Annotated in this window: 58 protein-coding genes, 1 tRNA gene and 6 pseudogenes; 27 read left to right on the top strand and 38 right to left on the bottom strand. The window is 40.6% G+C overall.

Annotated features, from left to right (window positions below; translation table 11 throughout):
• Positions 1-229 precede the first annotated feature (229 nt).
• The 4 genes and pseudogenes from PCORN_RS12695 to PCORN_RS12710 all read right to left on the bottom strand — a co-directional run bounded on the left by PCORN_RS12695 (position 230) and on the right by PCORN_RS12710 (position 4,959).
• Positions 230-1,082 (bottom strand): annotated as a pseudogene (locus PCORN_RS12695) (carbohydrate ABC transporter permease).
• Complete coding sequence (locus tag PCORN_RS12700; protein WP_036081248.1) at positions 1,069-1,950, bottom strand: carbohydrate ABC transporter permease; 882 nt, start codon at positions 1,948-1,950, stop codon at positions 1,069-1,071. The pseudogene PCORN_RS12695 and the gene PCORN_RS12700 overlap by 14 nt, the downstream one beginning before the upstream one ends.
• Before the next feature lie 15 nt (positions 1,951-1,965).
• Positions 1,966-3,225, bottom strand: a complete 1,260-nt coding sequence (locus tag PCORN_RS12705) for an ABC transporter substrate-binding protein (protein WP_420912038.1) — start codon at positions 3,223-3,225, stop codon at positions 1,966-1,968.
• A gap of 51 nt (positions 3,226-3,276) precedes the next feature.
• On the bottom strand, positions 3,277-4,959 hold the full coding sequence (locus tag PCORN_RS12710; protein ID WP_036081254.1) for an alpha-amylase family glycosyl hydrolase: 1,683 nt from the start codon (positions 4,957-4,959) through the stop codon (positions 3,277-3,279).
• 233 nt (positions 4,960-5,192) lie between these two features.
• Between PCORN_RS12710 and PCORN_RS12715 the strand changes: the two genes are divergently transcribed.
• Positions 5,193-6,221 (top strand): LacI family DNA-binding transcriptional regulator, encoded by a 1,029-nt coding sequence (locus PCORN_RS12715; RefSeq protein ID WP_036081261.1) that lies wholly within the window; start codon positions 5,193-5,195, stop codon positions 6,219-6,221.
• Between the two features lie 52 nt (positions 6,222-6,273).
• Here PCORN_RS12715 and PCORN_RS18610 read toward each other — a convergent pair whose 3' ends face one another.
• The 5 genes from PCORN_RS18610 to PCORN_RS12735 all read right to left on the bottom strand — a co-directional run bounded on the left by PCORN_RS18610 (position 6,274) and on the right by PCORN_RS12735 (position 8,207).
• On the bottom strand, positions 6,274-6,501 hold the full coding sequence (locus PCORN_RS18610; RefSeq protein WP_277620199.1) for a type II toxin-antitoxin system RelE/ParE family toxin: 228 nt from the start codon (positions 6,499-6,501) through the stop codon (positions 6,274-6,276).
• A 122-nt stretch (positions 6,502-6,623) separates the two neighbouring features.
• Complete coding sequence (locus PCORN_RS12720; protein ID WP_036081264.1) at positions 6,624-6,845, bottom strand: hypothetical protein; 222 nt, start codon at positions 6,843-6,845, stop codon at positions 6,624-6,626.
• Positions 6,846-7,004: 159 nt separating this feature from the next.
• Positions 7,005-7,523, bottom strand: a complete 519-nt coding sequence (locus PCORN_RS12725; RefSeq protein ID WP_036081267.1) for a GNAT family N-acetyltransferase — start codon at positions 7,521-7,523, stop codon at positions 7,005-7,007.
• A gap of 8 nt (positions 7,524-7,531) precedes the next feature.
• A complete protein-coding gene (locus PCORN_RS12730; protein WP_077913905.1) occupies positions 7,532-7,711 on the bottom strand; it encodes a type II toxin-antitoxin system Phd/YefM family antitoxin in 180 nt (59 codons plus the stop codon).
• 130 nt (positions 7,712-7,841) lie between these two features.
• Positions 7,842-8,207, bottom strand: coding sequence for a VOC family protein (locus PCORN_RS12735; protein WP_036081270.1), 366 nt, complete (start codon positions 8,205-8,207; stop codon positions 7,842-7,844).
• Positions 8,208-8,366: 159 nt separating this feature from the next.
• Between PCORN_RS12735 and PCORN_RS12740 the strand changes: the two genes are divergently transcribed.
• Positions 8,367-8,945, top strand: coding sequence for a DUF1269 domain-containing protein (locus PCORN_RS12740; protein WP_036081273.1), 579 nt, complete (start codon positions 8,367-8,369; stop codon positions 8,943-8,945).
• A 24-nt stretch (positions 8,946-8,969) separates the two neighbouring features.
• On the opposite strand, the gene PCORN_RS12745 is transcribed toward PCORN_RS12740, so the two are convergent.
• A complete protein-coding gene (locus tag PCORN_RS12745) occupies positions 8,970-9,947 on the bottom strand; it encodes a DNA polymerase beta superfamily protein (RefSeq protein ID WP_051999457.1) in 978 nt (325 codons plus the stop codon).
• A gap of 166 nt (positions 9,948-10,113) precedes the next feature.
• On the opposite strand from PCORN_RS12745, the gene PCORN_RS12750 reads away from it, so the two are divergent.
• The 3 genes from PCORN_RS12750 (at position 10,114) to PCORN_RS12760 (ending at position 13,673) form a co-directional block, all read left to right on the top strand.
• On the top strand, positions 10,114-11,676 hold the full coding sequence (locus PCORN_RS12750; protein WP_036081276.1) for an ABC transporter substrate-binding protein: 1,563 nt from the start codon (positions 10,114-10,116) through the stop codon (positions 11,674-11,676).
• Positions 11,677-11,815: 139 nt separating this feature from the next.
• Entirely contained in the window at positions 11,816-12,766 is a 951-nt protein-coding gene (locus tag PCORN_RS12755) for an ABC transporter permease (RefSeq protein WP_036081279.1), read from the top strand.
• A 1-nt stretch (position 12,767) separates the two neighbouring features.
• A complete protein-coding gene (locus PCORN_RS12760) occupies positions 12,768-13,673 on the top strand; it encodes an ABC transporter permease (RefSeq protein WP_241433186.1) in 906 nt (301 codons plus the stop codon).
• A gap of 52 nt (positions 13,674-13,725) precedes the next feature.
• Here PCORN_RS12760 and PCORN_RS12765 read toward each other — a convergent pair whose 3' ends face one another.
• The 3 genes from PCORN_RS12765 to PCORN_RS12775 form a co-directional block, all read right to left on the bottom strand.
• Positions 13,726-13,980, bottom strand: a complete 255-nt coding sequence (locus PCORN_RS12765; RefSeq protein WP_051999458.1) for a BhlA/UviB family holin-like peptide — start codon at positions 13,978-13,980, stop codon at positions 13,726-13,728.
• A 33-nt stretch (positions 13,981-14,013) separates the two neighbouring features.
• A complete protein-coding gene (locus tag PCORN_RS21370; protein WP_149024353.1) occupies positions 14,014-14,259 on the bottom strand; it encodes an ArpU family phage packaging/lysis transcriptional regulator in 246 nt (81 codons plus the stop codon).
• Positions 14,260-14,394: 135 nt separating this feature from the next.
• Positions 14,395-14,697, bottom strand: coding sequence for a hypothetical protein (locus PCORN_RS12775; RefSeq protein ID WP_036081286.1), 303 nt, complete (start codon positions 14,695-14,697; stop codon positions 14,395-14,397).
• 227 nt (positions 14,698-14,924) lie between these two features.
• Here PCORN_RS12775 and PCORN_RS12780 point away from each other — a divergent pair, with 227 nt between their 5' ends.
• The 5 genes and pseudogenes from PCORN_RS12780 to PCORN_RS12795 all read left to right on the top strand — a co-directional run bounded on the left by PCORN_RS12780 (position 14,925) and on the right by PCORN_RS12795 (position 20,727).
• Positions 14,925-15,626, top strand: coding sequence for an ABC transporter ATP-binding protein (locus PCORN_RS12780; RefSeq protein ID WP_036081289.1), 702 nt, complete (start codon positions 14,925-14,927; stop codon positions 15,624-15,626).
• Between the two features lie 10 nt (positions 15,627-15,636).
• The gene (locus PCORN_RS21375) at positions 15,637-15,786 is read left to right on the top strand and encodes a hypothetical protein (protein ID WP_420912037.1); all 150 of its coding nucleotides are present in this window, start codon (positions 15,637-15,639) and stop codon (positions 15,784-15,786) included.
• A 1,165-nt stretch (positions 15,787-16,951) separates the two neighbouring features.
• A pseudogene (locus PCORN_RS21380) lies at positions 16,952-19,021 on the top strand (FtsX-like permease family protein); the annotation flags it as partial.
• Positions 19,022-19,187: 166 nt separating this feature from the next.
• Positions 19,188-19,652, top strand: a complete 465-nt coding sequence (locus PCORN_RS12790; protein WP_036081292.1) for a universal stress protein — start codon at positions 19,188-19,190, stop codon at positions 19,650-19,652.
• A 129-nt stretch (positions 19,653-19,781) separates the two neighbouring features.
• Positions 19,782-20,727: pseudogene (locus PCORN_RS12795) on the top strand (DMT family transporter).
• A 34-nt stretch (positions 20,728-20,761) separates the two neighbouring features.
• On the opposite strand, the pseudogene PCORN_RS12800 reads toward PCORN_RS12795, so the two are convergent.
• From PCORN_RS12800 to PCORN_RS12815, 5 genes and pseudogenes are all read right to left on the bottom strand, one after another.
• Positions 20,762-21,722: pseudogene (locus PCORN_RS12800) on the bottom strand (glycosyltransferase family 2 protein).
• Positions 21,712-23,409: a DUF6044 family protein gene (locus tag PCORN_RS12805; RefSeq protein ID WP_051999460.1), complete on the bottom strand. Its 1,698-nt coding sequence runs from the start codon at positions 23,407-23,409 to the stop codon at positions 21,712-21,714. The pseudogene PCORN_RS12800 and the gene PCORN_RS12805 overlap by 11 nt, the downstream one beginning before the upstream one ends.
• Positions 23,410-23,494: 85 nt before the next feature.
• Positions 23,495-23,872: a hypothetical protein gene (locus tag PCORN_RS17490; RefSeq protein ID WP_051999461.1), complete on the bottom strand. Its 378-nt coding sequence runs from the start codon at positions 23,870-23,872 to the stop codon at positions 23,495-23,497.
• Positions 23,873-23,915: 43 nt separating this feature from the next.
• Positions 23,916-24,092 (bottom strand): PBECR4 domain-containing protein, encoded by a 177-nt coding sequence (locus PCORN_RS19410; RefSeq protein ID WP_159102590.1) that lies wholly within the window; start codon positions 24,090-24,092, stop codon positions 23,916-23,918.
• 283 nt (positions 24,093-24,375) lie between these two features.
• A complete protein-coding gene (locus PCORN_RS12815; protein ID WP_036081295.1) occupies positions 24,376-26,283 on the bottom strand; it encodes a right-handed parallel beta-helix repeat-containing protein in 1,908 nt (635 codons plus the stop codon).
• A gap of 628 nt (positions 26,284-26,911) precedes the next feature.
• On the opposite strand from PCORN_RS12815, the pseudogene PCORN_RS12820 reads away from it, so the two are divergent.
• Positions 26,912-27,645: pseudogene (locus PCORN_RS12820) on the top strand (glucosamine-6-phosphate deaminase).
• Between the two features lie 24 nt (positions 27,646-27,669).
• Positions 27,670-28,167, top strand: coding sequence for a GNAT family N-acetyltransferase (locus tag PCORN_RS12825; RefSeq protein WP_036081299.1), 498 nt, complete (start codon positions 27,670-27,672; stop codon positions 28,165-28,167).
• Positions 28,168-28,237: 70 nt separating this feature from the next.
• On the opposite strand, the gene PCORN_RS12830 is transcribed toward PCORN_RS12825, so the two are convergent.
• The 9 genes from PCORN_RS12830 to PCORN_RS19415 all read right to left on the bottom strand — a co-directional run bounded on the left by PCORN_RS12830 (position 28,238) and on the right by PCORN_RS19415 (position 36,910).
• Positions 28,238-28,540, bottom strand: a complete 303-nt coding sequence (locus tag PCORN_RS12830; RefSeq protein WP_036081302.1) for a hypothetical protein — start codon at positions 28,538-28,540, stop codon at positions 28,238-28,240.
• A 39-nt stretch (positions 28,541-28,579) separates the two neighbouring features.
• Positions 28,580-28,945 carry a hypothetical protein gene (locus PCORN_RS12835; RefSeq protein ID WP_036081305.1) on the bottom strand — a complete coding sequence of 122 codons (366 nt, stop codon included), beginning with the start codon at positions 28,943-28,945 and terminating at the stop codon, positions 28,580-28,582.
• 67 nt (positions 28,946-29,012) lie between these two features.
• Positions 29,013-29,756 (bottom strand): hypothetical protein, encoded by a 744-nt coding sequence (locus PCORN_RS12840; RefSeq protein WP_036081308.1) that lies wholly within the window; start codon positions 29,754-29,756, stop codon positions 29,013-29,015.
• A gap of 3 nt (positions 29,757-29,759) precedes the next feature.
• On the bottom strand, positions 29,760-30,398 hold the full coding sequence (locus tag PCORN_RS12845) for an ATP-binding cassette domain-containing protein (RefSeq protein WP_036081311.1): 639 nt from the start codon (positions 30,396-30,398) through the stop codon (positions 29,760-29,762).
• A 378-nt stretch (positions 30,399-30,776) separates the two neighbouring features.
• The gene (locus tag PCORN_RS12850) at positions 30,777-31,781 is read right to left on the bottom strand and encodes an inorganic phosphate transporter (RefSeq protein ID WP_036081314.1); all 1,005 of its coding nucleotides are present in this window, start codon (positions 31,779-31,781) and stop codon (positions 30,777-30,779) included.
• 133 nt (positions 31,782-31,914) lie between these two features.
• Positions 31,915-33,468: an amidase family protein gene (locus tag PCORN_RS12855; RefSeq protein ID WP_036081317.1), complete on the bottom strand. Its 1,554-nt coding sequence runs from the start codon at positions 33,466-33,468 to the stop codon at positions 31,915-31,917.
• A 152-nt stretch (positions 33,469-33,620) separates the two neighbouring features.
• Entirely contained in the window at positions 33,621-35,003 is a 1,383-nt protein-coding gene (locus PCORN_RS12860) for an amino acid permease (RefSeq protein WP_036081320.1), read from the bottom strand.
• Positions 35,004-35,472: 469 nt separating this feature from the next.
• Entirely contained in the window at positions 35,473-36,516 is a 1,044-nt protein-coding gene (locus tag PCORN_RS12865) for an acyltransferase family protein (RefSeq protein ID WP_036081322.1), read from the bottom strand.
• 256 nt (positions 36,517-36,772) lie between these two features.
• Positions 36,773-36,910, bottom strand: coding sequence for a hypothetical protein (locus tag PCORN_RS19415; RefSeq protein ID WP_159102591.1), 138 nt, complete (start codon positions 36,908-36,910; stop codon positions 36,773-36,775).
• 281 nt (positions 36,911-37,191) lie between these two features.
• On the opposite strand from PCORN_RS19415, the pseudogene PCORN_RS12875 reads away from it, so the two are divergent.
• The 5 genes and pseudogenes from PCORN_RS12875 to PCORN_RS20455 all read left to right on the top strand — a co-directional run bounded on the left by PCORN_RS12875 (position 37,192) and on the right by PCORN_RS20455 (position 41,104).
• Positions 37,192-38,737, top strand: a pseudogene (locus PCORN_RS12875) (polysaccharide pyruvyl transferase family protein).
• A 395-nt stretch (positions 38,738-39,132) separates the two neighbouring features.
• Positions 39,133-39,600, top strand: coding sequence for a C2 domain-containing protein (locus PCORN_RS12880; protein ID WP_051999462.1), 468 nt, complete (start codon positions 39,133-39,135; stop codon positions 39,598-39,600).
• 152 nt (positions 39,601-39,752) lie between these two features.
• The gene (locus PCORN_RS12885; protein ID WP_051999463.1) at positions 39,753-40,106 is read left to right on the top strand and encodes a hypothetical protein; all 354 of its coding nucleotides are present in this window, start codon (positions 39,753-39,755) and stop codon (positions 40,104-40,106) included.
• Positions 40,107-40,432: 326 nt separating this feature from the next.
• Positions 40,433-40,684, top strand: a complete 252-nt coding sequence (locus tag PCORN_RS20450; protein WP_241433187.1) for a site-specific integrase — start codon at positions 40,433-40,435, stop codon at positions 40,682-40,684.
• Between the two features lie 222 nt (positions 40,685-40,906).
• The gene (locus tag PCORN_RS20455) at positions 40,907-41,104 is read left to right on the top strand and encodes a tyrosine-type recombinase/integrase (RefSeq protein WP_277620200.1); all 198 of its coding nucleotides are present in this window, start codon (positions 40,907-40,909) and stop codon (positions 41,102-41,104) included.
• 142 nt (positions 41,105-41,246) lie between these two features.
• Here PCORN_RS20455 and PCORN_RS12895 read toward each other — a convergent pair whose 3' ends face one another.
• The 5 genes from PCORN_RS12895 to PCORN_RS12915 form a co-directional block, all read right to left on the bottom strand.
• A complete protein-coding gene (locus PCORN_RS12895; RefSeq protein WP_036081328.1) occupies positions 41,247-42,734 on the bottom strand; it encodes a hypothetical protein in 1,488 nt (495 codons plus the stop codon).
• Positions 42,722-43,036, bottom strand: coding sequence for a hypothetical protein (locus PCORN_RS12900; RefSeq protein ID WP_036081331.1), 315 nt, complete (start codon positions 43,034-43,036; stop codon positions 42,722-42,724). Before PCORN_RS12900 ends, PCORN_RS12895 begins: the two co-directional genes overlap by 13 nt.
• A gap of 27 nt (positions 43,037-43,063) precedes the next feature.
• Complete coding sequence (locus PCORN_RS12905) at positions 43,064-43,927, bottom strand: DNA adenine methylase (protein WP_036081334.1); 864 nt, start codon at positions 43,925-43,927, stop codon at positions 43,064-43,066.
• A 115-nt stretch (positions 43,928-44,042) separates the two neighbouring features.
• Positions 44,043-45,656, bottom strand: a complete 1,614-nt coding sequence (locus PCORN_RS12910) for an ATP-dependent nuclease (RefSeq protein ID WP_338151780.1) — start codon at positions 45,654-45,656, stop codon at positions 44,043-44,045.
• A gap of 85 nt (positions 45,657-45,741) precedes the next feature.
• On the bottom strand, positions 45,742-45,963 hold the full coding sequence (locus PCORN_RS12915) for a helix-turn-helix domain-containing protein (protein WP_036081340.1): 222 nt from the start codon (positions 45,961-45,963) through the stop codon (positions 45,742-45,744).
• 95 nt (positions 45,964-46,058) lie between these two features.
• Here PCORN_RS12915 and PCORN_RS12920 point away from each other — a divergent pair, with 95 nt between their 5' ends.
• The 7 genes from PCORN_RS12920 (at position 46,059) to PCORN_RS12950 (ending at position 50,215) form a co-directional block, all read left to right on the top strand.
• Positions 46,059-46,325 (top strand): hypothetical protein, encoded by a 267-nt coding sequence (locus PCORN_RS12920; RefSeq protein ID WP_036081344.1) that lies wholly within the window; start codon positions 46,059-46,061, stop codon positions 46,323-46,325.
• A 78-nt stretch (positions 46,326-46,403) separates the two neighbouring features.
• Positions 46,404-46,688 (top strand): DUF3130 family protein, encoded by a 285-nt coding sequence (locus PCORN_RS12925; RefSeq protein ID WP_036081347.1) that lies wholly within the window; start codon positions 46,404-46,406, stop codon positions 46,686-46,688.
• A gap of 1 nt (position 46,689) precedes the next feature.
• Positions 46,690-47,058 carry a DUF3958 family protein gene (locus PCORN_RS12930; RefSeq protein ID WP_036081350.1) on the top strand — a complete coding sequence of 123 codons (369 nt, stop codon included), beginning with the start codon at positions 46,690-46,692 and terminating at the stop codon, positions 47,056-47,058.
• Positions 47,055-48,368 carry a T7SS effector LXG polymorphic toxin gene (locus tag PCORN_RS19700; protein WP_051999464.1) on the top strand — a complete coding sequence of 438 codons (1,314 nt, stop codon included), beginning with the start codon at positions 47,055-47,057 and terminating at the stop codon, positions 48,366-48,368. Before PCORN_RS12930 ends, PCORN_RS19700 begins: the two co-directional genes overlap by 4 nt.
• A 51-nt stretch (positions 48,369-48,419) precedes the next feature.
• The gene (locus tag PCORN_RS12940; RefSeq protein WP_051999465.1) at positions 48,420-48,794 is read left to right on the top strand and encodes a hypothetical protein; all 375 of its coding nucleotides are present in this window, start codon (positions 48,420-48,422) and stop codon (positions 48,792-48,794) included.
• A 261-nt stretch (positions 48,795-49,055) separates the two neighbouring features.
• A complete protein-coding gene (locus PCORN_RS12945) occupies positions 49,056-49,679 on the top strand; it encodes a hypothetical protein (RefSeq protein WP_036081352.1) in 624 nt (207 codons plus the stop codon).
• Between the two features lie 284 nt (positions 49,680-49,963).
• Positions 49,964-50,215 (top strand): hypothetical protein, encoded by a 252-nt coding sequence (locus PCORN_RS12950; protein ID WP_036081355.1) that lies wholly within the window; start codon positions 49,964-49,966, stop codon positions 50,213-50,215.
• Positions 50,216-50,281: 66 nt separating this feature from the next.
• On the opposite strand, the gene PCORN_RS12955 is transcribed toward PCORN_RS12950, so the two are convergent.
• Together PCORN_RS12955 and PCORN_RS12960 are read right to left on the bottom strand one after the other, a co-directional pair.
• Positions 50,282-50,354: transfer RNA gene (locus PCORN_RS12955), tRNA-Lys, on the bottom strand.
• 117 nt (positions 50,355-50,471) lie between these two features.
• Complete coding sequence (locus tag PCORN_RS12960; RefSeq protein ID WP_036081359.1) at positions 50,472-52,271, bottom strand: glycoside hydrolase family 2 protein; 1,800 nt, start codon at positions 52,269-52,271, stop codon at positions 50,472-50,474.
• Between the two features lie 208 nt (positions 52,272-52,479).
• On the opposite strand from PCORN_RS12960, the gene PCORN_RS12965 reads away from it, so the two are divergent.
• A complete protein-coding gene (locus PCORN_RS12965; RefSeq protein ID WP_036081362.1) occupies positions 52,480-52,983 on the top strand; it encodes a GNAT family N-acetyltransferase in 504 nt (167 codons plus the stop codon).
• Between the two features lie 157 nt (positions 52,984-53,140).
• On the opposite strand, the gene PCORN_RS12970 is transcribed toward PCORN_RS12965, so the two are convergent.
• Positions 53,141-54,430 carry an adenylosuccinate synthase gene (locus PCORN_RS12970; protein WP_036081366.1) on the bottom strand — a complete coding sequence of 430 codons (1,290 nt, stop codon included), beginning with the start codon at positions 54,428-54,430 and terminating at the stop codon, positions 53,141-53,143.
• A 281-nt stretch (positions 54,431-54,711) separates the two neighbouring features.
• Here PCORN_RS12970 and PCORN_RS12975 point away from each other — a divergent pair, with 281 nt between their 5' ends.
• Together PCORN_RS12975 and PCORN_RS19430 are read left to right on the top strand one after the other, a co-directional pair.
• On the top strand, positions 54,712-55,158 hold the full coding sequence (locus PCORN_RS12975) for a lipoprotein BA_5634 family protein (RefSeq protein ID WP_036081369.1): 447 nt from the start codon (positions 54,712-54,714) through the stop codon (positions 55,156-55,158).
• Entirely contained in the window at positions 55,130-55,288 is a 159-nt protein-coding gene (locus tag PCORN_RS19430) for a hypothetical protein (RefSeq protein WP_159102592.1), read from the top strand. Before PCORN_RS12975 ends, PCORN_RS19430 begins: the two co-directional genes overlap by 29 nt.
• A gap of 47 nt (positions 55,289-55,335) precedes the next feature.
• Here the strand turns inward: PCORN_RS19430 and PCORN_RS12980 are convergent, their stop codons facing one another.
• Genes PCORN_RS12980 through PCORN_RS12990 form a run of 3 tightly spaced genes read right to left on the bottom strand, consistent with a single transcriptional unit; the run spans position 55,336 to position 57,519 of the window.
• Positions 55,336-55,692 carry an MmcQ/YjbR family DNA-binding protein gene (locus PCORN_RS12980; RefSeq protein ID WP_051999469.1) on the bottom strand — a complete coding sequence of 119 codons (357 nt, stop codon included), beginning with the start codon at positions 55,690-55,692 and terminating at the stop codon, positions 55,336-55,338.
• Positions 55,693-55,709: 17 nt separating this feature from the next.
• Positions 55,710-56,306, bottom strand: a complete 597-nt coding sequence (locus PCORN_RS12985; protein ID WP_036081372.1) for an immunoglobulin-like domain-containing protein — start codon at positions 56,304-56,306, stop codon at positions 55,710-55,712.
• Positions 56,296-57,519, bottom strand: coding sequence for a glycosyl hydrolase family 28-related protein (locus PCORN_RS12990; protein WP_036081375.1), 1,224 nt, complete (start codon positions 57,517-57,519; stop codon positions 56,296-56,298). The genes PCORN_RS12985 and PCORN_RS12990 overlap by 11 nt, the downstream gene beginning before the upstream one ends.
• Between the last annotated feature and the right edge of the window lie 152 nt (positions 57,520-57,671).

The following is a 57,671-nucleotide window of genomic DNA, read 5'->3' on the forward strand; positions in this document are numbered from 1 at the left end:
AAAAGTGAGTACTGAAACTAAACTTTTAACCGTGAAGACAGACCTTCCTTAACCCAAGTCATCTCTTCCGACATCGAGCCACTTTCGTGCCTCCAAACATGCAGTCAGAGTGACGAGAAGCTTTCAGCTTCTAGGCAAAAGTGAGTACCAGGTGCGGAGCGTACTTTCGTACGTGAGCACTGGAACGGAACTTTTAACGACGAAGATGAACGCTTCTCGTTGCTCTGACCTAGCCTTTGACGCCGCCGTCGGTAAGATTTCCTTTGATGAAACGTTCCGACAAAGCGTACATGATAACAACAGGTAATGCTGTCACAAGAGACGCCGCCATCATACGACCCCAAATATAATCTGGTGTACTAAACAGCGTATTCAAGCCAATCGGCAACGTAAACAACTCTGAATCCGACAAGAATATCGATGCAAACAGGTAGTCATTCCAAGCTACCATAAAGCAATACACGAACACGGAAACAATCCCTGAAATCGCCAATGGCACGATAATTCGCAAAATAATCTGCATCCGATTCAAACCATCCATCATCGCCGCTTCCTCAATATCCACAGGAATCGTATCAAAATAACTAATCAGCATGAAGATCGCAGTCGGCAATGTCTGCACAACCATCGTAATAATGAGTGCCGTTCTCGTGTCATACAACCCAACACTCGAAATAATTTTAAACAACGGCACAATTAACAAAATTCCTGAAAACATGTAAACCGTATAAAAACTCGCATTAATCGTTGTTCGCGCTCGGAAACGCAATTTTGACAACGCATAAGCGCCTAAAATCCCTAAAACAACCGCAATTCCCGCTGCAACTAATGCAACAATAAAACTATTTTTAAAGTACGTTAAAAACGGGAAAATATCTGGGTTGAAAATATCTAAATAATGCTGAATCGTCCAATCCTTCGGGAAAAACGTTGGCGTCGTTGAAATCGCTTCTTTTGGACTTTTAAACGACGTCATCATCATGATTAAAAATGGAAACAGCGTGAACAATAGAAATAACACCAAGCTTACATAAAAGACAATTTTCTTCGTCCGTTTTGATTTTTTTACTACTTACCGCCATTTAAATTCACTCGCTTTCTTGTAAACATGATGACCACGAAGATGATGACAAACAGAATAACCGAAATCGCCGATGCTTTACCTAAATCGTTGAACGCAAAGGCTGTTTGATACAAGTAAACCCCAAGGATATTCACCTTGTTCGTCAGCAAGTATACATCGGTAAACATGTAGAACATCCAAATCGCACGCAACGTTATAACCGTCGCCAAAACTGGCATGATCGCTGGTAACGTCACAATTTTAAATTTGTCCCAAACGCTTGCTCCGTCCATTTCCGCAGCTTCATAAAGCGACTTATCCACTGTTTGCAGAATCGCTAAGAACGAAATGAAAGCATATGGGAAATAGCGCCAAATCGCGAATAACACGACTAAAATGAAACTCGAAACAGGATTATCAAACCATAGCGGCGCGTCCTTCCAAAGGTGCAGAATATCGCCACCAACAAAATTGATCACACCATAACTATTGTTAAACATGTATTTCCAAGCAAAAATAAGTGAAATCGACGGCGTTACATATGACAAAATAATAAGCGAGCGCGCCGTTTTCCGGAACCTGAACTCCCGGTTGAAGAAAATCGCAACCAGAAGTCCCATCCCTGTACTACCAACAACTACTAGAATTGTATAGCCAAACGTTAAAGCTAGTGACTTATAAAATTCGGCATCTGTTAAAATATCAATATAGTTTTGCAAACCGATGAACGTTGAATCCAAATTCGGATTGAGCGGTAACTCTAAAAAGCTAATTTGAATGTTTGAAATCATCGGGTACGCCACTAATACAAGTAATAAGAGGATACTAGGCGACAGCAGAGCCAGCGCCATTTTTGCATCCGAGCGTTTATATGCTTTTGTTTTCATAGTGCCTCCTTATTCTTAGTCATTAGATTCAGCTGTACTCTGCGCTTTTTCAAGTTCCGACTCGACATCCTTGCCGCCAACTGTCACGTTATTCACCATTTTCGCGATAACGCCTGAACTTGTGATATCGCCCATTTTGGTGAAGTTTTTACCGTCAACTAAGCCGAAAATCTGAATATCATCGAACGATTTCGCGATTTCCTCAGACAACGCGCCAAATGATTTCACGACTTCATTGTTTTTGTACGCTTCGTTCTCAATAACGCCTTTATTTACTGGTTGCGCTCCACCTGGAGACATTAATACCCATTTCGTTTGGTTCTCAGGTTGTGACAAGAACTCCACGAATTTTTTACCTGCATCTTTTTGTGCATCATCCAAGCCGTCCGAAAGTGCTAGCGCCGAAACCGTTCCGTATACCGCTTTTTCCTTTTCTTCTGGAATGATAAATCCAACATTGCTTGGGTCGCCATCCGTGAATACCGCCGGCAAAATGTACGTCGAATACATTGCCATTGGAGCCGTGCCATTCATGAACGCATCCTTGATTTCCGTTACATCATTCGATCCAGGCATCGTGTATTTCGATAACTCTTGATAAAATGTCAATGCTTGTTTCATTTCTTTCGTATCGATGGTAATGTTGCCCTTCGCATCTAACACATTTGCTTCATTGGAAAGCGCAAACTGAGAAAATGCTTGCTCCGCCATCGCGCCTTCAGCTGTAGGGATCGCAATACCGTATTTCTTATTCGCTTTATTCGTAAAATGCTTCGCGATTGTCAAAATATCATTCCAATTCTCCGGCTCTTCGAAATTCGCCGCAGCTAAAGCCTTCTTGTCGTACCAAATACCTTGCACCCAACCCGTAAGCGGAACGCCGATATAACTTTTGCCATCCTCAGAACGCACCAAGTTCAACGCGCCTTCATAATAACTATCCTCGCCAACCTCTTTAATCACGTCTTTAACCGCCGCTTGATCGATCAATTTATCTTTATCCATTACTTTCGCAAAATCTTGACTTACTTCCAAAACTGCCGGCAACTTACCAGAACGCGCCAACGTTACAACTTTCGTGTTAAACGCGTCTTCTTCTACTGGCACTTGCTTCACTTTAATATTCGGATTTTCCTTTTCAAATTTCGCAACTAATTCTTTAATAACGTCCAAACGTTCCTTTTCAACCGAGGAATGCATGAATTCAATCGTCACTTCTTTGTCATCCGCACTTCCTGATGAACCGCCACACGCCGCCAAAATTGCACTCAACATTAACACAACAACAAGTAAAATCGAACCTCTCTTTTTCACCTTAAAAACCTCCTATTTTTTGTTTGTTAGCCAACGAAATTCGTAAGGAGCAAGCCTAATTGGAGCGCTCCCAGAAATCGGCTGATCTTTTAAAATATCCCAGTTTGCAGCGACATCACACGATATCGACTGACCAGACAAGTTATGCAACACTAGAATACTTTCCCCTGAAGCATCCACACGCCTAATCGCAAAAATTTCTTTCCCTAAATCTACAACTTCCATCGGTACATTAGGATGGAATAAAGCTTGCGTTTTGCGAACTTGAATCATTTCTTTAATCCCTTCAAAAGTACGGTGCATCAATGTTTTCTCATCAGCAAGCCCTGCTTCAATCTCCGAAATCGGGTATTTTTTTCGGTTGATGGAGCGATTGTGCCCCGTTTCCGCGACACCCTCCAAATCATTTCGCGCGCCTAAAATACTTTGTACGTAAACTGCTGGAACACCTGGAATCGTCAGCAAAATCGAATGCGCCAACAAGAACCTTTGTAAACGCGTATCATCATTGTCCGCCAAGCGATTCAACGCATCCATATACGTCACATTAATCTCATACGGACTTTTCGTTCCATCTGGATTCTGCTTATACGAAACAAGCGCACCTTCCTTTTCCAAATCCGCCACTAGAGCTAAAATCTCCTCTTCCGGCAAAATTCCACGAATCGGATTCAAGCCAATACCATCATGCGACGCGAGGAAATTAAAGAACGTAGCATCCGTACCCGGCAACTCCAAATCACGCGCCCAGCCTGATAACGCTTGTCCATCACCAGTATGTATCGCCTGCAAAACAAGCGGCGGCAATGGAAACTGATACACCATATGCGCCTCATCCTGGCCATTTCCGAAATAAGTAATATTGTCTTTATGCGGCACGTTCGTCTCCGTAATCATCACCGTTCCAGGCGCAATTTCATCTAAAATATCACGGAACAATTTCACAATCTCATGCGTTTTTTCTAGGTGAATACAAGACGTTCCAGGCTCTTTCCACATGAAACCAACTGCATCCAACCTAATATACTCCGCGCCTTCCTCCAAATAAAACGCCAAAACATCCATCATTTTCAGCAACACATTCGGATTCCTAAAATTCAGATCAATCTGATCCGCGCTAAATGTTGTCCAAATATGCTTTTTCGTACCATCTGCCATCTCAAATTCCGTCAAAACCGGCGTCGCTCGCGGCCTAGTCACCGCTGTCAAATCCGTATCTTTCGGCAATGAAACAAAGAAATCATCATATTCCGCATCCTGATTCAAAAACCCTTGAAACCAATCACTTTTCGCCGACATATGGTTACAAACATAATCAAACATCAATCGCGTTGATTGCGTCAAATCCGCCACATTTCGCCAATCACCAAGCTTCGGATTCACCATTTTGTAATCAATCACCGAAAATCCATCATCCGAAGAATACGGATAAAACGGCAAAATATGGACAACCTCAAACATCTCGTTCAGGTATTTATCGTACATCTTCTTAAGCGTCTTCAGTGTAGGCTGATCCTTTTCCCAAAACTGATCACCATATGTAATCATTACCACATCTTCTTGATCCCAGCCTGACTTCCGTTGCTTTAACTTCTCCAATTGCGCCTCTTGTATTCGTTCCCTAATCGCTTTCTCTAGAGATATAGCGCTTTCACTTCCATATATACTTTCTAATCGTCTTAAAAGAATATCCATTCCTACCTCCTTGTATGGTACCGCTCCCACAAAAAGAGTATATTACAGAAAGCGCTTCCTGTCAATGCTATTTTTAACATAATCCGAAAAAAAAAAGTTCTCTAACACTATGTTATCAAACAATTCATTTCTCATTGGACATCTTTACCACAATTGAGTAGAATAGATAGCATACGTATATAAAAAGATGGGAACGGTCTCATCAAGATAGAAACAAGGAGGAAACAACCAAAATGGGAGCCACAATTTACGACATAGCACGTCATGCTGGAGTCTCGAAATCTACCGTTTCGCGCGTACTAAACAATCAGACAAACATTTCCGCCGACTCAAAAAAGCGCGTTCTCACAGCCATTGAAGAACTACAATATAAACCAAGCAAACTAGCCCGTGCACTGACCAATTCAGGATTCGACGCGATTATGGTCATTTCAAATCGCCCAACAAAGACCACAGTAGGAAACCCATTCTTCTCAGAAATCATCCATTCCATCTCGGCCATTGCAGAAGACCAGAACTTCGACTTAATTCTGCAAACATCTCGAAATACCGACGATGAGCTAGATAAATGCATTGCCAAAATCAAAGAAAAAATGATCAAAGGAATCATCATGCTAAGCTCGCCCGCCGACGAATCCTTTTTTGAAAAACTCGATCCATTCAACATCCCTATCGTCGTAACCGGAAAAATCGACGGTAACTACACCAACGTTTACTCCGTGGATACAGATAATTTCAAAGACTCCTACGAGCTAACAAATCTACTCATCAAAAATGGGCATAAAAACATCGCCTGCCTTCACGCACCACTGAACCATCACGTCTCCATCGACCGACTGGCTGGTTATCGTAGCTGTCTATTTGACCACAACCTAGACATTCGTCGCGACTGGATTTTAGACAGCGGGTACACTGCTGAAGATGCTTACAACGCTGCACATCAGCTACTATCACACCCAGATCGCCCCACCGCTATTTTTGCCACAGATGATTTAAAAGTACTCAGCATTTACAAAGTAGCCTCCGAACACAGTTTACAAATACCACAAGATCTCTCCATCGTTGGCTACAATGATCGCGTGGTCTCCACCTTCCTATCGCCACCACTGACAGCCATCGATATCCCCACCAAGCGATTAGGAAAAGCTGCTACCGAGTTACTTTTCAACTTAATTCACCAAAAAGGGAAATCAAGCAAAAACATGATTATCGAAACAAAACTCATTAATGGCGCATCAATAAGTCATTTAAACGCAAAATAAAAAAAACTGGAAAGCGTGCTGTCTCTGATTTCGACACATACTTTCCAGTTTTTTATGATTCATATATTGACGTAGCATCCTTGATAATAGCTGTGTAATCCGATAATCCAGATAAAATGCGATGTATTTCAATAAGCTGCCGTTCTTCATGATACACATAAAATACCGTGTACCTATCAAAGCTCCATTTACGATACGGCTTAGAAAGATACTTTCCATTATCATATGGGCTACCCATCTTAGGAAACACAGTTAAATTCAAAAATAAACTTCTCCACACTTTTACTAAAATCCTCTTCGGCTTGAGACTGATATAAGTCTTCTAACAAATAGAGCGAGATACTTTCATAATCAATGCTAGCGTGCCTAGAGAGGCGAATTTTCACACTATCACCCATACGCTTATTCCCATTCAACGGCAGATTCTGTACGCACGTGTTCCGTCAAAAAAGCTACTCGACTCTTCACTTCTTCCCAAGTGCTTGTATCTCCGGTTACGAAGTCTTGCTCTGCCTGAATTAGTTTCTCATCCACCATTTCATTCGTTAAGGCTACCCATGTCTGTTCATAAGCAAATTTTGTTGCTGTTTCGTTTACAAAGCTTTCTTCCATGCTCGCTGTCATCTTCTGCACCTCCATTTTTGATTCTTCTATTATAACACATTTCGTCTCTTTCTTAAAGATTTTCATTCACTTTGTGTCAATTTCGTTTTTTGCGCAGGCTTCACACTTTTTTACCCCATACAAAAAGATACTTTAGCCTCCAAAGTATCTTTTTATCACCTATATATTACGAACCATCACATGGACAGTATGCTCTTTTTCACCGTATGTTTGTCTTTTTTCTTCCTCCTTTTCAAAACCAAGATGAGACCAAAATCCAATCGCTTCGTTATTCTCCTCAAGAACACCGATTCGCAATGAATCTGCACTACCATCCGATGCCCAATCCTTAATAACTTGATAAAGCACTTTGCCAAACCCGCTACCACGCTCTTCGGGTATCAACATTAATAATCCAATAATCCACTGCCCTTTTCGAGGGAAATCTGCAACCACATCAATCAATCCAATCGGTTTATCCGCCTCATCAAGCACCGCCATCACAAACTTATCTAACTTCGTCTTGCCCTTTGGTATCTCCGTAATTATAGCACGCGCATTCTCCTCAGTCGCTGCCATTCCTTGCTCTATCAAGAAATAATCCTCACATTTCGCGCAAACTTCCTCTGCCAAAGCCACATCTTTCTCCGTCAAAAATTTCACATGATAATTCCGCTTCTTCTCCAAATATCTCACCATTTCCCTATTTATTTCGTAACCGCTCGCGTCTCATACTGACACATTTCTTCATACGTTTCGATACTCATCACTACCATATCTCCGTGCCCATTCTTCGTCAAAAAAATAGGTTCACTACGTTCGTGGACAATCTTGGAAATATCAGTAAAATTATTTCTCAAATCAGAAACCGGTCTAATTTCAGGCATCCTCTTGCCCTCCTCTTATCATAATATTATCATTATTATATCATAATTATGATATAAATACTAGTAAAATTTGATTTTAAGCAAAGAAAATAGCCAGTCCTAAAAACCGGCCATTCCCTACTAAATGCAATTAATACGCGCCTTCCAGAATCAAAACACTATTCCCCTCAGGATCAGCACATCGCAACTCTTTTCCTCCCCAATCCGCCAAAAACGGTGGTTGAATATCGACACCATTAAATTTCAATGTCTCATATGTCTTGTCTAAATCTACCGACCGAAAAACAAATTCGGTGGGCCCCTGTGTTGTCACATCCCCACTCGCCTTATCCCAAACAATAATCCCAGGATCATGTCTCGAAAAAGCCAATTTAGCCCCAATATAATTTCCATGTCCCTCAAACACCAGTGGCACACCCAACTGTTCCTTATAGAAACGTACAAATGCTTCTGGGTTACTGACAGCAATATTTATTCCTTCTAAACCTTCAATCATAACATTTTCTCCACCCTTCATTTCATACTATTTATTTCCCTAACAAAGCAACACAAAACTAAAACAGTTAACATTTTGTTTTCCCGCTCATAACGAGTATACTGAAATGGAGGCACAGTTTGCCGATACTTTATAGAAAATTTTAGGAGGCTATTCGACATGAGCAAGCAAATAAATAAAACCGTACTCATCATGAACTTCGAGACAGAAAGCAAGTCCTACCAAGCATTTTCAGAAATCAAAACACTCCATGCGGAAAGAAAAATTCACGGTGAGCAAATGGCGGTTGTAGAACACGACCACAATCATAAAATAAACGCCAAAGACTTCCTAGATTTCACAGGCGGCGACAAAAATATGAAAGGCAGTCTAATCGGTATGCTAGTAGGTATTTTAGGTGGCCCACTAGGCGTTCTCCTTGGCTGGATAACTGGTGCAATCATTGGTTCTTCACAAGACGCTAAAGAAATTCGCGACGCTATGAACGTTTTCGAAAAAACATTGGAAACCATTCCTGAAGACCAGACCGGCGTTATCCTTATTGCGGAAGAAGAGCACAACGAATACATCAACGAATTGGTAAACAACAAACTTGGTGGCCGCGTTGTTCGTATGGACGAAAACCTCGTTGCCCGTGAAATAAACCAAGCACAACAAGCAGAAAATGATGCTAAGAAAAGCGCTAAAAAAGGCTGGTTCAACAAAAAAAGAAAAACTAATATGAAATCCCCATCCTAGCATAGCTCGTCTATGCTAGGATTTCTATTTATACAATGAAATCAACAATTCCTCCACCTGACTCATATCCACTTGCTCAGGAAGATCCGTTTCTCTAGCCGCCCGCTCAAATTCCTTCTGTAAAATAGTAACCTGCTCAAAAATCTCCTCAAACGATATCGCCCCATTTCGAATCGCCATCAACAGTTCATGCTCTACCCGTCGCTTCGTTACAATTCCTTTCCCCTCTAAAATATCTCGCCCCGTCACCAACATTCTCACCAAATGCATCGCGTGCTTATATAGTCTCGGTAAATCTTTCGGATGTTCCGTTGTCCCGAGTTTTCCATACGTACGCATCGTCCCCTGCATCTCTCCGTATATCCCAACAAAATCCCGTAACGGATACCCTCGAAACATGGCATCCATCACCATCTCACCATTCTCTATCCTTAGTACTAATCCATCATCTCCTAAATCTGCATACTTCCCCTCAAAATGCCTCATTTGTCGCTGCAAAGTCTCCAATATATGCTTCTCCTGCACAGCTTGCGATTCCTCATTTCGAATCAATGCATTTTGCAATCGCTTCAACTGCGCATTCGCATAATTCCCAAATGTCTGCTCCACCCGCTTCGATAAAAATAAATCCGCATTATCTCGCACTATCCTACCAGCCTCTGAACAAATAACAATCTCGTCCTCATCTACACCTAGCAATTCCAACACATTCGGATTTCCCTGTGCACACAACTTAATAAATTTCTGCGCACCGAAAATAACCGTATCCGTACCCTTCTCCTCAAACTGTTCGAACCTATTTAGCCCAAACAAATACCTTTCATCCTCTATCAAAAAGCCCCGCAAATCCAAGTCACTAGTCTCTATATTCGTTCCGTAACCATGAGAACCACTGGCAACCAAGTAAGCAGTCCCTTTCAACTCCTTATTCTCCCTTAAAAAATCATACGCTGATGTTGCCACACTCGCATCATACTTCCTCATCAAATCAACTCTTCCCATCCTGATATTTCCTACTATTATATCAAAAATGCTCCCTATAAGATATTTTGCCTCCCCAATCAAAATATCTTGACTTTACCTACAAATCAGGGTATTTTAAGTATAACCAATTCCTACTTATAAAGTAAGAATTAAAAAGTAGATACCTAAGAAAAGGGGAGAAAGTATGAAAAAAAGCATTTTATTTGTCTTCACATTAGCCTTAATGTTGGTTTTAGCAGCATGTGGTGGATCTGGAAGCTCGTCTGACAGTGCAAGTGGCTCTAAAGATAATAACTCTATCATTATCGGTGTTCCTGGTGATCCCGAGGTCGTGAATCCACTTTATTCAAGTGATCGCGTCACTTTAACTATTCAACAAGCTCTTTACGCACCACTATTTTGGGAGTATGATGGCAAACCTGCTCTTGCTGACAAACTAGATGTCTCCGCTGATAACTTAACCTATACTGTCACTCTAAAAGACGACTTAAAATGGCATGATGGCAAGCCATTAACTGCTGACGACGTTGTTTTCAGTGTGAACTCGATTATTGACGAAAAACAAAACAGCCCATTCCGCGGAAGCTGGGTATTTAACAATAAACCTGTGAAAGCAGTCGCTGAAAATGCAACGACCGTAAAATTCACATTACCACAAGTTGCCCCTGCCTTTGAAAATACATTAAACACTTTCTTCCCAATTCCAAAACACATTTTTGAAGGTGTTACAGATATAGGTAAAAGTGATAAAAACAACGAACCAGTCGGATCAGGTCCATATAAATTCGTAAACTATAAATCTGGCGAATACTATTCATTAGAGAAATTCGACGATTATTTCGATGGTAAACCAAAACTAGATAAAGTAACATACCGTATCACGAAAGATCAAAATGCAGCAAATCTGGCGTTACAAAATGGTGAAATTAACTTAAAATCGATTCAACCTGCCGAGCGTAATAAAGTCGAAAAAGCAAGTGACGTCAACATTATCACATATCCAGAAAATCGTTTAAGCTATATCGCGTTCAACCAAAACGTTACATCACTTAAATCAAAAGACTTGCGCCAAGCCATTTCACTAACACTTGATCGCAAAGATTTAATTGACGCTGCTTATGGTTCTCAAGAATACGCAAAACCTGCAAGTTCTTTCTTAACCGAGAACACCAAATTCTTCACTGATAAGGTAGAAACATATAACCAAGATATAACGAAAGCCAAAGAACTTTTGGCAAAGAGTGGCTATAAATCTTCTGATAAACTCAATATTATTTATCTAAACAACAGCAAAGCGCAAGAAAGCATCGCACTCTATATTCAAGAACAGCTTAAATCTATTGGTGTTTCCTTAGAATTAAAACCAACTGACCCAACAGCGATGAACAATATCACACTTGATCGTAAAAGTGATGCCTACTCCTTAATGCTTGGAGGCTACATCATGGGTAACGATCCTGATCCATATAAAACGCTTTACATGACAGGTGAACCTTACAACTACATGAATTACAGTAATCCTGCATTAGATAAACTATGGAACGAAGGTGCTATAACAGCAGATGAAGCCAAACGTCAAACAATCTACGAGCAAATCCAAACAACCATTGCAGACGATGCTGTAGTATATCCAATTTCTTACGATAACGCCGTACTTGCGATTGACAAGAAATATCAAGGAACAAAAGAAGCAACACCACAACCTGTAACGATGTTCCGCGATTTATCTAAGCTTTATATTAAGTAAAATTCGCCTCTCGCATGCTATAATAACTTAATGTGTATAAAATGAAGCCCCAAACTGGCAGGAAGCCTCGTTTTAATTTTCCTGCCGGCGAGGGCTTTACGTTGTTTCACTATACTTTCTTGGTAAGGGGCTTTTCTTCATGATACAAACCATCTTCAAACGTGTATTACAAATTATACCGATGCTATTTATCATTTCACTTGTATCGTTTGCATTGGTTCAATTGGCGCCCGGAGATCCTATTTCTTCATTCGTTACGCCGAATATGAACCCTGATGATGTCGAGCGAATACGTCAAAGCCTCGGTCTTGATCAGCCAATTTACGTACAGTATTTCAAATGGCTCGGCAATGTGTTACAAGGAAATTTCGGCTATTCCTTGATTAATAACCAACCCGTCCTTGGTCAAATTATCGAACGCCTACCTGCAACAATTGGTCTAATGGGCACAGCGCTATTCTTTACACTCTTATTCTCCATTCCACTCGGCCTCATTGCTGCAGCGTATGAAAATACGAAATTAGATCGCGTTCTTAATGCCATTTCTTATGTTGGTATTTCAATTCCTATTTTTTGGTTTGCGATGATTTTGATTGATATATTCGCGATTCGCCTTCACTGGCTTCCAAGTCTAGGAATGCGTACTATCGGCGTTGAGTCCTTTTGGGATATCGCGAAACATGCCATTCTTCCAGTTACCGCATTAACTTTCCAAGGGTGCGCCTCGTATTATCGTTACGTGCGGTCCAACACGATTAACCAGCTCAAAGAAGAATACGTGCTATTCGGATATGCAAAAGGCCTCTCTAAGGCTCAAATTATGCGCGGGCATGTCCTGAAAAATTCATTACTCCCAGTTATTACGCTACTTGGCATGTACTTACCGCAAATTATTACGGGAGCCTTTATCACAGAGAGCGTGTTTTCTTGGCCTGGCATGGGATCGCTTGGCATCAACGCGATTTTCCAATTGGATTATCCAATGATCATGGCTATCACAATGTTCTCTGCCTTGCTGCTGATTATCGGTAACTTGCTGGCCGATGTCGCCTATACCATCATTGATCCACGCATAAGGGAGGTTAGCTAACATGATGAAAGCTGATTTGAATAAATTCACAAAACCTAAAAATGTCCAACCTCCTGAAAAAGCACAATTACCTCGAGAACGCACATTTTGGCACTTCTTATTAAGCGAAAAACGCGGACTGATCTCGATTGGAATATTGGTCTTGCTAGCATTAGCATGCGGACTAGCATTCTTATCACCATATGATCCCAATGCATTATCTATCCAAGACAAACTACTCCCACCGAGCAGCTCGCATTGGTTTGGCACAGATGATCATGGCCGCGATTACTTCACGCGCGTACTCTATGGAGGTCGTGTATCATTAACTGTTGGCTTCCTTGCTATGTTAATCGCCCTCGTTGTGGGAACAGTAGCTGGAACAATCAGTGGATTCTTCGGTGGTATTGTCGATAGCCTATTGATGCGTTTCTTAGATATATTCATGTCGATACCATCTTTCTTCTTATTGATGATTTTGAATGCTTATTTGAAGCCTGGTATCGGAAATATTATTTTGATTATCGGGTTACTCTCATGGATGGATGTTGCTCGGATTGTTCGGGCAGAAACGCTGTCGCTTAAAGAACGTGAATTTATCCTGTACTCTAAATCAAGTGGTGCTGGTGTTTGGCACATCATCGTTCGACATATCATTCCAAACGCGATGCCTTCGATTGTTGTTGCAGCCTCTCTAAATATTGCAGCTGCGATTCTAACTGAGTCAGCGCTTAGCTTCCTTGGACTCGGCGTGCAACAGCCAAACTCTTCATGGGGTAGTATGTTGAACAACGCGCAGGGCTATATTGGAGACGCTACGTATTTAGCACTCTTCCCAGGCGCCCTGATTCTACTAACTATCCTATCATTTAACGTTCTCGGCGATGTGTTCCGTAAAGGTCTGGAACCTCGAGATGTTCATAAATAATCATTATGTACAGCCCTGATGCCATGAAGCATTGGGGCTGTTTTATTTCTATCTATTTCACTTTTAACTCAATCACATCTGCGCGCATCTCGTTGACGGCTTGTTCGATGATTTTGATTTCACTAGCTAACTCACTTAGATTATCAATTGTTCTTTGGTAACGCTCTTCCCGCTCATCATTCTTACGCATCATCCATACTAGTAAGGCTACAAAAAGGATGCCAAATGTGATTTCGGTTGCGTTTGCCACTAAATTCTCTAGTCCCGTAATAATCACTTCCAAACTGTAATAGTTTTTCTTCTCCATCTCCATCATACCTCCCCGTTCAGTATGACTTTCTTACATAAAAACCAATTTCTCTTGTGAACACTCTACTTCATACGCCATTAGAAACTCTTCCAATGCGGCTTTCTTCAATCGGTAATAATGGGACTCGCTCCAACCGATACTCATGTAAACCTCGATGTTTGTGCGTTTCCTCCGCGACACGTATTTGGCTAACAGGACTTCCCGCTGGTCACTGTTCAGCTTATTGATTGCATCTGTGATCTGCTTAATTTCGATATATGCTGGTTCTTCGGAGATTTTTTTTCGTTAATCGTAATTCGTTTTCTTTCGTGCGCCTCGGCATACTTCGTTTTGGTAGACTTAGTAATAATGCGTTGTACTTGAACAATAAATGCTCGGCTTCTTTGCATTTGCTCATTCATTCTGCTCCCCCTAAGACTGCTTTATTTGGGTTAAAATAGATTCATATAGGTGTTGCCGTTCTTGGTCATCCCATGTTGCTAATTGTTGCTTGGAATAGGTTGAAAAGTAACTGATGAGGGATAATTGTGTGCGTAGATTGCTCGCTTCCTCATCGTTATTCTCTAATTTTTCTTGTTCTTTTCTCAGATTTCTGATTTTACGACATATGAAGCACTTGCGATTGCATTGGTAAAATGTGACCGCTTGTTCGTTGTGAAAATCAACCAGCCGCGAGAATAGAACATTAATTTCTCTCTGTCTTTTTTTGTTCATCTTGATCTCTCCCTTGCCCCATTTTTTAAGGAGTAATCCTACTATAAACCCCACGGAATGCGAAGTCAAGGAAAAAACGAACACTTGTTCTTAATTCGTTTTAAAGTTGGCTATATAGCTTGAATGAAGCGGTTTATTATTTTTAAATTTGGGAGTTTTTTTGAAAATTTTGTGCTATAATAAAAACATTAATGTTCGAAAACTAACATACGGATGGGGATGCTGAAATGGCTTTTGTCGAAATGGATCAGATCTATAAGCGCTATCAACTGGGCGAGAAAATAGTGACGGCAAATGATGGTATTACGTTTCAAATTGAACAGGGTGAGTTTGTTATTATTGTGGGGCCTTCTGGGGCTGGAAAATCTACTGTACTCAACATTTTGGGCGGTATGGATATGAGCGATGAGGGGCATGTTTATATTGATGGAACGGATATCGCGGCTTTTAACGCGAAGCAATTGACGGGATATCGGAGGCAGGACGTTGGTTTTGTGTTCCAATTTTATAATTTGGTGCCGAGTTTGACGGCGAAGGAAAATGTGGAACTGGCGACGCAAATTTCACCGAATGCGATGGATGCAGAGGTCGTTTTGCAGCAAGTTGGGTTGGAGGAGCGGATGGACAATTTCCCAGCACAGCTTTCAGGTGGGGAGCAGCAACGGGTTGCGATTGCTCGAGCGCTCGCGAAACAGCCGAAGTTGTTGCTTTGTGATGAACCGACCGGCGCGCTGGATTATAATACCGGAAAAGCGGTTTTGAAGTTGCTTCAGGATACGTGTCGAAATACTGGTACGACAGTGATTGTGATCACGCATAATACGGCGATTACGCCAATTGCTGACCGTATTATCGAGATTAATAACGCCAAAGTTCGTGATGTCAAAATTCAGAAAAATCCTGTTTCGATTGACAGCATTGAATGGTAAGGAGAATCCGATGAAAAAAGCATTATGGAAAGACATATGGCGAGAAATCGCAAAATCTAAAGGCAGATTTATTTCGATTTTCCTACTCATCGCACTCGGCGTAGCCTTTTTTTGTGGGCTTGAAAGCGACCGGGCCGGATATGATCAACACGACGGATAAGTATTATGACGCGCAGAATTTGATGGATTTGCAGGTGCAGTCGACATACGGTTTGAACAAGGATGATATTGCTATTTTAAATGATATTCCTGGTGTGCGAACGGTTCAGCCGGGCTATACGAGGGACGTGATGTTTCAGGATTCGCTACTCATTACGAAGGTTTTTTCCTTGCCGCAGAATAATCTGATTAATAAATATACCGTTGATAAAGGGCGGTTGCCGCGAAAGAGTGGCGAAATCGCGATTGATTCTATTGGGAGGGCGACGAGTCATTACAAAATTGGTGATAAGATTACGTTTGTAAATAGTGACGGCAGCGCTATGAAAGGGAAGTTTCACGTTACTACGTTTACGGTTGTGGGGACGGTTTCCTCGGCAGAATATATTGAAAAAGGAACTCGCGGGACTTCTACGATTGGAAATGGGCGCGCGGATATTTTTGCGGTGATTCCTGAGACAGATTTTGATGCAAAATATTACTCGACGGCGTTCATGACGTTTGATAATACGGCGAATGCGGAGGCTTATAGTGATGCGTATGACTCGGCGATTGAGCGGAATACGGCGCTCGTGAAAAAGGCGCTAAAGGGACAGCCGACTGCGCGATTGGACGCGATTCAAGCGGATGGCCAGGTGAAAATCGATGAGGGGCGTAAGAAAATCGCGGATGGCCTTGCGGAAATCGAGACGAACCAGCGGAAATTGGACGATGCGCGCGTGACGATAGACCAGGGCTGGGCGGAGTATTATGACGGAAAACGGGAGCTGGAAACGAAGCTCGCGGACGGTCAGATTGAGATTGATAAAAACGAAGCCAAACTCATGCAGGCTAAGAAAGATATCGCAGCGGCGGAGCGGAAAATCGCGGATGGTGAAACGCAGATTAGCGACGCCGAATCGCAATTAGCGGACGCGCAGTCGGAGCTTGAAGACGGGCAAATGATGCTCGACGATAGCAAAGAGCAACTCGCGATGGTTCAACGTTTATATGACGCGGTGAAGGACTATACGCTTGGTGATATTCCAGTCGCAGATTTAGATGAGGAAACACAGCAGGAGATCATTGATAATGCCAATGCGTTTGATCCCGAACTCGGCGGCTACATCCAAGATTATTTTAGCGGCACGCTTTCAGAAGACCAGCTAAACCGGCTGAAAAATGAAGCCTCAAGTCAGCTCGCGATGGCGAATAAGGAAGTCTCAGATGCGCAGCGGGAAATCAACCGAAACCGGCAGTTGCTCTCCGATAAACAACGCGAATTAGCTACGAAAAAACGGGAGTTGGATCAGGCTAAAGAGAAGTTAGCGCAAGGCAAGATGGACTACGCGAACGGGATGACTCAACTTAAAACGGGGAAACAAAAGCTCGCGGACGCCAAAGCTGATGGTTATGCAAAACTTGACGCTGCAAAAGCCAAGCTGGATGCTGCCGAAATGACATATGCGGCGAATTTAGCTAGTTTTGAAACGGAGAAAAAGAAGGCTTTAGCGGAGATAGCAACCGCGAAAAAGGACCTCCAAATTGCTCAGGAAAAACTGGATGCGCTCGATTTACCGAAGTATTTTATTAGTGATCGAACGGATAATCCTGGTTATACGGAATATAAAGATAATGCAGATCGGATTGCGTCCCTTTCCACCGCCTTTCCTGTATTCTTCTTCTTGATTGCCGCGCTCGTTTGTTTGACGACGATGACGCGGATGATTGAGGAGCAACGAACGCAGACTGGGACGTTAAAAGCGCTCGGCTATAGCAATGTTGATATTATCGCTAAATTCCTTGTATACGGCTCACTAGCAAGCTTAGCTGGGACTGTGATTGGCCTCGCGATAGGTTTTCAAGTGTTCCCGCAAATCATTTTTGTAGCTTATGGTTCACTTTATAATTTGCCAGCGCTTGATATGTCATTCTATTGGAGTTATAGTCTGATTTCGCTTGCTGTGGCGCTATTTTGTACGACGTTGACAGCTTTCGTATCGTGTCGTGCGGAATTACGAGAAAATGCGGCTTCCTTGATGCGTCCAAAAGCACCGAAAAACGGGAAGCGAATCTTGTTGGAACGCGTACCTTTCGTTTGGAAACGGATGAATTTCACGAGCAAAGTCACCGCGCGGAATATTTTCCGTTACAAGCAACGAATGCTGATGACAATCCTTGGTGTGGCGGGATGTACGGCGCTTCTACTCACAGGATTTGGCCTCAAGAATTCAATTGGAGACATCGTGCCACTACAATACGATCAAATTATGAAATACGATGCGGTAGTCGTTTTGGATAGTAATGCCACGAAAACACCGCTTCAAGACTATAACGCAATCATCGATAATACGCCAAATGTGAAAAGCACGCTCGATGTGGCTCAAAAAAATATGACGGCAGTTGAAAAAGGTGTCGCAAACCAAGGCGCTACACTGATTACGCCGAAATCACTAGACAATTTTAGCAACTACGTCGTGTTACGCGACCGAAAAACACATCAAGCCGTGTCACTAACCGATAATGGCGCAGTGCTATCGGAAAAACTCGCGAAACTATATGGCGTCAAACCCGGCGATTCCCTAACAATCAAAGACGGCGACAACAATCGCTACGAAATCAAGGTCACCGGCATTACCGAGACCTACGCGATGCATTACATCTACATGACGCCGACTTATTACGACCAAGTTTTCAAAAGCCAGCCAGAATATAACACCCAACTGTTTAAACTCAAAAATACCGATCAAAAATGGCAAGATAATTTTGCGGAAAAACTGCTCAAGAATCCCGCCGTGCTCGCCGTTACGTACACAAATACTGCGAGTAATGCGTTTGGAAACACGATGGATAGCCTCGATATCGTGATTGTCGTCCTGATTATTTCAGCGGCAGCACTCGCTTTCATCGTTCTCTACAACCTGACCAATATCAACGTTTCCGAGCGGATTCGTGAATTATCAACCATCAAGGTGCTCGGCTTCTATCCAAAAGAAGTCACGATGTACGTCTACCGTGAAAATCTGATTTTAACCATGATGGGCATCGTCGTCGGCTTCGTGCTCGGCACATTCCTGCATCGTTTCGTCACCTCCACAGCCGAGGTCGATATCTTGATGTTCAGCCCGACCATCCACGCGATGAGTTACATCTATGCAGCAATCCTAACACTACTGTTTTCAACGCTTGTCATGATCGTCATGCACATCAAATTAAAACGGGTAGACATGATTGAAGCTCTAAAATCCGTAGAATAACAAATAAGCTAACATAGGAGTTTATCCCAGTCTTCAATTATTCGTTTTTTCCAACCCACGTATATCACAAATAAATCCGATTCTCAAAAAAATACGCGTTGTCCACTGAAAAAATGGGTATGGTGTTACTAAGGGGAAACCAACGTAGAGAGGATGGGAAGTCAAAATGACAATCTATCATAGGATTTTAGTAGGTGTGGACGGCTCCAATGAAGCAGAAGAAGCTCTAAAGCGTGGCATTCAAATCGCGAAAAAAGATGGCGCAACACTCGGTATCGGCTTTGTCGCTGATGTCCGCCGAATCGCGCCACTTATCGATTACGAGCAAACATACGCCAAAAAAGCCAAAGAATACGGCAAGGGCCTCGTCGAAATTTATAAAAATGAAGCAGAACAACTCGGCGTTGAAAACGTAGAAACATTCGTCAAATTTGGAACTCCGAAGACAACTTTTGTGAAGAAAATTATCGGGAAATTTGAGCCTGATCTTGTGCTAGTCGGATCAACTGGATTAACACCAACTGAGCAATTCATCTTGGGAAGCGTCTCCGATTACATCGCTACACACGCACCTTGTGACGTTATTATTGTCCGCGGAAAAAACTGGCGAGAACGCAAAAAAATCGAATAACTGAACGAGCCAAGTAGGAGGATGGACACTCTGCTTGGCTTTATTCATGTAGGAAACCACCCGCCTAATATGCTATACTATGAGTATCAACGCCCTTACATCGTAACAAAGAAAGAAGGCCTCACCACCATGCAAAATGAAAAAACGAAAACATCACTATACTTATTACTCGTTCTGGTTATGGCGAGTTGGGGACTAAATGTGACAGCGACCAAAATTCTAGTCGCCCATTTCCCACCTATTACGATGACATCATTCCGAATATTTACAGCCGCAGTCGCCGTCTTTATTTTTCTAATTGCAACCGGCAAATTCAGACTTCCAACACGACGCGAACTCGGCTATATCTTCGCCGGAAGTCTATTCAATATCGTGCTGCACCATTACTTCCTAGCATCAGGTCTAACCATGACAACAGGAACAAATGGCGGGCTAATTTTAGGAATCGGACCCATTTTAACAGCTATTTTAGCCGTTATTTTTTTTGCGTGAAGCCATTTCTATTCCACAATTAATTGGCCTCGTATCAGGACTTCTCGGCGTATCACTCATCGTACTCACTGGTGGCCAAGGACTTTCAGGCGCTTCACTAGGGGATATCTATGTATTTATCGCGATTCTATCTCAATGTTTCAGCTTTATCATCATCAAACGCATCTCCGGTTCACTCGATCCGCGACTAATGACCGCGTACATGCTACTCATCGGCTCGATTTTACTATTCTTCACCAGCCTTATCGAAGAACCAAACGGACTTGCCCAAATGAGCGACCACTCACCATCTCTATGGCTACTTTTCCTTGCTTCAGCCTTGCTCGCGACAGCATTCGGCAACTTAATTTATAATTTCGCAGTCGGTCAAATCGGCCCATCGAAAACAGCCATTTTCATGAATCTAAATCCATTTTTCTCACTAATCGGCGCCGCTTTATTCCTAAACGAACAAGTCAGCTTGATGCAAATCCTAGGCTTCATCCTCATTATCATCGGTGTCATGCTTGGTTCCGGAGCCTTACCTGAACTCATTCGCTCTAGAAAAAGAATCCGTAAACCAAAAAAAATCATAGATGAGTGATACCTCGTAAAAGCATCCCCATCCATGATTCCAATTATTTCTCGACGTAGGAATTCTGCTCAACAATAAACCGCGGTCTTTGTTTCACCTCTGAATAAATACGACCAATATATTCTCCAACAACGCCTAGACTCATCATTTGTACCCCTCCAATAGCCCAAATCGAGAGCATCAAAGACGACCATCCAGTCGTTGCCGTACCAGATAAATGCTGAATAAATGTATAAATACCAATCACAATCGCAATGACAAACATAAGCGCGCCAAGCCCAGTCACCAAACGAATTGGAGCCACACTAAATGACGTCAGGCCATCCGCCGCAAAAGCCAGCATTTTTTTTCAAAGGATATTTAGACTCACCAGCAAATCGCTCTTTCCGATGGTAATATACCTTCTCCGATTTAAAACCAATCAACGGCACAATCCCACGCAAGAAAATATTATTCTCCGGAAACAAATTCATCTCTTGTAGCGCTAAACTTCCCAGCAACCGATAATCCGCATGATCCGGAATCAAATGAATCCCAAACTTGCCCATCATACTATAAAATAAATGTGCCGAACCACGCTTAAATCGCGTATCTGTCTTGCGCTCATCACGAATTCCGTAAACGACCTCATAACCAGCACGATATTTCTCCACAAACTCTGGAATCACACTAACATCATCCTGCAAATCAGAATCAATCGAAATAATACAATCCGAACGCCCCTCCACCGCCTGCATTCCAGCAAGTAACGCATTTTGATGTCCAAAATTACGACTCAGTTTCACACCATTAATATGATCTTGTATCTCCATCGCATTCGCAATTATATCCCACGTCTTATCATGACTTCCATCATCAACAAACAGCAAATCACTAGCCTCATGTATCACCATTTTGTCCTTCATATCCCGCAAAACTAGCCCCAACTGACTCATCGTCTCTTTCAAAACTTCCTCCTCATTGTAGCAAGGAACAATAATCGTTAATATTGGTTTATCCCGCATTCAAGTCACCCACTTTATATAAGTATATTTTCCAAGCTGACTGTTCATCCTCAAATGTTTTTTCTAAATGTAGATTATTCTCTGCCGCATTATCAATCGGCACCGCTGAGAAAATATATTCCCCGCCCATTTCTTTAAACGCCTTCGTATCAAGCTCCAAATGTTTAATATGCTTATTAGAATTCTTATCAAACAAATAATTTTTGCCTAGTTCTGCCGAGAAAATATACACCCGGTTTCCCCAACCATCATAATAATCCTTTAAAAGAGGACTCTTATCCAACTCTTTCGCAATAATTTCACGGAATTTCGCCTTATAACTCAGCGGGTACGAATTAACGTATCCATCCAACGTATAAAAACCATTCTCCTGCGAAATCGAAGGATGAATCCCGATACTCGCCACTCGATAATCCTTCTGTTGCTTCCCAATATACGATTTTATATCCTGAAACTGATCCCTCGCATAAAACTGATCAATTGAAGGTGTCCCCGCCGCACGATAAAGGATCTCCGAATTCCCGACAAATACCACACCAATCTGCAGAACCAGCCCTAAAATGGCAAACTTTTTCCACCAACCACCCTTACTTGCAAAATAAACGAGTGCAAGAGCAAATATTCCATAAAAAATGAACGGCTGTAAGAAATGGAACCGCGAAAAGTTAAACGAGCGCATAATCGAAATCTGTTCTTTAATCGGATTCCAAGCATCCCACCACCAAAACGCATACCAAACCGATAACGAAAAGTTAAGCGCCAGCAACCACAAAAATGGTTTTTGAGTTCGCCAATCTTTTTTCACTAGCATCACAATGAAAGCCAGTAAAATCACCGGCAGAATAACATACGTAGCAAGCGATTGATCATGCGTATGTCCAATCGTGAAATTCTTAAATGTAAGCCTAATCGATCCTAAAAAGCTATTATTAGGCAAATCAAAGGCACTTCTTGAATCCGGTTCATTCGATTGAAAAAACATCTGCGAAATAAAACGATAATTCACCACACAATAAATCGCTGACATGTAAGCCATACTGCCAAAAAAGCGCCAATTCCAGCCACGTTTCTTCACAATATCATACACCCAAATACATGCTACTAAAAACAACAAGAAGCAAAAACCAAGAATCAGGCTTGAATAAAACGGTAGTAACGTCAAAATTAGCCAGTTCCAAATACTTTTATTCCCTTTACGAATATTCAAGAACGCCCATAACGCAAGCGGCATCCCCAGTGTACTAAGCATTCCCGATGGCCAAAATGGCGTCAAGGCAAATGCTACTGATACGAAAAGCGTTATGTATTTTTTTGATGGATCTTTAATAATATAGTCACGCAGCCACAATCGCATACCAATAAACGCAAATACTCGCGTAATCAGCTGGCTAAAAGCAAACGCGAGCGGCGTCGGAAAGATCGCATACAACCAAACAATACCTACAAACTGCGAATCAAACGCATCTCTCGGCGCAACACCATCCAACATTTGAGGAATATTACTCCCCGTCTTCGCCAAATAATTCCCACTATCGAGCAGCACCCGATACCACGTCATATTAGAATCCAAATTATCGTGAATTCGGATATGACTGTTTCCACCAAGAATAAAGAGCGGCGCCGTGAAAATAAGTATCAGCGCGATTGCCAATAATTCTTGCTTTCTTTCTATCATCCATGTTTTCATCCAATTCCACCTCTTTTTTGCATCTGTTTTCAATTATAACAATACTTCCCGTACATCGCAAAAAAAATAAGAAAAAGTTATGTCCTCACGCTAACACATTGCCAACTAACCGCACATCTCGCTCCAAAAATTGCTCTATCTCTACTTTATAGGACTCCTTAAATAATAAATATGCCCTTTCTCCCGTAGAAAAACACTCCTTCACAATACAAATCACAAGAAAGCTTGGATTCAATGTATCATACTTCCCATTTCGCAGATTCAAAAGCGACGTTGGCACATATTTATCCACATGCGCATGCTTCAATGTCACCGCCAAAATACTTTTATTAGACCTAATTGCCATATCGTACGCTAAATGCAAATAGTTCCCACGAAGACACACTTTCACCTGCTCTCCAATCAACTCATTCAAAAGCGGCAACACTTGTAGCTTCTGCTTCGTTGTCCCATTCTTCTTCAAAATAACATCCTTTATCCGTAATGTTTTATTATCAATATCATTATTAAAAAGTCGCGGCCCCGTGCCGATACTTCACACCACACAAATGCATAAAATTCGACGCGGTCATATAAATAGAAAACTGCCTTAGTTTCTCTCTATCCTTATACACATAAGTAACCCGTTTGTTAACAAAATGCTCTTTAAAAAATGCATGCCCACTCGTCAGTTGTTGCAACATAGTTAACACTCCTTATAAAAAATAGATAAAGAAAAGAAGAATAGCTAGTGCTACTCTTCTTTCCACATGACAGGTTTTTCCGTTGCTCGCCAACAGCCAGCCCTTATGTCTGGCACTTATATCGAATTTTTCCGTTGCTCGCCAACAGTCAGCCCTTATGTCTGACATTTATATCGAGTTGACCATGTGCCTGCCCACATTCTTTTCTCTAACCTGAGTATAGCACACACACGGTCTATCTTGCAACTACTTTTTTAACACAGATTGACGTGTTTTTGACCCCTTATTCTGTAATTTTCACCTGCATCTCAGAATCATACGTCTCATTCCCATCTACCCGATAGCGCACTGCAACTTGCGTATCCTTCGTGATATTATTCGCTCTCACATTGATCAAGAAGCTACCATCAGGATTCACCGTCGCATTTTTGATACCGATGCCATTAATAACGACCATCACAATTTGATAGCGCCCTTGATTATTCACCAACATGCCTTTAATATTCGTTTCGCCGACTTTATAATCTGCATATCCCGTGTATAAATTGCCAATAAACGGCGTTACCGGATTCGGAAGCTCAAGCGGCGCTATCCGCAACGTCGATGGCATTGTATTATTCAGCACCCGCGTCACATCAGTCTTCTTCGTGCCAGAATTCCCCCAAATCAAGAGGTTATTAATATAGTTCGAAGCCGCCGTATCCGCAACCGTTACCCAGCCATTGATTTGCTTATCCCAAACAGCCTGATTATCCGTGACACTCAGTAACTCCACAGGATTCCGAACCTCAATCATCACCTTGTAATAATTGTCCACCAAGCCATCGATGTCAAAACGATTGTTCTCAATACTGATACCACGCGATTTATTCACCGCACCTGTCAAAATTCGCACCGGATAACGAATCCTGCCACTCGCATTGAAATCGTTGTTTTTAATTATAATATTTTTCGGCGTTGTTTTCACACCTTGGCGATCCCGTTCATACAGCGCCATAAACGCAAAATTATCATAACTATCCAACTGGACAAAATTATTCGTAACCCGCACGTTCTCCGCACCAGACAAGCGAATTGCCGTGTAACCCGTCATGTTTTTCTGCAATGTTGCATCCACACTATCCGGCACAATTTTACCATCTTTATCCGTCTGCACCTCATGCTGCAAACTTAAATCCGTTGCCTGCGAATCCTTCTTTTTCCGCTCAGTATTGTTGATTTGAATATTGCTCGGATTGTATTTATTGCTACCCTCACCGCCAATAAGCCGATTGCCATCAATGATAATATTATTATTCGCGGCACCATAACTATCAATGCCGCCGTCTACCATCGACTTCCGATCATCCACTGAATATTCCATGTTCGCCGGTGCATAAAAATGCTGCGTACCATAGCGCTGCATCCAATCCTTAATTTCATTCCCAATAATCGAGATTTGCTTCGTTCCGTTACCACCATTTCCACGATACATCACGATGCCCGCACGACCAATATTTTCAATCCTATTCTTCTCAATAACCACCGTTTGGCAATACTCCATCGCAATCCCACTCTGCAAATTAGAATTCCGAATTTCCGAGTTTTTCACCGATCCATTCTTAATCCCACCCAAATAAATAATCGAGTTCGCCTGCTCATTCCCGTCCGCAATAACGTTATCAATTTGGATATTATCAAGGCGCTCGTAAGGCTCAGCAAGCAACGTACTATCATCCTTATAATCCCCTGCAAAATTAATTAAAGAAAACGCATACGCATGCCTACTCATAATGACTGGATCAATCTCATAACGAATGCTAATATCGCGAATTGACACATTCTTTATGTACTTAGGGCTAGTAGAATTCGCAGCCTCCGTCGTCAACCCTTGCTTCGGCGCTGTAAAAACCAATTCACTATCTTTCGCATTCGCCGTTGCCCCTTTAATAATCACATTAGACGGGACTTTTAACGTATTATCAACATAGTATTTCCCTGCTCCAAACTGAATCGTTGTACTATCATCACTCGAATTAATCACTTCCAATATTTTTGCCCACCCAAGCGCATTACCCGTTGCCGCCGCCTTATTATCCTTTTCCATAAAGCGATCCACTTGAATCACCTCAGCCGCCTGGACCTTCATCATTCCACCAAAAACAAACATCAACATCATCACAAAAGTAAAAAACACTACTTTCCGTTTCATAAATTCGACTCCCTTTTATATATTTTATCCAAAAACGACTCACATTGTGTCGAATTAGATATAGAAAGTATACCCTGATAAAACATCCAAAACAATCGCATTTCCACAAAAAAAACACGATATTTCATTGTTTTTCGCCAATATTATAAAAGATTACATTTCACGTTTTTCCTCCGTTTGATAAATTAGTACCCCCGACACAAAATAGAGTTTTCCACAATAAAAACATACTGAAAAACACCCCTTATCCCCCAATTTACCATTTTCCAAATGTGACAATTCCACGACAAAAAGCCTTTGTAAGCGAGACCAAAGACTTTTCCACACATATTCGTTCGATTATTAGTCATTAAAAACAACAACAGCACGGAATCTTGTTTTTCCAGCCATCATTTTTTCATCGGCTCAATCCCTGGAAGTCACTAAAACGCGTCGTATTCTCGCCATCCACAATTGTATAATCCTGATTTAGCCCGTTAAGCTATACTGCCTTCATCCCATCGCGCTTCCTTCCTTATTTTTCAACAAGTTCAGTATACACCTCCTAGTTCGCTCTAACGCAAATCTGAACGTTGCAAAATTACCCAAAACACGGTATTCTGGAGTTAATCGACAAGGAGGAGAACTCATGAAAATTATCCGTACAAAAACATATGAAGAAATGTCTAAAAAAAGCGTATGACGTTGTGAAGACAGTCATCGATTCCAAAGAAAAACCAATAATCAACACAACAACCGGCGCAAGCTATGACGGTATGTTCGAAAATCTCGTAGAAGGCATCAATAATGATGAAATCGACATCGAAAAAGTATTTATGATGAACCTCGATGAATTTATCGCCCCACGCGAAAGCTCATTCAGCGTATACAGTTACATGCATCAAAAATTCTATGACCAAATCAAAAAAACAACCACGCGAAATTGGCCTATTAGACGGTAGTTTATCCAGTTTTGACGAAGAAATTGCGCGCTATAATAAAATTTTGAGCGACAACAAACGCGATTTACAAATTCTCGGACTTGGTGTCAACGCTCACCTAGGTGCGAATGAACCTGGAACACCATTTGACACTCGCTTATTCCTAGCAGATAGCGATGATTCAACGATTAATAGCACGATGCTTTACTACAAAGTGACACGCGAAGAAGCACCAGAACAAATGCTGACGCTCGGTCTTGCTGATATGATGGAAGCCGAACAAATCCTCGTAACCGCTTCTGGCACAAGAAAAGCAGAAGCCGTGAAAGCAACACTCGAGGGCCCAATTACCGAAGATTGCCCAGCATCGATTCTACAAAAACATCCAAATGTCGTGTTTATTATCGATGAAGCAGCAGGATCATTACTGACTAAGTATTAAAAACTTGGAATCAGGGGTGAAAAAATGGAAATCAGGCTTTTAACCATAGCAGATGTCGATCAATATGTAAAAATCAGACTCCAAGCCCTACAAGAAAGTCCCGCAGCTTTTGCGACAAGTTTTGAAGAAGAAAAATACACCGCCTTACAAAAATACGAAGTCCGCTTCCAATCCCCATACTCCCTGACATTCGGCGCATTTTCAAGCGGGAATTTAGTCGGCGTTGTGACTTTAATTCGAGAAGAACGCATCAAAATGAGGCACCGAGCCAATATCGTCGCGATGTACGTTTCCCCAGAAAGACGTGGCAGCGGCGTCGGCAAAGCCTTAATTGGCACCGCAATCGAGCAAGCCCAACAACTAGAAGGCATCGAGCAAGTTTATGTATCCGTTGTGACGACGAATAAACAGGCGCAGAAGCTCTATACCTCGCTTGGATTTGTACCTTACAGTCTCGAGAAACACGCTTTGAAGCTCGATGGCACGTATTTTGATGAAGAGCATATGGTGTTGTTTTTGTAAAAAAGGTCGAGAATAGTTGCCACAACACGGCAGCGACTATTCTCGACCCTTTTTTCGATTTAATTCTCTCTTAATGATAATACTTTTTAGTATTACTGTCATAATAATGAATCTTGTTGAGATATCTAGTGTAATTCCAAGATTTACTTACTACATCCGTTGTTGTGTACGACCAGTATGCATTGTTCGGAACTGTCATCGATTTACTTGAAACAAACGTTCTTTTACCCGTAATAGAATTAATATCAAACTTCTCTAAATGAGGCACTGATTTGGCATATACGCCCGGTTGGACCGCGATTACTAAGCCCACCAATAAAGCAACTGTCAACAAAATTTTATATACATATCCCGCTCTTCTTTTTTTCTTCATTTCATCACTCCTCTTTTATCGCTGTCAAAAAACAATCTCCTATTTTATTGTCGAATTCACATTTAAAGTCACCACCTTGCTCCTATAACCATCAATACCAAAATTCAAAATTAGTAAGGTAAGCAGCGCCACACTCAAAACCAGCACGCCATTTACGAAATTAATACTCGCATTATCACATAACATACCTAACGAATAATCAACCACTGCTGCTGAATTAAAGTACGTCCCTGGCAAAAGATTCGCCCATTCGTTCAGCGGTTCAATTTTTCCAATAGCAAGTACCGGCGCAGCTAAGATAAGTAATGAAACGAATAATGTGGTCATCACGCGTTTGAATAGCTTACTCACAAAATCAATGGTGCATACGACAACAGCAATTGACAAAGCTTGTAATACTATCATTTGCGCGAGTAATCTCCCCACCGGCTCGGTTGTAATGCCCCCATTCGTACTTATCGCAATTGGATACTCAAAACTCCCTACACCCGATAAAAAAACTCGCTGGTAAATAGGCGATTAAACAGGTAATTATATACAACGAAAAGGCGACCAACAAACCAAATAACAATCTTTGCGAAGTAACTTTCACATATTTCTGCGGCAACAACAACGATCTGTCTATATTTTGGTAAAAGCGGTCCGTGAATACCATATTTAGTGTGAAACAGAGTATGATGACAAAAAAGACTGGGAAAAAATTAGTTAACATCCGGTATAAAAAAGTCGTACCTTGCGTTTCCATATCCTCCTGATCAGATTTAATATCCAATTCTGCTAGTTTTGTGTAAATAGCAATTTGACGAAAAATCGATTCCTTAAGTTCCTGAGAGGCATTCATATCTCCTGTATAGACCCCGTAAGATTCTTTAATTAAGTCTATTTTCACCTTATACGCTTCGGACCAACTCTCATTATCGTACAAATCTACTACACTTTGTTGTTTCGCAATACGAGCTTTACTCAGCGCATCACCTTCTTCAAAAGCGGCTTTTTCCTCTTCCGTTTGAGCCGATGCCATGCTCTGCTCATTCACTGTTAACATAGCCCTATTCAGTGCTATTTCCTCTTTCTCCATACCAGATAAATTCCGCTCCGCACCCACACGCGTATTCATAACTAGCACTGCCAAAATCGCTAGGACAAACACAAAAATCGGCAGCCAACTCCCTTTATTTTTATAGAATTTTTTAAAATATAACGTTTGCTGTCCCATTATTTAGACTCCTCCTGCTGTTTCCGCCCATTTTCTATTAGTTATGAAATAGACTTTATCTGAAATATCATGAAGAATATCGTTTTGATGTGATGAAAAAATAATACACTTACCTTGTTTCCTAGCCGCTTCCATAAATCCTATAAACCGTTTCTGATTAGCGTCATCAAGACCATTCATCGGCTCATCCATCAGCCAATAATCCGTATTACTGGCCTCATACATCGCCAAAATCGTCTTTTGCTTCATACCTAGAGAATATTTCCGAATAGGCAACTTAACAAATTCCTCCAAGCCCCAATACCCGATAATGGCACCAATGTCTGCCTTATTATCCGCCCAGCTAGCGTTCACAAACTTAAGATAATCAAGCGCAGATAAATGCCCATCCAACCAATCTGACGTTTCATAATAAAAAATCTTTTTTCGCGTTGTAACTAAGTCTATTTTCCCACTGCTATCCTCCAAGTAAACCGCACCACTTTGCGCTTTCGTCAGTCCCGCTAAAATACGAAGCAACGTCGTTTTCCCAGAACCATTCGTAGCAACAATACCGTAAACTACCCCACTCTCAAACTCAGTATTCATATCTTCCAAAAGCGTCTCTCTCGCGGACATCGATAAATTCTGTACTTTTAACATAAATAACTCCTCTTCTTTCGTATCATGTAATATCCCATGTAAGCAACTCGCTGACACTCACAATTCTCATGCTAAGCTCAACTAGAAATACCTTCCTAGTGACAGATTTCTGGCAAAAAAATATGAGCTAAGCTATGTATTAAACTCCATTCTACCAACCATATTTCACCTCTTTCTCAAACCTCGCAAGCACAGCATAACACAAAAATTAACCTTGCGTTTTGAGAACAGAAAAAAATGCCATAGTATAAAATACCTGGCATTTCAAATCCGCTATTTTGTTATTTGGAACAAAGACGTTTCTATTCAAATCATGTACAAATCCAGTCGATATACCAATATAAACCAATAAACTACTCCATACTACTCTTTTTCCACTCACAAAAATATCGCCGCACTAATCCAATAAACCACAGCGGCCATTATTCCCGCGCATGGCAATGTAATCATCCACGTCACCAGCATACTTTTCCCAGTCCGCCAGTTAACTTCCTTCTTATGATTCGCCGTCCCAACGCCCATCAGCGAACTGTCAATCACCTGCGTTGAACTGATTGGCAAATGGATCAGTGTCGCACTCATAATCACCGAAAGCGAGCCTAAATCCGCGGCAACACCAGTCACTGGCTCAATTTTCATGATTTTCGTGCCTACCGTTTTAATAATCCGATAGCCGCCAATCGACGAACCGAGCGCCATCGCGGCCGCACAGCTCACTTGCACCCAGAATGGAATCGTGGAATCCGTCTGCAAACCGCTCGCAATCAAGGCCAGCGTGATAATTCCCATCGTCTTCTGCGCATCATTCGTTCCGTGCGCGTAGGCTTGCATCGCCGTCGTGCCAATCTGCGCAATCCGGAAATGCCGATTCGTCTGCACCAACTTCTTATTCCTGAAAATGAATTTGAACAGCGAATAAATCAAATAACCGACCGAAAAACCGATAATTGGCGAGATAATCAGCGCAATAATAATCGTCGTGAATCCGCTCCAATTCAATACGCCAAAACTCCCCGCCGAAGCAATCGAAGCTCCGGCAATTGAGCCAATCAGCGCATGCGACGAACTACTGGGCATCTTCGCAACCCACGTCATCAAATTCCAAATCACCGCCGAAATAAGCGCACATAAAACCACGAATTCCCCATTTTTCAAGGCAAACGGATCCACAATACTAGACGTCAAAGCCACCGCCACACCCGTAAACGAAATCGCGCCCAAGAAATTCATCACAGCAGCAATCCCAATCGCCACACGCGGTTTCAGCGCACGCGTTGAAATACTCGTCGCCACCGCATTTGCAATATCATGAAAACCATTTATAAAATCGAAGGCCAAGCCAACAATCACAATAATAATCGTAATTAAAATCACCGAATCCATCCAACATTCCCCTAATCTGCACACTTTACTTTTTATATACCCTATTTTGCGCTTGAAAAGGAGTAAATTCAAGTTTTATAACCCAAAAACATCTCTAACCCCGTCAAATTCCGGTTTTAGAGATGCTTCCTTCTTATTTTGAATTATCCGCTGATATAACAGGACTTTTGCGATTTTCAGAAAATTGCTCATAGGCGTAACCCATCGCGAAAATCGATTCATCTGCTTTATTCCGTCCAACAAACGTCATACCAATGGGTTGTCCATCTTTGGCATAACCAGCTGGGATGGTCAGTTCAGGATTCCCTGCGATTGGAACTAAAAATAAATTGTCATCATTTAGTGTAACCAATGCATCTAAATTGTTCATCGTCAGTGCCGATTCGATAGTCTTGCCGGCCTTTTTGATTAGTTCATTGGCACGCGCATCCGTGGCTGCTACGGTCGCTTGGTCTTCCTCCGAATCCTCCAAGCTTCCTTGACCATACTTCATATTCCGCGTCTTATCCGATTTATTAAATGCAATAATTGCCGCTAAATCCTTCATCGGAGCCTGATTCTTCTTCAAAAATTGATTCAAATCGGTTTTAAAATCCGCTTGTAGTATTTCATCGAACCCTTCAAAATCTTGCTGACTTTCTTCTAGTTCTTTACTTTTTATCACCTTGGCACCGGCCTGCTCCAAGTCGGATACGATTTTTTTAGAAACAACATCATCCGCATCAAATAATACGCCGATTCGTTTTCCTTTTAGCGAGTCCTTAGATAGTTCCGCTTTTTTCGGTTGATTCATCAAGGCTCCTGCCGTCAAATAAGCGTCCTTTACAGTTCTCGTTATCGGACCTGGCGTGTCAAAATGTCTAGATAGCGGGATCACTAATTCACCGCTAACCGTGTCTCGGCTTGGCTTAAAACCTACTGCCGATTGAGCTATTGCAGGTGATATGATGGAACCATTCGTTTCTGTCCCAATGGTAACGGCGGCAAAATCGCTAGTCGCAGCTGTTGCTGAACCTGAGCTTGACCCAGATGGCGTCGCGTCAAGATAGGGATTCTTATTCTGTCCTATTTTTCCAGAATAACCGCTTGGCATACTCGGATCCATATAATTCGCCCACTCAGACATATTTGTTTTCCCCAAAATTAATGCACCATTCGCCTTCAAGTTTTTGACTATCGTGGCATCTTTTCCAATCACCCAATCCTGCAATGCGACCGTTCCAGCACTCGTTGCTAGCTTTTGTGTACCTATATTATCTTTCAGTAAAACTGGTATCCCATACAGCGCCGCTTTGTTCGTACTCGGATTTTGGTCAAGCGTCCTCGCCTCTTCTAAGACATCAGGATTAATTTCTGTAATCGCATTTAACTTCGGTCCATTTTTATCGTATTTCTTAATTCGGTTTAAATAGACACCCACCAGTTCCTCGTAACTCAACTTATTTGTCGCAATGAGTTGCTGTATTTGATCGATTTCCGCACCAACAACTAATTTTTCTTTCGCTTCTAGTCTACTGATATCCAGTGTTTTCAATTGTTCATTCACTGGATCTAAAACGCGATTTTGCTCATACAGAATAGCCTCCCCAGATTTTGTAGCATCACTTGTTTGGATTAACCAATAAGAAACACCGACCACCAAAATTAATACCGTTACTGCACTCCCAATAATTATACCTTTTTTCATGTTGTTTCCTCCATTATCATTTTTTCTAAGTATACATCATAGCAAGCGCGGAATCCCTCGATGCATGTGACAAAACAAAACAAATTTGTAAGCATGCCACGCAAAAAAAACTGAAACCCGCGAAGGCTTCAGTTTTTTTGCATTAAGTCTTATTAGTCTAAATCCGTCGCATTCTGTTCTTGCTTCTGTCCTCTAGCTTTACGAATAAAGTAAATCCCGATCAGAAGTACGAACCAAACCGGCGTTACGAATAGCGCTACACGTGTATCCTCCGCTAATGCTAGAACAACTAGAATGAAAGCAAGGAACGCGAGAATAACATAGTTCGCAACTGGATATAACGGCATTTTGAACTTACTTTTCGCCGCAAGTTCTGGGCGTGTTTTGCGATATTTCAAGTGACAGATAACCGTCACTCCCCAAATATACAAGAAACATACCGTCGAAATACTCGTGATTAGCGTGAATACACCCTCAGGCATCACGTAGTTCAGAACAACCGCTACCAAGATAACGATTGTGGAGAAGAACAACGCATTCGCCGGAACTTTATGCGATGTTAATTTTGTCATTGGATAGGGTGCATTTTTTTCTTTAGCTAGTGAGTAAACCATCCGACTCGTACTGAAAACCGCACTATTACACGCTGATGCCGCCGAAGTTAGAACGACAAAGTTAACGATAGCCGCAGCTGCCGCAATTCCGAGCGCCGCGAAAACTTGCACGAACGGGCTTTGCGCTGGATTAATGTCATTCCACGGATAAATACTCATAATCACAATAAGCGCACCTATATAGAAGATAATAATCCGAATTGGGATGTTGTTGATCGCTTTTGGAATAACTTTCTCAGGATCTTTCGTCTCACCAGCCATCAAGCCGACAAGCTCAATCCCAACGAAGGCGAACACAACCATCTGGAACGATAGAATAAAGCCGCTCGCACCATTAGGGAACCAACCGCCGTGACTCCATAAATTAGTAAAACTAGACGTACCTGCATCCGTTGAAAATCCTTTGATAATCATAAATGTACCAACGATAATCAGGGCTAAAATGGCGATAACCTTAATTAACGCGAACCAAAACTCCATTTCACCGAATAGCTTCACGGTCGCAAGGTTCATCAGGAGCAAAATAACTAACGCGATTAGCCCTGGAACCCATTGTGCCACATTCGGAAACCAAAATTGCGTGTACAAACCGACCGCTGTCAAATCCGCCATCGCAATTGAAACCCAACAGAACCAATACGTCCAACCTGTAACAAACGCAGCTCCATTTCCAAGATAATCAAAAACAAAATCGACAAATGAATGATAATTCAAATTTGATAATAATAATTCACCTAGCGCACGCATAATCAAAAAACAAATAATCCCAGTAATCGTGTAAGCAAACAGAATCGACGGACCAGCTAAATGAATCGATTTCCCTGAACCGAGAAACAAACCAGTTCCAATCGCGCCCCCAATCGCTATCAACTGCACATGGCGATTTTTTAAGCCTCTCTCTAATTGTCGTTCTTCTGACATATGTATTTCCCCCTTATTATTGGTCAGATGAATACCTACCAATCAGGCAACATCTCGAGCCTCTGTGAAACAATGTCTTTCAAGATTATTCTTCTATCATACCGCAAAATGAACCTAAACACCATATTTTTTTAATTCACAATGTAAACGCTATCATTTGATTTTATTGTACCATAGAGTTTACTCATTCGACAAAGAAGAACGCTTATAATTTTTATTTTTCTTCATAATCATTGATAGATAAAGGTTCTTGCTATGTTTCTAATTTTAAATACGAATAGGCTGAATCGTCGGGCAAATAGGTTAATCATACATCTCATATCCCGACTATGTGAAAATATGTGTATATTAATCGAGCCATATGTCATAAATGTGTTTTTTGTACGTTAATGAATTATGGGAAATCACATGTTAAGTAAGGCTATACCAATTAATCTGGACGAAAAAAAGCATGAGACCAGTTGAGAGCTCATACTTCTTCTTCCAATATTTCAGTTTGTCGGAGTTTTTGAATGCTGTCTAGAGGGTTCAGTAGCCAGCGAATATGACTGCTGAGGGCAACCAACGAGCTACACGCGAAAATCGAGATACCGATGACAAAAGCGAGTTTTACGAAGGGATTCCAAGTCACAAAATCCGCAGCGAACATTCGAATGATGAAGAAAAATATCGGATGAAGCAGAAAAATGACTAGTGAATTATCGCCCCATTTTGTTAGCGTACTTTCACGATTACTGGCGAGCATGAAGAGCATCGTAATCATGATGAGTGCAACGATGTATTGCTGGAACTCGATTTTTAGGAATTGCGGAATCGTGCTGGAAAAAGCGCTGGATTGCAGGAAGCCGTAGAACGCATTTTCAAATCGTAGTGGGTTGTTTGATAGCACATATAAGATGAAGAAAATCAGAACTGCGCTGAGTAGGACTTTGAATTTGAAGTTTCCAAGCGCCGTGCTGCATTTGCCCATCGTCTCTTTATTGATGTAGAAACCGAGCAAGAAGAATGGGAAAAATACGAAGGTTCTCTGGATGGATAGGAATTGGCCTGATATTGCGGGGTTTTCGATTAAAAATACCGTTGCCCACCAACGAATTCCTGCGCTAACGATTAGGATTGCTGCTATGATGAGCATGCTCCATACCCGATACTTCCCGATTTTGTGGAGTAAGATTGCGACCGCGTAGAAACATGCTAGACTGACTAAGTACCACAAGTGGAAAATTGGCGTTGTGAAGCGAAACGTGAATATTTCGCCGTAATGTGTGAGGTATGTAACGACCGCGTAGAATGATTGAAAGATTATGTATAGCAAAAGTAGATTTAATACCTTTTTCCAAGTCACGTTTTTCGCGAAATATCCGTTCAGAAAAATAAATGCTGGCATATGGAATGAGTAGATTAGTATGATGAGGGGCTCCATGTCGCCTCTGACTATGAGTAATAAATGGCCGAGTACTACGAAGAAGATGAGGACCCCTTTTATGTTGCTAAATTTAACATCTTTTGTCATGATATACCTCCCAGAAGATTATACCATGATTTTGGGAGAAATATGAAATTTAGCGACTAATCAAGGTAATAGGCCAACTGCTCAAAGCCAAGATGTTGATAAAAGTGGAGGGCGTTTGTGTTGGTAGCCATGACCCGTAGCGCGATTTTGCAACTGAGATATTGTTTTGGGCGTGATGGGGCTAGTCCTGGACTGCGATAGACGAGAGATCCTAGTATGATGCCGTCTTCATTTTTAGCTATGAGCATATTTTGCGTCATGACATCTTTTTGAACTGCTCATAATCGTTTTCGGTCACGACATGCGGGGTAGTTCCTTTCACCATAACGCTTTTTTCGATTTCCCATAGTTCCGGGATGTCAGGTTCAGTTTGAGATGTTATGTGGATTTTCATTCTTATCATTCCTTTTTACTGAGATTGGCTTTATTTCAGCATATTTTTGGCTTGCAACCCTACTAATTCGGATGTTTCACCTTTTTGCAGAGTGGTAATGGGAAGGCTGTTTTGTCTCTTGTAACGAGGGATAAAATAGCCTTTTTTGATACATTTATAGTTATTCTAGCTAGATAAGTATATCAAATAGCAATTTATTTACTAAAAATTTCCCTTACTGATAGCAGTTTGATATACTCAAATAGGATATATTATAAAAATTGTAAGGACGTGGCATCTTAATGAAGAAAATACTCATTAGATCTGGAATGCGCCCCACCAATGTTTATACAGCTGAAGATATGTATTTAAAAGATCGTACAGGCTTTAATAATGGAAATCTTGCTTATCAATACAGTATCTACCGAACACTATGGAACGACGATGTGGAAATACATGCGGATGGTCTTTCTTCTAATCCTAACTTAGCAGATAAGATTAATGCGAATTATGATCTCTACGTTATCCCACTAGCAGACGCTTTTCGCGATGACTTTCGGCCTACTCTGCGAAATTATACGGAATTAATTCGCCGATTGAAAATTCCAGTCGTGGTTACCGGCGTTGGACTACGTGCAAACTATGAGCCACAATTAGACGAAGGCTTTGCATTTGATGAAGACGTTACCAATTTTGTCAAAGCAGTGCTTGAAAAATCGTCTCAAATCGGAGTACGTGGACAAATCACAGCTGATTATTTAAAAAAATTAGGATTTAATGAAGGCGTCGATTATCGTGTTATTGGTTGCCCATCTCTCTATACATTTGGCCGAGAGTTAAAAATAAGAGACGTCCATTTGACCGAAAAATCTTCTATTGCAATCAATGCTTCTCCGATTTCTTCAGAAGTGGCTATACAATTTTTGAACAGTATGATTGAGACACATAAAGACTATTATTTTATTCCGCAGCACTTAGATGAGTTCCATTTAATGTTTGCAGGAGGACCTGATATTCTTAGCGATATTCAAGGTTATCCTACAGCCATTGATCATAAATATTACCAAGAAGGCCGCGTGAAATATTTTACGAGTATGCCGAGTTGGTACGATTTTGTTAAAAATGTTGATTTTAGTATCGGTTCACGATTGCATGGTAACGTTATCCCCACAATCGTCGGAACGCCCAATATTTCTTTTGTGCAAGATGCTAGAATGCGAGAATTAGCTTCCTATCACGCCCTTACGCACGTCACGATTGATGAACTGGATGGCGTAACCGATGTGTATGACCTCTTAAGTAAAGTAGATTTGAAATCCGCTGAAAAAGTACAGGCGCGGAATTTTGATAATTATATTGATTTCTTGGAGACAAACGAGCTGGATCATATATACAAAGATAACAGGAATCGCAAAACTGCCCCATTAGATGAGCTCGTCCAATCGATTGATTTTCCGGCTAGTGCAGAACCGATTACAGTACTTGATGCCAAAACTATGTTAGAACGCATAAAGGTGACTTCTAATTTATTGCAAGAGCGTAGTGATTTCAAGTTAAGATACCACGTGAATCGCGTGAATGATCAGCTCAAACAGGTTAAAAGCTCTTTTTCACATGAAAGAACGGAATTTAAACAAAGGATAGCCGAGCATCAAGAAAAAAAATGAAACGATTGAAAAAGAACTTGAGCAGACTAGTAAAAAGCTACAGATGAGTATTGATGAAAATCAGAAAATGAATGCTAAAATCAAGCATTATAGAGGTACTTTGAATCGAAAAGCCGTCAAAGCTACATTGAAAATTGCAGATTCTTTAGCGAATGTTAAGAGTAAGGTAATGAGTAGGTAGTTTTTATTATATTAAAAAGAGCTTCCGCGTTTTAGCGAAGGCTCTTTTCTTTCTGTGTATGGGTTGTGAGGGGATCGAACCCACGACCCGCTGATTAAGAGCTAGGTTTGTGAATAGGTGTTAAGGTGATTTAGTAGTCGTCAATGGCTGTATTATGCGATTCTTAAAAATAGTATAGCTGTTTAAAAAAGCTTAATAATCGTTAAAAGTTGTTACACTCTGCCCACGGAAAACGGGTAAAATAATGACCGCCAAGCTTCCAATACTGGTGGTCTTCTTGTAGTTTAGTTCATCAACTGAATTATTAAATATATATATATATATTATTTTGACAATTCATCTGTACTATGGTAAATTCAAGAAGAACAAACTACAAACAGAAAGAGGTAAGAATTATGCAAACAAATAAAATCGGGAAAATCGTTTTAGTACCACTACTAGCTACCACTCTTGTAGCTGCACCACTGCTTTCGCCAATTTCAGCGATAGCAAATGAAATATCAACATCAGAAGAGACCCCTCTTCCAGTGCTGACACTTGATGAAGCCACGTCAGGAAATACTCCAGATGAATTTCTAGTTCGTGATACGTCTTCAACACCAAGTTCGCCAATGCTTCGCAGTGCTATGCTGGGTTACGAAAAGTGGACTCTTAAATCTCAAGTAAAACAAAAAACAAATACTTTCATCGGCTGGCATCCAGACTTTAAAGCCTATAAATACAATGTTGCGTTTTATTATTTCAGCTCAACACAACATTCTACTTTGTCAGTAAGTTTAGGATACGGCCCTATCTCCTTGAGTGTTGATAAAAATAAAAGTTCTGGATACGCTGTTCCTTCAAACATAAAAAAAATGGACTAGACCAGCTGTTTATGGCGACACATACAAAAATACCTATACAGTTAAAAAAATACAACGGTGCAAATATGCTGACCGGTACTTCTACAAAATACACTAGCACAGTTAAGAAAGAATATATTTTGGCAAAAAATCAATAAACAAGGGGCTCTAGTATGAATAAGAAACTTATAATTTCAATTGTATGTATTGTTGGTATTGTCATCGCAGGAATCCTCATCTACAATAACACACACAGTAAAGAGGTTGCTTCATTAATAAGGGTTGACGATACCAACTTCGTACCGACCAATGAACCCGCTGATGAAGCTTCTACTGGGGACTTTATCGGAAAAATAAGTAAACGATTAGATAGAGAATCTACACCTACTAAAAATAATGAATCCAATTCATTAGATTTAGGAACTAAACTGTATAAGTTTAATGGCGATAACCAGCCCACTAAAGTTATTGTATATGAAGAAGACGGCTCTAAGTACATCGCACGTGAGAATGTTATAAATGAATAAAACAAACCCCTCGAAACAAAATTCGAGGGGCCTTTCTATTACTTAATGTTAAACGGTGATGTCGTCAATGCCCCTAATTTCACTACATACGGGATGACTGCATTTCCTCTGTAAAACTCGTAATAGATGCGGTACTTGCCCACACCTTTCTTGAAAAAGTGGGTATTTAACAACTACTCTGTTTGTTTGGAATTTGCCATCAGGCCGCCCTCGCTACCTTGCAAGGCACAGCTAGTTTCCCAAGCTTTTTTTAGCATCGTTATACTTCTCCACTTTCAGCTCATTCTATTCGAAATATATACTATGCGCTTAATTCTGTACTGAATGTGGCAAAGCAATGGAAAGTCATATCAACGAATCCCGCAAAAGAGGTTAGCTTACCAAAACGCAAAAAAAGACCCCATACAATCTATCAAGGGGAAGGCTTAGATAAGATGTACGAAGGGTTAATGAAAGAGCCTTTACAGATGCAGGTTATGATTAATATTACCTTAGTAACAGGATGCCGTGAAGCTGAATTGGTAGCTTTAGAGGAAAAGCATATCAAAGTATTAGAGAATAAAATACGTTTTGAGTAAACGATAATTGATGTTGTTGGTGAGGGCGTGAGAGTCATTGATGGAACAAAGAACAGTGTTGTTGCTGATGTTGACATACCACAGTGGCTCACTGATTTAATCGTAGAATACTTGCAAGATGTCGAGCCAGCCACAGATAAATGGCAAGGGCACAAGTTCCTGTTTGCCGATACTAAAACGTCCAGATAGCATATATCAGCGCTGGACGCGTTTTACACAACGATACGGCTTACCGCATATTATAGATTCCACGATTTAAGACATACGTCTGCTACGCTCCTTATAGCGCAAGGTCAGCATATCAAAGTGGTACAAGAGCGACTAAGACATAAGTCGATGGTGACTACCGCTGATACCCATGCACACGTTTTGCAAGAGACTCACAAAAAAGCCGCGGACTCATTTAAAAAGCCATTTTAGATGCCTCTGCCCACGGAAGCAATTTCTCCACTTTTCAACCTCAATTTTTACAAAGCAAAAACCGCCTAAGCTCCACAGCCTAAGCGGTTTAAAAGAATGGGTTGTGAGGGGATCGAACCCACGACCCGCTGATTAAGAGTATTTAGATGTTTATACAGTAAGTTATATAGCATCTTAAAGTAGAGAAGACTGTTTTTAATATATACACATCACCTAAAACATATGAATGCTTTATACTATTCATTGTAGTAATATAACCATTATCATTCACAAGTACCTTAATTTGATTTTTTTCACCCTTATCAATAACCTTATCCGTCGCCATTTTATTAATCACTTGCATTATCTTCCCATGGAGCCCGCCCTCAGAGATGCCATCTAAATTACCACTAGTTCTATACGTGTATCTTAGGAAACAAACCTCTAATAATGATAGAACTAGTAAATGCCTAGCTGAGTTAAATTTTTCTATATTATCTAACCCCAACATATTCAAATCAATAAGTTCTGTTAATAAACTTGTAATTTTCCTATCGTACTCCTTAGCGAGTCCATAATCCAGTACTAGTAACCAATCATTGTCTATCTGCAATCTTAAATCAGTTGTAATAGGAGGTTTCTTTTTCTCATAAATTTGTAATTCGAGAATTCGAGAATAAGAAATCTCTGGCAAATAAATTCTGACACTGTATTCTCCTATAGCATTAGTAGCTGATACATTTCCATTTTTTGCAATGACTAAATTAGTCGAATGGAACCTCAAATCACTAGCATCTCCCGAATATTTAATAAAATCATGTAAATTAATGCTGTTCCCATTTTCCACGCTAACAAATTGATTAATAATCTCAAATGAATCGGGCTTCTTTACTTTCTTTTCTTCAATTTTCAAATGTAAATCTTCATTGTTTGTGTTCAAAGTAAAACTTATTGTATATTCCCCTTTATGATTATCTCCGAGTACAACAAACTTATCCTTGATTACCAATCTAGAATCAGAATATATTTTTATTTCATCTAAAGATAACCCTTCATTTATCAAGTTTTTTAATGTTAGTTCCGTTCCCTCACTAATAGTATAGGTTGTTACCTTTAATATCGAAACATCATCTTCCTCAGGTTGTTTTGGGTCATTATCTGATTTAGATTCTTCAATCAGTGAAGCTATCAAATCTTCGGTGTCTCTGGCTCTATTAAGCATACGTGAAACACTTGTATTATTTTGTTCTGCTCTCTTATTAACTTGGCTAACCAAAGAAAGAATTAACTCAATTGCTTTTTTATCCAAACTCGCCTCATCTGAAATTCCAATTATTTTCTTTACTCCTCTATTATTAAAAATTCGACCTAAATTAGTATATTTCATTTCCTTAGTGATATCTTTATTATTGTAATACTCCCGAACTTTCTCATCAATCATTGCTGGTATTGTTTTGGAATTATTTCTTCTATTCTTGAAAATATCCTTTTCTCTAGGCGTCCAAGCCTTAAGCCCTCTACCTCTATCTTCACCAGAATGTTGTCTTTCCATAATAAATAAAGCTTCATCTACATTCGTCACATAACATTTTATTTCGTCAAAGTTAATTACTGGATTATTATTGGCCCTTATTTTTTCTATAGTAGCCAAAAAATGTTTTTTTTCAAAAAGCTAAATTGTTCAGGATCCTTTAAAATCTTCATTATCGCTACTCTTCTGTTTCCTTCGTATACCACGTATTTCCCGATAACTTCATTATATATTACCACAATTTCATTAGAAGGAATTAATCCACTTGTATATATATCCTCGGCAAGTCGCAGCATATTCTCGCCACCGACCTTTTCTATCAATTTCTTTACTGCATCCTCTTCGTTTACCGCTATATCATGTCTAGGATTTTCAAAATCATTAAGAAGTTCATCAAGTTTAATATTTATTGTTTGTCCCAAAATTGTCCACTCCTAATGCTAATTAGTTTATAGATACTCAGTCACAGATAAATATTGCTCTGGTTTTAACAACGATTTAGTTTTCTTTGAAAAAAACATTACTTCTTTTCCCGCCCGTTTATTTTGCAAAGTATATTGTAAATTAAATTCCATACCACTATTTGCTTGATACATTTCCTTTATCTCATTTGTTGAATCATAAGTAACTATCCATCGCCTATTTTTCATAACATTGTGTATTTCATTAGCCAAATTCAGATGATCTCCATGTTGATAAAAATTTTTATACAATCCTGGTCCTTTTTTATAGTAAGGTGGGTCAAAAAAAGTAAACGAGTTCCTTGTTATTAATATCTCATCATTTATAAAATCAATGGCTTCCATATTCTTCAATGTTATTTTATTCTTATAACGTTCTATTATCCTTATTTTATTTATTAAAGCAGGTTTATTAAAGCGACAATCCATTTTATAATTACCCATTTGGTCAAACCCACCTATTGGCCCCGCCTTGTCAATAATACCTGAACGATTAGTCCGATTTAAAAAGAAGGTAGAGAATCCAACCTCTAATTCTGAAAAATAATCAATATTATTCCTAACCTCTTTTTGTCTTCGCCATTCATCAATATTGACATCTGTATTTTCTATCATTTTAACAAAATTATCCGTATCATTTATTACACTGTTCCAAAAACAGTATATTGTGTAATCAAAATCATTAATAATTATTCTATTAACTACCCCTTCGATTAGCAAAGCCAAAGAAATAGCCGAGCCACCACCAAAAGGCTCAATATAAGTTGTACTTCCATTTGTAATAACTAACTCTTTTACATACTTATATAATTTATATTTCCCTCCTGGGTATCTTAACGGAGATGGATTCATGTATATTATCCTCCTGCCTGAAAATCAGTCTTACTACAAATCATAGTTCATTCTTTTAATTTTATCAAATGTCATAACTAATCTTCGTCATTAATTTTTTTAAATCTAGTACTATCTATTCAAAAGCAGGCAAAGATTGCTCTACTAACAAATCATTTACTTTAGAAATAAAATTTTGTTTGAAATTTGATTTTGATATAAAATTATCATTTTTACAATAATACGTTACATACTTATTAAATTCTTGTCTTTTCAAGCTCTTAGCCCACGACTTACAGCCAGAAACCTTCACCTTCATTTCACTAACAGCACATCCCCCAGGGTATAACTCATAATTCGAAAAGTCTCTAATAAACGCTTGCTTTTCCTTGCCCATTTTAACAAAAAAATCGTCCCCCTCTTGTAAATTACCAATATAGTAAACTAGAGAAACTTCTGGAGCAAATGAAAATTGATCAGGAAGAATAAGTAACCTATCGAACCTAATTTTACTAATTTCATCTGGCAAAACATCACCATCTAACACCACAATACAGTTTGACAATAGAAAACTTGCATTTTTACACAGACTTTTCAATATATTTTTACTGGTTCCAGCCCCCTCAGAAATTTTTGTTGTAATATTTATACGACTCTTTATATTTCTTGGTAACAAAGCATTAATAAATGATTTAGCTGAATCATCTTCTACAAGAACATCAATTTTATAGTTATCACTTAAATCTTCTGCATTCTCAAAAGTGAGTTCTTTATACGCCTGTGAATACGATGGATTCTCAATTATATTGTAATTTAAATCTCTAGCTCCCTGGGTGCTTATAAAATTTAGTTGCAAATTATTATCCCTAATATCCCGTTCGTATTCGATTGCCTTTTGAATTAAGTAAAGAGAATGGGTATTGAAAATAACTTGTATATCATTTTTCTTAGACCACTTCAATAAATAGTCTAGCAATTGCTTCTGCGCAGAAGGATGCAGACTTGCTTCTATTTCATCAATACATAAAATGCCCCTTAAACCATTTTGTCTCACAGCATCCTCAAATGCCATGATAACATTAATCAAGTGACCTAAATTATCCTCACCTGATGATATTGCTGAAAAATCATACGAAGTGTTTTCAGACTTTGCTGGGCCCAGAGAATATTTGAAACCTTCATCAGAAACTGCATTTGCATTAAAAAAATTACCTTTTTGAATTATTTTAGTATAGAATTTCCCTATTTTAATAGCTTGCTCAGCAGAATATTCTATGGTTTCTAGTTCTTCTGCCTCCGTATTTATCATAGGGAACAACCTCTGCAAATTAATAAAAGCAGTGTTTAAATTAAAATTCCCATCTCCTTTTCGTCTCCCAGAAACCACGACACGTGGTACAGGAGTGCTTCCAGAGTTATTTCTCAAATAGAACTCAACAGGTGTAGTCAAAATTTCTTCATTCTCGAGCTCAATTAGTAAATCGTAATTGTATCGAGTCTGATCATATTCTTCCGATAGTTTAAAAATTTTATGAACTGGTGTTTTCAAATCTTTTCCAAAGATATTTTTTGCATCTGTACTGAAAGGATGTCCAATTAACCCCATTATCGCAGATTTCATTGTCCCATTTTTTCCAGAAATAACGGTAAGATTTTTTCCTAATGGTATTCTGGTATCTTTTAGTGTCCTAAAATTATGGATATGTATCCCGCATACTCTTTTTATCTCTACCCGTTTATTATCAATAATACCTAAAGCTTTTTTTCGTTTTAGCTTTGTTCATATCGGCAATAAATTTCTGATTTTCCATCCCTATTGTTCCCCTCTTAAAGTATTATTCCATTCTCTCCTCAATATCAATAATCTCCCGAATATCCTTCACATCCAAGGCGTCCGCAATCCGCGCAATATGGTCAAAATAGATGCTCTGTCTTTTATTATTCACTAATTTACTGAGTATGGCTGGTTCGATATCAGCTAACCTAGATAGTTCTTTCATCGAAATTCCGTGTTTCTCAACTAATGATTTTAGATTAACCACTACAACTTTTTCCATATCCACACCACCTCTTGTCTATATGAACATTTTATACTATAATGAAAACAAAACCGTTGTTCGATTGAGCAACTTTTGAAAAAGGAGGAAAATTTATGCTGTCAAAATCATTTAATAACGATTTTTCATTATTTTGTCACAGCCGTGTGGAACATTTTTTATCCGAAGAAAATTCTAGTATTGAATTTAAGGCATTACAAGAACGACAATTTCATATAAGGGATGTGCTTGAACAAAAGTTAAATAATGATAATGAGCTAAAATATCTTGATGAATTATTTAAATACGAGACAGAAGCTTTTATGCGTATCTATGCTACTGCTTTTAAAGAAGGGATATTATTCTCCAAAAATCCCCAATAACCTTATTTTATGGCGACAATTCAATTATTTTCCTTTATAATGGATTTATAGACTAACTTTAGACGGGAGAATAGGGATATGACGCAAATAAAAGTAAATAGAGAAAAAATGATGAATCACGCTGCGGAACTTGGAGATAGTGTCTCGGGAATCACCCGCCATACAAAGAAAAACAACACCATGTCTTACACCCAGTGCAATTCTATGACTAATTGTCAGGAAGCTTTACATGATTTGGTGAACTATGTCGATTTATTTGGAAAAGTGGTGCAGGAAGACGCTATTCGCATCAAACAAATTGGGGAAGCCTATGCCGCCAATGATCGAGAAGTCGGTCAGAAAATGCAACTGGAGGTGCGCTAAGATGGAACCGAGGAGCGAGCAAATTCATCAGGCATTGCAACAATTAAAGCGGAAGACGGAGCAACAAGAAGACCAGTTATACGCTATAAAACAACGGCAAATTCAGCTAGAAGACACAGAAACCGAGCTTCGGCACATCGAACGTGAGAAAGAAAACCTTATTGCTCAAGCCCATGATATATGGCGCGGAAATCACGGCAGAAGTGTGGCTTACGATGCGGAAGATACAGCGCATGAAAGCTGGAGAAAATTACGCAAGCATATCGAAAGCACGCGGGAACAGCTACAACAGGAGCAGAAAACCATTCAATCCAGCTTATCTCAAATGGAAGATGAACGGAAACTGTTACATAGGGAGCTGATTTTATGACTCGCATCGATATTGCCGAAGTCACGCATTTTTCACAGCAATTGCGCGCATCTAATCAGGAATTGAAACAATATGTAAATGCCGTAAAACAAGCTGTTATCGCTTATATCAATGATACATCGATTAGCGGAGACACTATCGCTAGCTCGAAAGAATACTACGCGGGTGCCTATTTCCCACTATGCGCATCCATCAAGCAAGCACTCGATTTAAGTGAAAGCAAGATGCAGAAATATATTACTGATTTCCACTCTCAAGTAGATTCTTCCCCCAATTCTAGGCTTGATGTGGATGGTATTCATGACCTAAATCAAAAAATAACAGGTTTCGAAAATCGTCTAGAAAGCGTTACGTCACAATTAACGGCTATTAATGGAACTGGACACGCATCAGAGCTAAATTATTTAGCCACACAAATTTTCGAAGCACATAAAAAAGAAGATATTCTGAACAAATTTATGGATTTCGAACAGAGTCACGGGAATTTCTTTTATGAAGTTGGAGAACTAGCGCATTATATTAAGCAGGCACTCGATAACATTCAGCAAAATCTTAAGTTTGACGGCAAAACAGGTATGTATCATCTCGAAAAATTGAATCCTGCGACATTCAGCCAGCTCACTAAAATGTATGCGAGCCAGCAAGAGATCGATGATAAGATAAGAGAGATTGAAGAAATTGGACTAACACCAAACGTTCCAAAAGGAAACAGTGCTGGTTTCATCACGATTGATGGTAAAATGAGTACCGAGGCTACACTCGATTTTGTGAATCAACAAATGATTTATTGGCAGAGTGAGACAGTTTTCCGCGAAGTACTGGGTGTAGGCTCGTTTTATCGCGCTGTTTATGGCGTGGATGCAGTATCAGGGAAGCATATTAGTGACGGACAGCGGTTATTAGATGGAGCAACTGTACTAGCGCAATACGGAGCTCCTATACTTGGGTTAGCTAGGTTCGCAACAAGATTTTCTCCTAATGAGATAATAAGTGCAAAGTTTGCTAGTTCAGATAAATTAATTTCCCACTTCAATAAACATAAAGCTGAATTTGGAAATGCTTATGTCACCTCTGAAGATTACCTAATTGGAGCTCAAAATGTTATGAAAACTGGTATTAAAGTCGAGTATAATTATAAGCAAGAGATACGTACTGGCTATGTCAAATTCATGAAAAATAGTAGCTTAACTAATTCCAGTGGTGTCCCTATCAAAAGCTATGCAAAATTTGAGTTTGTCGGCACTAACAACCTTGGAGAAATAACCACTTACCATGTTGAAAGCCAAAAAAAGCTTCTGGAAAATGCTTAATGGTGTCAATGTTCCTGAAATTAATCCAGTTAAATAGGAGATGATTTACTAATGTTACTGAATGCAACTATTATAAGCTTTAACGCTGATATTGAAGAAGAAATTATTGTTAAAATAAACGATGTTGAGCTAACTTGCTTTATCGGTTACTGCCCTATTAAAATATCACGTGGCGAATCCTATCCAGTAGAGCTTAGTTTTTTTGTTATAGATAGTTTGGATGTAAAAGCACAATTAGATGATGAAAAAATAACTGAACTCGTAAAACTAGAAAACGCTAGGTACTTACTGAAAGGTTTTCTATCATCTGATGGTATTCTGAATGTTGGCTTTAATATTAAAGATGAACTTCTAGAAGATTATCAGTTTCTCTTTGGAGAATATGTAGAGCTAGAAATTGATAGAATGACTATTGATTTTGGCTAATGTTAGCTCTGAGAGTGAAAATGATTACAGTTTTATAGTCATGAAAAAATGAATTCAGAGCCCTAACACTTCACAATGATATCGCCAATTATTCTATGTATAGAATTGGTATAGATTTTCAGGTAAAGGGAGTGCAACTGCGACTTAATTTGATAGACCTGTTAATGGAATGTAATATCACAATAATAGAAAATCATGTACTAAACGCATTTATCGAAGAAATTTTATATAATTCATATCTATTAAAAGTAGGGAATCACAATGATAATTGATGAATTAAGAAAAGATAAAAGCATAAGTGTCATAGTAACACACAATCTAGACCACGAAATAATAACTGTATATGCTAAAAATAGAGATACTGACTCTATAGATCAAGATTCAGCTGTAAGATTAAAAAATTTTAACTCAGATTGGATTCTTTATAGAGTACAACGAGTCCAAGAATTTCTAATCAAGAAATTTTCTAATGAAACATTAGCTAAATTGGCTCTCTTTGTTTCTGTTTCGCGGGAATTCAGTTCAATAGACGCAAGCACTGATGTACGTGGAGAACTCAGGGCTTTAAAATCTGATTTAGAGGCAGCTGATAAGTATATAGAGAACGAAATAGGTAGTGATTATTACTCATTTTTTGAAGACAAGGTTAATTGTATAAATTTAAAACTTAGAGAAAACGCTTGTTATGATATTTACTATCTTAGTCCAACTGGTGACATTGCCATTATATCAGAAGATAGGCAATTACCTAGTGCATTTATTGTAGTCTATAATTTCAGCTTTATTCTAAAGAGATTTAAAGAGGTTATCTATCCACAATTAATTAACTATAACCTTTCATCCAATCAAGTAGAGTTACTAAAACGAATATATCTAAAAAAATAGCCTAGCTTCAGCCTTTTTTATGAATAAAATGAGGAGAACACTATGACATTAGTCGAAAATATTAATAATGGTCAATACGAGCTAGACGATTTAGAAAACTATCTTAGCACAGGCAAATGCCATCGTACTTTACAACACGATGCATGAGATTATTGATAAAAAAATTACTAACCCATCTGTAGTTCAAGCACTTATTAACATTTCTGGAAGAAGAGAGCAAACACTAGAAGATAAAATGTTAGGGTTTTATACAGTCGGGGGATTTGTAAATTAGGAGTGACACAATGGCTGTTTTCATTATCATGACAAAAGAGTACGAAAATGAGGAAAAAGTCGCCTATAAATATGGTCCTGATGAAAAAATATCAGGCATTATTGAATATAACAAGGATAACGGCATGATTAGCCAGCAGGAGCCTATTGTTTCAGAATTTTATCCAGATGAATTTTTCTTTAAGCGAGCTGGAAGACGCTTGGCTAGAATGGCTATTAAAGACAATGGCTATTTTGTTGAACGAACTACGATTGAATCCTAAAACAATGATCTTACTTTCAAGGCAAAATAAAAACCCCAACAGTCATAAACCGTTGAGGCTCTAAAATGGGTTGTGAGGGGATCGAACCCACGACCCGCTGATTAAGAGTCAGCTGCTCTACCAACTGAGCTAACAACCCGTGCGATAAATGTTTTTACCGACAAGACTTATTCTAGCACTTTCGCTCTGGCTTGGCAAACATTTCACACATAGATAGGAAGGGCCTCGTTGCTGGGAGGCCCTTCTTGTTTGTGGTCTATTCTACAATCTGATCGAAATACTGGTCATTTATCTCTCGTATCCGCTTTAATTCGCATTTTGGCTTGCGGTCGTATGTTAGCAGGCCGTTGATTTCGATTTCTACGTCGGTCAGTTGGGTGTAGCAGTAGCCGTGTAGGGCATTTGAGCTGTAAACGGCTTGCATGACGCGGCTGTAATCGGCGACGAATTCTTCGGCGTTTTTCACGGATGTGTAGCCCCAGCCTGTCTGGTCGCCGGTTTGAAAGCCTATTCCACCGAATTCTGTTAGCAAAATTGGCGCGCCTTGGTGCTCGAATCCTGCGGCATAAATGGCGCGTAAGGTGGATTGAGATTTCAAAATGGCTTCTTTGTCGTGAATCATCCGGCTAAAATCGGCGTACTTTTGAGGTTCGTCTTCGCGGCCGTGTGAATAATTATGCACCGCGCAAATATCGGTTTCGGTCATTTCCCAGCCGTCATTGGAGATTACTGGACGAGTTTTGTCGAGCGAATGAATGAGATGATACATCGCTTGGGTGTGATGTTGTTGTTCGCGGTTGTTGTGAATGCCTGGCACGCCCCAGCTTTCGTTGATTGGCACCCACGTCACAATGCTCGGATGATTGTAATCGCGCTCGATAATTTCTAACCATTCGCGAGTCAGTCGGGTCGCAGCGTCTTCTGTATAAACTGGTGCCGCCGCGCATTCGCCCCAAACGAGGTAGCCCAGCGTATCTGCCCAATATAGGAAACGTGGATCTTCAACTTTCTGATGTTTGCGGCAACCATTGAATCCCATTTCCTTGGCGAGCTCGATATCGTAACGCAATGCCTCATCAGACGGCGCCGTCAGCAAACCGTCACGCCAGTAGCCCTGATCCAGCACCAATTTTTGATAGTAGGGGCGGTTGTTTAAATAAACCATGCCGGCCTCTGTGTGCACCTTGCGCATTCCAAAATACGACAAAACCTCATCATACACCGCCGAATCGTCCTCTAGGCAAAATTCAATCTGAAAAAGGTTCGGGTTTTCTGGTGTCCAATTCCAGCCGTCATTATGGTTCGGCGAGCGGAAAATCTGTTTTTGATAAATCGCCACGTCGCGCTGCATATGGTTTTGCGTCAACGTCACCGCATCTTCAGCAACCAGCGTCTCTCCGAAATGAATCGCATATCGTAAGCGCTTACCAACAACGCCGTCCGCAAAATTCAAATCGAGTTCCACCATACCGGTGTCCACATTCGGCGTCATGCGCAGCTTTTCAATATGTAGCGCGTCCACAATTTCCAGCCAAACCGTCTGCCAAATTCCCGTCGTGTTCGTATACCAAATCGCGTCCGGTTCCGGCGTCCAACTCTGCTTCCCACGCGGAATCGTCTCATCTTTTTGCGGATCAAATACCCGCACAACTAGCGTCACAGCCTCCCCACCAGTCACAAACGGCGTAATGTCCAGCGTAAACGAAGTATGCCCGCCATCATGCTCGCCGACCTTCTGCCCGTTCACAAAAATGCTCGCCGAATAATCCACCGCACCAAAATGCAGCTTCACTTCCTTGCCAACGTCCAAATCCCCGTCAAGCTCAAACTCCCGCTTATACCAAACAATCTCGTGGTGCGCCTGGTCATCAATCCCACTAAGCTCCGTCTGATACGCAAATGGCACGACAATCCTTTTCGCAAACGTCACATCGCCACGAAACCAGCCCTCACGCAACCCAACGTCCCCGTCATCAAAAGCAAATTCCCATTCCCCATTCAAATTCATCCAGTTTTCCCTTACAAATTGCGGTCGCGGATATTCTTCTCTCAACATTTCGCATCGCTCCTCCTCATATAAAACGCTTACAATAAACTCTAAAGTTAATCAAACTAAAAAGCCATCTTACTTGCATTATATACAATAGGTAACCATCATGTCAAACAAATAAAAACTAGATTAACTCAAACGTAAACTATAAACGCATTGCTTTTCACAAAGAAATGTTCTATGATCGAACAAACAACCCAAGGAGGCTAATCCCATGACATTCCCAATCATCCAAACGCCACGACTCAAACTAAGACAACTAATCCCCGCCGATTCCAATGCTATTTTTGCCCTGCGATCAAATCCAGAAGTTGCCGCTTTTCAAGACCGCCCGTTACAGCAAAACCTGGCAGAATCCGCCGCATTTATCGATAAAATAAACACAGGAATTGACCGCAAAACCTGGATTTTCTGGGCCATCACACTACAAGAAACCTCCGAACTCATCGGAACCGCTTGCCTCTGGAATTTTTCAGAAGAACAGACACGCGCGGATTTAGGCTACGAATTATTGCCGACATTTCAGGGTTCAGGCTACATGCGCGAAGCTTTAAAACCCGTACTCGACTATGGTTTCACGGTACTCCAACAAATCGACGGCGTAACGCAAAAAGAAAATCAACGCTCCATCCAGCTCCTTAAAAAACTCAATTTCACGCTAAATCCAAATTTTGCGGACGGAAACGAGATTATGTACACGATAAAAAAGAGAAGCTAGGAATTCACACCTAACTTCTCTTCCTGTTTCTGTGTCTTCGAAATCCAGCTTCCAACGGCCAACTCCTCGAAAACTTCACGCCCTCCATAAAAAGCAAGAGCGGCTTTTTACTGCGGCCGCTCCAGTTTTTTTCGGAGCTGAACGGGCCGTTTCAGCTTTATAATCGCCACACACTTTTCACAACATGTGTCTGCGAACGATCGGGTCCTACCGAGAACATCGAAACCTGAACGCCGGTCAATTGGGCAATTCGCTCCATGTAATGACGCGCATTCGCTGGTAAATCATCCAACGACTTCACATTCGTAATGTCCTCTTCCCAACCGTCCAACTCTTCGTATACCGGCTTACAACGAGCTAATTCTTTCAAACTCGCTGGGAATTCTTCAATAATCTTGCCATCCAACTCATACGCGACACAGACTTGCAATTTCTTAATGCCTGTCAACACGTCCAAAAGCGTCAAGGAAAGATCCGTCAAACCACTCACACGGCGGGCGTGGCGGACAACAACACTGTCGAACCAACCAACACGGCGCGGACGGCCAGTCGTCGTTCCATATTCACGACCAACTTCACGAATATTATCGCCAATCTCATTATCAAGCTCTGTCGGGAACGGGCCATCACCAACACGCGTCGTATAGGCTTTTGCAACGCCGACAACGTGGTTAATTTTAGATGGGCCAACACCGCTACCAATTGTCACACCACCAGCAATCGGATTACTCGACGTTACGAATGGATATGTACCTTGGTCAATATCCAACATAACCCCTTGCGCACCCTCAAAAAGAACCCGTTTGCCATCGTCCAGCGCCTCATTCAACACAACTGATGTATCGCAAACATATTGCTTAAATTGCTGACCATATTCGTAATACTCTTCTAAAATATCCTCTATTTTAAAGCCTTCCAACTCATAGAAACGCTCCAATAAACGGTTTTTCTCTTGTAAGTTATGCTCTAATTTCTCTTTGAAAGTCTCTTTGTCCAAAAGGTCCACGATACGAATACCGACACGAGCGGCTTTATCCATGTACGCTGGGCCGATCCCTTTTTTAGTTGTACCGATTTTGTTAGCACCTTTACGTACTTCATCCGCTTCGTCAATGCGAATGTGATACGGCAAAATGACGTGCGCGCGGTTCGAAATACGCAGATTCTCCGTACTTACGCCTTTTTCGTGCAAATAATTTAGCTCTGTCACAAGCGCTTTCGGATCAACAACCATCCCGTTACCGATAACACTAATCTTCTCTTTGTAAAAAATACCCGATGGAATTAAGTGCAATTTGTACGTTTCTCCATCAAATTTGATCGTATGGCCTGCGTTATTACCGCCTTGGTAACGCGCGATAGCCTCCGCATTCTCGGAAAGAAAATCCGTAATCTTCCCTTTTCCTTCATCGCCCCACTGTGTTCCTACAACAACAACTGAAGACATCTAAACACCTCATTTAATTGGTCTTTTAAGCTCGGTTTCGCAAGCTTTTTCCACTCCTAATTGTACCGTTTGTCCTGGCAATAGTCAATGAATTATCGAACGTTTTCGAAAAGGAATGCAAAAATCGTTCGTCTATACGCAAAATGACAACCCTCCCACAAAAACGTAAGAAAAACTACATATCTTGTCACGTAAATCGCAGGAATCTTGCCTGGAAGTTCGGTAAGATAGATTTAAGAGCTAAGAGAAATGCTCAATCTATTTTAGGAGTTGGGAATAACATGAAGAAAATTTTACTTATAGGAACTGTCCTGGGCGGGCTTTTACTAGTCTTGTCTGGCTGTATTTTTGACAAAGCAGAGGGCTTGATTGTATACGGAAGTCAAGATCAGGTAACGAACGCGATTGCTAGTAATAAGGAAAATGTAAAATCATCTACTATTTATGAGGGAAAACAAGACGGTGAAGGCGATAATTTGACGGTTTTCTTAAAGGAATCTGATGCGAAAAAAATGCAAAAACAACAAGCTTTCACGAAAGTGGTCGATTCCGATAAAACAGAGGAATTGAAAGAGCTACCTGCTACAAACGGGAAACTCCTTTTGTTGGCAAAAGGTGACGCGACGAAAATCTCGGTTGGCGATAAAGAGCAACCAGTCACATACGGCGGCAATATCACACTCGGCGATGCACGAACTTATGCGAAAAAAAATCGTGATTGTTCCTGATGCTTTATGGGGCAGCATCGACGCCAAATCGAAAAGCGTTGCGACCGTGATAATGAAAAAAGATGCATCGGATTACTTAGCTAATTTTAAAGACATCGATCGGGCACAACTCGCTGATCTAAAATCATAATGCAAAAAGAGATTATCGCCGCAAAATGTAGCGATAATCTCTTTTTCTTAGCCTTCTATCTCTTTTTGACGGTATTTCGGGAGTTTTCGCAAGACTTGTTCGTAGCCATGCGCCAATAGTTTTGCTAGGAATTCTGCATTGTTCTCTTCATCCAACAATACCGATACCCAGTGTGACTTATTCATGTAATAGCCTGGGATAATCGCGGTGTTCTCTGATCGCAAAATCTCACCCTGATTCGGCTCCACTTTTACCGTGAGAATATCGCGGCCTTCTTTGTTCGTCCCGAGCATCGCAAACATTTTTTCACCTATAAAAAAGCGGTCGGCACCCCATTCTTCTTTGTAGTCGTGTGTCGCGCCTTTCAGACTAAGCGCTGCCTCGTGAATCGTCGGATATTTCATCACTTTCGCATCTCTCCTTACGCTTCTAATTCGAGCCCCGTCTTGTAAATAATCTCGTCGTTCGCTCCAAGTACTTGAAGTGTAACATCATAGTTGATATTATTCAACACTGTTTTATAGTAGAAACGAAATGTCCCATCCGCCAAAAATTCGCCACCCTGCTTATTAATAACAGTCCCCGCGCTATTCGTTGCCGTCACGCGCAGTTTTTTCACATTCCCCGTGTAAGTTCCTGTGATATACGAAGCGCTCAGTTTATATTTCACAGGCGTCACCGTTTCCGTGTACACAATCTGACTTTGAACGCGCGCCCATTGATGCGTCCCATCCAAGCATTTTTTGACATACATCAAATTATCCTGCTCCGCCGCACCCGTTCCTTCCCTCACGAATGCCACTTTCCCAACATTATTCACCGAAGCACGCTCCAAATCCGCCATTTTTTGCACTGGTAAAATGGCACCAGCTGGCTTCACGACAGAATTGATAGCGAGCGTTTGCGTATAATCATCAAATCGATATTCCCGCCCAATAATCAACGTCCGCTGCCCTTCATCAAGTATTTTTCGTTGCCCCAAAATCGGGTTCGACGCATCCGGTTTGTTAATATCCATCGCATAAATCGTCGTATTCAGTGCATTTCCCCCCGACTTTCACACTGGCGCGACCATGAATCGTAACTAAATCGCAATTATCAAGCACGTACACGTATTCCGGTTGCTTTTTGCCAAGAATCCGGTTCTCCTCCACAATAATATTGCTGGCATTCTTACCAGCGCCAGCCGCGACAGCATCTCCATCCACTCTAATCGCTGCATCCGAAATCTCCTCAAACGTATTTCCACCGATAAAATGATAAATCGACGCGCCCTGTTTCCCCATCGTCCCACGCCGGATATCAATCGCCGGCTTGCTCAGTTGGTTAAACGACGACATATGAATATTCATGCCTTGGCAACCTTCCATCAAAACTGCCGACCTTGGAGCGTAAGAAACCGCTGTCTGATTCGCCGTATCACGCACCACATTCCCAGCCAAATCAACCTCCACACCCGTCGCATTCACTTTCACATTGTCCATATAACTTTCATTCACATTCTCCAAATAAATCGCCGGTAGCGTCGCATCTTGCGGTCGCCCCCGATCCAGCAGCTTATTAAACGTCACATACTGCCCATTTTTCAAACTATCGAGCACCGTGGCACTATTATCAATATGAATATCCCGAAAAATAATGCCCTGCCCCAATCCTTTTGGCTCCGGTTGCATATTATCTGGATATTCACTAATACAAGCAATCGCCGTCCCGCGAATATTCACAAACATCAAATTCTCAAAATGGCACAAATCATACGGCCGAATCACGCGAATCATCGTCGTCTTGTTCACATTGCCCATATCAAAACCAAGATTTTGAATATTCATATTCCGCATAAACGTCCGCTTGCCCTCTTTGTTAATATACTTAATCTCAATCGCAGCATTTCCCTCTTCTTTCCCGTCAAACAATATCTTTTTCACACCACCCGCATCCGTCACCAACTCGCCTCGCGGTACAATCGTGGATGAAACCGGAGATGCGCCCATCAACTTAACCCCCGTATTTACCAGATGAATCGGCTTCGTAATCACATACTCACCAGGCGGGAAAAACACAATGCCACCTTCCATCGCAACAGTAGAATCCGGACCAATCGGCGACGCAAACAACGCATCAATCGCAGCTTGAATCGCCACCGTATCATCCGTCACCCCATCTCCTTTTGCACCAAATAAAACATCTTTCACATTCACAACTGCCCCATCTAAAATCGTATCATCATACATCTCAAAATCGCCCCCGTTCTATTTTCAAGAACTAATGTTCCCGTTTAAAATATACCACAAAACTAAATATCTAATCTCAAAAAATCTAGTATTGCCATCACCATGTATATCAAAAGTGTGTCTAGACGCCAAAAAATCGCCTAAGTCATCAT

This window comes from Listeria cornellensis FSL F6-0969, from assembly GCF_000525855.1.
Lineage (GTDB): Bacteria > Bacillota > Bacilli > Lactobacillales > Listeriaceae > Listeria_A > Listeria_A cornellensis.

What these genes read in the sequence shown, in the direction of transcription:
- PCORN_RS12700 (WP_036081248.1), bottom strand. Translation starts at nt 1,950, where the DNA reads ATGAAAACAAAAGCATATAAACGCTCGGATGCAAAAATGGCGCTGGCT.
- PCORN_RS12705 (WP_420912038.1), bottom strand. Translation starts at nt 3,225, where the DNA reads ATGTTGAGTGCAATTTTGGCGGCGTGTGGCGGTTCATCAGGAAGTGCG.
- PCORN_RS12710 (WP_036081254.1), bottom strand. Translation starts at nt 4,959, where the DNA reads ATGGATATTCTTTTAAGACGATTAGAAAGTATATATGGAAGTGAAAGC.
- PCORN_RS12715 (WP_036081261.1), top strand. Translation starts at nt 5,193, where the DNA reads ATGGGAGCCACAATTTACGACATAGCACGTCATGCTGGAGTCTCGAAA.
- PCORN_RS12720 (WP_036081264.1), bottom strand. Translation starts at nt 6,845, where the DNA reads ATGACAGCGAGCATGGAAGAAAGCTTTGTAAACGAAACAGCAACAAAA.
- PCORN_RS12725 (WP_036081267.1), bottom strand. Translation starts at nt 7,523, where the DNA reads ATGGTGAGATATTTGGAGAAGAAGCGGAATTATCATGTGAAATTTTTG.
- PCORN_RS12730 (WP_077913905.1), bottom strand. Translation starts at nt 7,711, where the DNA reads ATGCCTGAAATTAGACCGGTTTCTGATTTGAGAAATAATTTTACTGAT.
- PCORN_RS12735 (WP_036081270.1), bottom strand. Translation starts at nt 8,207, where the DNA reads ATGATTGAAGGTTTAGAAGGAATAAATATTGCTGTCAGTAACCCAGAA.
- PCORN_RS12740 (WP_036081273.1), top strand. Translation starts at nt 8,367, where the DNA reads ATGAGCAAGCAAATAAATAAAACCGTACTCATCATGAACTTCGAGACA.
- PCORN_RS12745 (WP_051999457.1), bottom strand. Translation starts at nt 9,947, where the DNA reads ATGGGAAGAGTTGATTTGATGAGGAAGTATGATGCGAGTGTGGCAACA.
- PCORN_RS12750 (WP_036081276.1), top strand. Translation starts at nt 10,114, where the DNA reads ATGAAAAAAAGCATTTTATTTGTCTTCACATTAGCCTTAATGTTGGTT.
- PCORN_RS12755 (WP_036081279.1), top strand. Translation starts at nt 11,816, where the DNA reads ATGATACAAACCATCTTCAAACGTGTATTACAAATTATACCGATGCTA.
- PCORN_RS12760 (WP_241433186.1), top strand. Translation starts at nt 12,768, where the DNA reads ATGATGAAAGCTGATTTGAATAAATTCACAAAACCTAAAAATGTCCAA.
- PCORN_RS12765 (WP_051999458.1), bottom strand. Translation starts at nt 13,980, where the DNA reads ATGGAGAAGAAAAACTATTACAGTTTGGAAGTGATTATTACGGGACTA.
- PCORN_RS12775 (WP_036081286.1), bottom strand. Translation starts at nt 14,697, where the DNA reads ATGAACAAAAAAAGACAGAGAGAAATTAATGTTCTATTCTCGCGGCTG.
- PCORN_RS12780 (WP_036081289.1), top strand. Translation starts at nt 14,925, where the DNA reads ATGGCTTTTGTCGAAATGGATCAGATCTATAAGCGCTATCAACTGGGC.
- PCORN_RS21375 (WP_420912037.1), top strand. Translation starts at nt 15,637, where the DNA reads ATGAAAAAAGCATTATGGAAAGACATATGGCGAGAAATCGCAAAATCT.
- PCORN_RS12790 (WP_036081292.1), top strand. Translation starts at nt 19,188, where the DNA reads ATGACAATCTATCATAGGATTTTAGTAGGTGTGGACGGCTCCAATGAA.
- PCORN_RS12805 (WP_051999460.1), bottom strand. Translation starts at nt 23,409, where the DNA reads ATGAAAACATGGATGATAGAAAGAAAGCAAGAATTATTGGCAATCGCG.
- PCORN_RS19410 (WP_159102590.1), bottom strand. Translation starts at nt 24,092, where the DNA reads ATGTTGCAACAACTGACGAGTGGGCATGCATTTTTTAAAGAGCATTTT.
- PCORN_RS12815 (WP_036081295.1), bottom strand. Translation starts at nt 26,283, where the DNA reads ATGAAACGGAAAGTAGTGTTTTTTACTTTTGTGATGATGTTGATGTTT.
- PCORN_RS12825 (WP_036081299.1), top strand. Translation starts at nt 27,670, where the DNA reads ATGGAAATCAGGCTTTTAACCATAGCAGATGTCGATCAATATGTAAAA.
- PCORN_RS12830 (WP_036081302.1), bottom strand. Translation starts at nt 28,540, where the DNA reads ATGAAGAAAAAAAGAAGAGCGGGATATGTATATAAAATTTTGTTGACA.
- PCORN_RS12835 (WP_036081305.1), bottom strand. Translation starts at nt 28,945, where the DNA reads ATGATAGTATTACAAGCTTTGTCAATTGCTGTTGTCGTATGCACCATT.
- PCORN_RS12840 (WP_036081308.1), bottom strand. Translation starts at nt 29,756, where the DNA reads ATGGGACAGCAAACGTTATATTTTAAAAAATTCTATAAAAATAAAGGG.
- PCORN_RS12845 (WP_036081311.1), bottom strand. Translation starts at nt 30,398, where the DNA reads ATGTTAAAAGTACAGAATTTATCGATGTCCGCGAGAGAGACGCTTTTG.
- PCORN_RS12850 (WP_036081314.1), bottom strand. Translation starts at nt 31,781, where the DNA reads ATGGATTCGGTGATTTTAATTACGATTATTATTGTGATTGTTGGCTTG.
- PCORN_RS12855 (WP_036081317.1), bottom strand. Translation starts at nt 33,468, where the DNA reads ATGAAAAAAGGTATAATTATTGGGAGTGCAGTAACGGTATTAATTTTG.
- PCORN_RS12860 (WP_036081320.1), bottom strand. Translation starts at nt 35,003, where the DNA reads ATGTCAGAAGAACGACAATTAGAGAGAGGCTTAAAAAATCGCCATGTG.
- PCORN_RS12865 (WP_036081322.1), bottom strand. Translation starts at nt 36,516, where the DNA reads ATGACAAAAGATGTTAAATTTAGCAACATAAAAGGGGTCCTCATCTTC.
- PCORN_RS19415 (WP_159102591.1), bottom strand. Translation starts at nt 36,910, where the DNA reads ATGAAAATCCACATAACATCTCAAACTGAACCTGACATCCCGGAACTA.
- PCORN_RS12880 (WP_051999462.1), top strand. Translation starts at nt 39,133, where the DNA reads ATGCAAACAAATAAAATCGGGAAAATCGTTTTAGTACCACTACTAGCT.
- PCORN_RS12885 (WP_051999463.1), top strand. Translation starts at nt 39,753, where the DNA reads ATGAATAAGAAACTTATAATTTCAATTGTATGTATTGTTGGTATTGTC.
- PCORN_RS12905 (WP_036081334.1), bottom strand. Translation starts at nt 43,927, where the DNA reads ATGAATCCATCTCCGTTAAGATACCCAGGAGGGAAATATAAATTATAT.
- PCORN_RS12915 (WP_036081340.1), bottom strand. Translation starts at nt 45,963, where the DNA reads ATGGAAAAAGTTGTAGTGGTTAATCTAAAATCATTAGTTGAGAAACAC.
- PCORN_RS12920 (WP_036081344.1), top strand. Translation starts at nt 46,059, where the DNA reads ATGCTGTCAAAATCATTTAATAACGATTTTTCATTATTTTGTCACAGC.
- PCORN_RS12925 (WP_036081347.1), top strand. Translation starts at nt 46,404, where the DNA reads ATGACGCAAATAAAAGTAAATAGAGAAAAAATGATGAATCACGCTGCG.
- PCORN_RS12930 (WP_036081350.1), top strand. Translation starts at nt 46,690, where the DNA reads ATGGAACCGAGGAGCGAGCAAATTCATCAGGCATTGCAACAATTAAAG.
- PCORN_RS19700 (WP_051999464.1), top strand. Translation starts at nt 47,055, where the DNA reads ATGACTCGCATCGATATTGCCGAAGTCACGCATTTTTCACAGCAATTG.
- PCORN_RS12940 (WP_051999465.1), top strand. Translation starts at nt 48,420, where the DNA reads ATGTTACTGAATGCAACTATTATAAGCTTTAACGCTGATATTGAAGAA.
- PCORN_RS12945 (WP_036081352.1), top strand. Translation starts at nt 49,056, where the DNA reads ATGATAATTGATGAATTAAGAAAAGATAAAAGCATAAGTGTCATAGTA.
- PCORN_RS12950 (WP_036081355.1), top strand. Translation starts at nt 49,964, where the DNA reads ATGGCTGTTTTCATTATCATGACAAAAGAGTACGAAAATGAGGAAAAA.
- PCORN_RS12960 (WP_036081359.1), bottom strand. Translation starts at nt 52,271, where the DNA reads ATGTTGAGAGAAGAATATCCGCGACCGCAATTTGTAAGGGAAAACTGG.
- PCORN_RS12965 (WP_036081362.1), top strand. Translation starts at nt 52,480, where the DNA reads ATGACATTCCCAATCATCCAAACGCCACGACTCAAACTAAGACAACTA.
- PCORN_RS12970 (WP_036081366.1), bottom strand. Translation starts at nt 54,430, where the DNA reads ATGTCTTCAGTTGTTGTTGTAGGAACACAGTGGGGCGATGAAGGAAAA.
- PCORN_RS12975 (WP_036081369.1), top strand. Translation starts at nt 54,712, where the DNA reads ATGAAGAAAATTTTACTTATAGGAACTGTCCTGGGCGGGCTTTTACTA.
- PCORN_RS19430 (WP_159102592.1), top strand. Translation starts at nt 55,130, where the DNA reads ATGCGAAAAAAAATCGTGATTGTTCCTGATGCTTTATGGGGCAGCATC.
- PCORN_RS12980 (WP_051999469.1), bottom strand. Translation starts at nt 55,692, where the DNA reads ATGAAATATCCGACGATTCACGAGGCAGCGCTTAGTCTGAAAGGCGCG.
- PCORN_RS12985 (WP_036081372.1), bottom strand. Translation starts at nt 56,306, where the DNA reads ATGGATATTAACAAACCGGATGCGTCGAACCCGATTTTGGGGCAACGA.
- PCORN_RS12990 (WP_036081375.1), bottom strand. Translation starts at nt 57,519, where the DNA reads ATGTATGATGATACGATTTTAGATGGGGCAGTTGTGAATGTGAAAGAT.